Origin of the sequence: Otoolea muris (assembly GCF_943193115.1) — a bacterium.
Taxonomy (GTDB): domain Bacteria; phylum Bacillota; class Clostridia; order Lachnospirales; family Lachnospiraceae; genus Otoolea; species Otoolea muris.
The window spans coordinates 57,672-115,342 of sequence record NZ_CALPCY010000011.1 but is presented as its reverse complement, the minus strand read 5'-3'; the positions used below and the strand labels follow the sequence as shown (position 1 = coordinate 115,342).

The 57,671-nt window shown below is 53.9% G+C and carries 49 protein-coding genes (2 of these 49 cut by a window edge); 10 read left to right on the top strand and 39 right to left on the bottom strand.

All coding sequences use genetic code 11. From position 1 onward, the window contains the following. The 11 genes from NFS31_RS09345 to NFS31_RS09295 all read right to left on the bottom strand — a co-directional run. Window positions 1–1,682 carry the 5' end (the start) of a DNA polymerase III subunit alpha gene (locus tag NFS31_RS09345; protein ID WP_251493894.1) on the bottom strand. Its footprint begins 1,807 nt before the window's first position, so 1,682 of the gene's 3,489 nt are visible here — the first part of the coding sequence; it begins with the start codon at window positions 1,680–1,682; its stop codon lies off the left edge, out of view. A 242-nt stretch (window positions 1,683–1,924) separates the two neighbouring features. Next, window positions 1,925–2,179, bottom strand: a complete 255-nt coding sequence (locus NFS31_RS09340) for an HPr family phosphocarrier protein (RefSeq protein WP_251493893.1) — start codon at window positions 2,177–2,179, stop codon at window positions 1,925–1,927. 39 nt (window positions 2,180–2,218) lie between these two features. Beyond that, complete coding sequence (gene whiA, locus NFS31_RS09335) at window positions 2,219–3,175, bottom strand: DNA-binding protein WhiA (RefSeq protein WP_251493890.1); 957 nt, start codon at window positions 3,173–3,175, stop codon at window positions 2,219–2,221. 15 nt (window positions 3,176–3,190) lie between these two features. After that, complete coding sequence (gene rapZ, locus NFS31_RS09330) at window positions 3,191–4,066, bottom strand: RNase adapter RapZ (RefSeq protein ID WP_251493888.1); 876 nt, start codon at window positions 4,064–4,066, stop codon at window positions 3,191–3,193. Continuing rightward, complete coding sequence (gene murB / locus NFS31_RS09325; protein WP_251493878.1) at window positions 4,002–5,018, bottom strand: UDP-N-acetylmuramate dehydrogenase; 1,017 nt, start codon at window positions 5,016–5,018, stop codon at window positions 4,002–4,004. Before murB ends, rapZ begins: the two co-directional genes overlap by 65 nt. A 15-nt stretch (window positions 5,019–5,033) precedes the next feature. Then, the gene (hprK, locus tag NFS31_RS09320; RefSeq protein ID WP_251493957.1) at window positions 5,034–5,960 is read right to left on the bottom strand and encodes an HPr(Ser) kinase/phosphatase; all 927 of its coding nucleotides are present in this window, start codon (window positions 5,958–5,960) and stop codon (window positions 5,034–5,036) included. A gap of 54 nt (window positions 5,961–6,014) precedes the next feature. Further along, window positions 6,015–7,892 carry an excinuclease ABC subunit UvrC gene (gene uvrC / locus NFS31_RS09315; RefSeq protein WP_251493954.1) on the bottom strand — a complete coding sequence of 626 codons (1,878 nt, stop codon included), beginning with the start codon at window positions 7,890–7,892 and terminating at the stop codon, window positions 6,015–6,017. A gap of 5 nt (window positions 7,893–7,897) precedes the next feature. After that, a complete protein-coding gene (locus tag NFS31_RS09310; RefSeq protein ID WP_251493875.1) occupies window positions 7,898–8,584 on the bottom strand; it encodes a DUF1653 domain-containing protein in 687 nt (228 codons plus the stop codon). Continuing rightward, window positions 8,541–10,082, bottom strand: coding sequence for a putative glycoside hydrolase (locus NFS31_RS09305; protein ID WP_251493874.1), 1,542 nt, complete (start codon window positions 10,080–10,082; stop codon window positions 8,541–8,543). The genes NFS31_RS09310 and NFS31_RS09305 overlap by 44 nt, the downstream gene beginning before the upstream one ends. A 3-nt stretch (window positions 10,083–10,085) precedes the next feature. Further along, window positions 10,086–10,580, bottom strand: a complete 495-nt coding sequence (locus NFS31_RS09300) for a methylated-DNA--[protein]-cysteine S-methyltransferase (protein WP_251493871.1) — start codon at window positions 10,578–10,580, stop codon at window positions 10,086–10,088. A gap of 134 nt (window positions 10,581–10,714) precedes the next feature. After that, window positions 10,715–11,830 carry a glycoside hydrolase family 5 protein gene (locus NFS31_RS09295; RefSeq protein WP_251493868.1) on the bottom strand — a complete coding sequence of 372 codons (1,116 nt, stop codon included), beginning with the start codon at window positions 11,828–11,830 and terminating at the stop codon, window positions 10,715–10,717. Between the two features lie 928 nt (window positions 11,831–12,758). Between NFS31_RS09295 and NFS31_RS09290 the strand changes: the two genes are divergently transcribed. Beyond that, window positions 12,759–13,313 (top strand): hypothetical protein, encoded by a 555-nt coding sequence (locus NFS31_RS09290; protein ID WP_251493863.1) that lies wholly within the window; start codon window positions 12,759–12,761, stop codon window positions 13,311–13,313. 6 nt (window positions 13,314–13,319) lie between these two features. Continuing rightward, entirely contained in the window at window positions 13,320–13,496 is a 177-nt protein-coding gene (locus tag NFS31_RS09285) for a hypothetical protein (RefSeq protein ID WP_251493860.1), read from the top strand. Window positions 13,497–13,817: 321 nt separating this feature from the next. Here NFS31_RS09285 and NFS31_RS09275 read toward each other — a convergent pair whose 3' ends face one another. Genes NFS31_RS09275 through NFS31_RS09260 form a run of 4 tightly spaced genes read right to left on the bottom strand, consistent with a single transcriptional unit; the run spans window position 13,818 to window position 16,298 of the window. After that, a complete protein-coding gene (locus tag NFS31_RS09275; RefSeq protein WP_251493857.1) occupies window positions 13,818–14,246 on the bottom strand; it encodes a very short patch repair endonuclease in 429 nt (142 codons plus the stop codon). A 4-nt stretch (window positions 14,247–14,250) separates the two neighbouring features. Next, window positions 14,251–14,865 carry a DUF4928 family protein gene (locus NFS31_RS09270; protein WP_251493854.1) on the bottom strand — a complete coding sequence of 205 codons (615 nt, stop codon included), beginning with the start codon at window positions 14,863–14,865 and terminating at the stop codon, window positions 14,251–14,253. Window positions 14,866–14,890: 25 nt separating this feature from the next. Continuing rightward, complete coding sequence (locus NFS31_RS09265; RefSeq protein WP_251493850.1) at window positions 14,891–15,181, bottom strand: DUF4928 family protein; 291 nt, start codon at window positions 15,179–15,181, stop codon at window positions 14,891–14,893. Further along, on the bottom strand, window positions 15,150–16,298 hold the full coding sequence (locus tag NFS31_RS09260; RefSeq protein ID WP_251493847.1) for a DNA cytosine methyltransferase: 1,149 nt from the start codon (window positions 16,296–16,298) through the stop codon (window positions 15,150–15,152). The genes NFS31_RS09265 and NFS31_RS09260 overlap by 32 nt, the downstream gene beginning before the upstream one ends. A 410-nt stretch (window positions 16,299–16,708) precedes the next feature. Here NFS31_RS09260 and NFS31_RS09255 point away from each other — a divergent pair, with 410 nt between their 5' ends. After that, on the top strand, window positions 16,709–20,731 hold the full coding sequence (locus tag NFS31_RS09255; RefSeq protein WP_251493844.1) for an nSTAND3 domain-containing NTPase: 4,023 nt from the start codon (window positions 16,709–16,711) through the stop codon (window positions 20,729–20,731). A gap of 106 nt (window positions 20,732–20,837) precedes the next feature. On the opposite strand, the gene NFS31_RS09250 is transcribed toward NFS31_RS09255, so the two are convergent. The 3 genes from NFS31_RS09250 to NFS31_RS09245 form a co-directional block, all read right to left on the bottom strand. After that, window positions 20,838–21,191 (bottom strand): hypothetical protein, encoded by a 354-nt coding sequence (locus NFS31_RS09250; protein WP_251493841.1) that lies wholly within the window; start codon window positions 21,189–21,191, stop codon window positions 20,838–20,840. Then, the gene (locus tag NFS31_RS27555; RefSeq protein WP_416389446.1) at window positions 21,073–21,510 is read right to left on the bottom strand and encodes a DUF6783 domain-containing protein; all 438 of its coding nucleotides are present in this window, start codon (window positions 21,508–21,510) and stop codon (window positions 21,073–21,075) included. The genes NFS31_RS09250 and NFS31_RS27555 overlap by 119 nt, the downstream gene beginning before the upstream one ends. Before the next feature lie 159 nt (window positions 21,511–21,669). Continuing rightward, window positions 21,670–23,406: an AAA family ATPase gene (locus NFS31_RS09245; protein ID WP_251493838.1), complete on the bottom strand. Its 1,737-nt coding sequence runs from the start codon at window positions 23,404–23,406 to the stop codon at window positions 21,670–21,672. A 376-nt stretch (window positions 23,407–23,782) separates the two neighbouring features. Between NFS31_RS09245 and NFS31_RS09240 the strand changes: the two genes are divergently transcribed. Beyond that, window positions 23,783–24,388 (top strand): DUF2975 domain-containing protein, encoded by a 606-nt coding sequence (locus NFS31_RS09240; protein ID WP_251493836.1) that lies wholly within the window; start codon window positions 23,783–23,785, stop codon window positions 24,386–24,388. A gap of 41 nt (window positions 24,389–24,429) precedes the next feature. After that, window positions 24,430–24,657 carry a helix-turn-helix domain-containing protein gene (locus NFS31_RS09235; RefSeq protein ID WP_251493833.1) on the top strand — a complete coding sequence of 76 codons (228 nt, stop codon included), beginning with the start codon at window positions 24,430–24,432 and terminating at the stop codon, window positions 24,655–24,657. A gap of 102 nt (window positions 24,658–24,759) precedes the next feature. Here the strand turns inward: NFS31_RS09235 and NFS31_RS09230 are convergent, their stop codons facing one another. Further along, entirely contained in the window at window positions 24,760–26,127 is a 1,368-nt protein-coding gene (locus tag NFS31_RS09230) for an MATE family efflux transporter (protein ID WP_251493830.1), read from the bottom strand. Between NFS31_RS09230 and NFS31_RS28265 the strand changes: the two genes are divergently transcribed. Further along, window positions 26,126–26,344, top strand: a complete 219-nt coding sequence (locus NFS31_RS28265; protein ID WP_416389445.1) for a DUF6783 domain-containing protein — start codon at window positions 26,126–26,128, stop codon at window positions 26,342–26,344. The genes NFS31_RS09230 and NFS31_RS28265 overlap by 2 nt on opposite strands. Window positions 26,345–26,476: 132 nt before the next feature. After that, entirely contained in the window at window positions 26,477–27,448 is a 972-nt protein-coding gene (locus NFS31_RS09225; protein WP_251493827.1) for a carbohydrate kinase family protein, read from the top strand. A 36-nt stretch (window positions 27,449–27,484) separates the two neighbouring features. Here NFS31_RS09225 and NFS31_RS09220 read toward each other — a convergent pair whose 3' ends face one another. The 5 genes from NFS31_RS09220 to NFS31_RS09200 all read right to left on the bottom strand — a co-directional run bounded on the left by NFS31_RS09220 (window position 27,485) and on the right by NFS31_RS09200 (window position 33,742). Then, window positions 27,485–28,273, bottom strand: coding sequence for a hypothetical protein (locus NFS31_RS09220; RefSeq protein ID WP_251493824.1), 789 nt, complete (start codon window positions 28,271–28,273; stop codon window positions 27,485–27,487). Between the two features lie 139 nt (window positions 28,274–28,412). Further along, window positions 28,413–29,690, bottom strand: coding sequence for an ABC transporter permease subunit (locus tag NFS31_RS09215; RefSeq protein ID WP_251493821.1), 1,278 nt, complete (start codon window positions 29,688–29,690; stop codon window positions 28,413–28,415). Continuing rightward, window positions 29,690–30,751: an ABC transporter permease subunit gene (locus tag NFS31_RS09210; RefSeq protein WP_251493820.1), complete on the bottom strand. Its 1,062-nt coding sequence runs from the start codon at window positions 30,749–30,751 to the stop codon at window positions 29,690–29,692. The genes NFS31_RS09215 and NFS31_RS09210 overlap by 1 nt, the downstream gene beginning before the upstream one ends. After that, the gene (locus tag NFS31_RS09205) at window positions 30,751–32,346 is read right to left on the bottom strand and encodes a sugar ABC transporter ATP-binding protein (RefSeq protein WP_251493817.1); all 1,596 of its coding nucleotides are present in this window, start codon (window positions 32,344–32,346) and stop codon (window positions 30,751–30,753) included. The genes NFS31_RS09210 and NFS31_RS09205 overlap by 1 nt, the downstream gene beginning before the upstream one ends. 127 nt (window positions 32,347–32,473) lie before the next feature. Continuing rightward, window positions 32,474–33,742: a DUF3798 domain-containing protein gene (locus NFS31_RS09200; protein ID WP_251493814.1), complete on the bottom strand. Its 1,269-nt coding sequence runs from the start codon at window positions 33,740–33,742 to the stop codon at window positions 32,474–32,476. Between the two features lie 217 nt (window positions 33,743–33,959). Between NFS31_RS09200 and NFS31_RS09195 the strand changes: the two genes are divergently transcribed. Next, a complete protein-coding gene (locus tag NFS31_RS09195; protein ID WP_251493811.1) occupies window positions 33,960–35,039 on the top strand; it encodes a M24 family metallopeptidase in 1,080 nt (359 codons plus the stop codon). A 75-nt stretch (window positions 35,040–35,114) separates the two neighbouring features. Here NFS31_RS09195 and NFS31_RS09190 read toward each other — a convergent pair whose 3' ends face one another. From NFS31_RS09190 to NFS31_RS09140, 11 genes are all read right to left on the bottom strand, one after another. Beyond that, the gene (locus NFS31_RS09190; RefSeq protein ID WP_251493808.1) at window positions 35,115–35,804 is read right to left on the bottom strand and encodes a ClpP family protease; all 690 of its coding nucleotides are present in this window, start codon (window positions 35,802–35,804) and stop codon (window positions 35,115–35,117) included. An 82-nt stretch (window positions 35,805–35,886) separates the two neighbouring features. Continuing rightward, a complete protein-coding gene (locus NFS31_RS09185) occupies window positions 35,887–37,596 on the bottom strand; it encodes a C40 family peptidase (protein WP_251493805.1) in 1,710 nt (569 codons plus the stop codon). Between the two features lie 137 nt (window positions 37,597–37,733). Beyond that, window positions 37,734–39,332: a C40 family peptidase gene (locus NFS31_RS09180; RefSeq protein WP_251493802.1), complete on the bottom strand. Its 1,599-nt coding sequence runs from the start codon at window positions 39,330–39,332 to the stop codon at window positions 37,734–37,736. Window positions 39,333–39,789: 457 nt separating this feature from the next. Continuing rightward, window positions 39,790–40,434 carry a chemotaxis protein CheC gene (locus NFS31_RS09175; protein WP_251493799.1) on the bottom strand — a complete coding sequence of 215 codons (645 nt, stop codon included), beginning with the start codon at window positions 40,432–40,434 and terminating at the stop codon, window positions 39,790–39,792. A gap of 75 nt (window positions 40,435–40,509) precedes the next feature. Continuing rightward, window positions 40,510–40,878 (bottom strand): response regulator, encoded by a 369-nt coding sequence (locus NFS31_RS09170; RefSeq protein ID WP_251493796.1) that lies wholly within the window; start codon window positions 40,876–40,878, stop codon window positions 40,510–40,512. Between the two features lie 73 nt (window positions 40,879–40,951). Next, window positions 40,952–42,733, bottom strand: a complete 1,782-nt coding sequence (locus tag NFS31_RS09165; protein ID WP_251493793.1) for a putative bifunctional diguanylate cyclase/phosphodiesterase — start codon at window positions 42,731–42,733, stop codon at window positions 40,952–40,954. Window positions 42,734–43,074: 341 nt separating this feature from the next. Further along, the gene (locus NFS31_RS09160) at window positions 43,075–43,872 is read right to left on the bottom strand and encodes an ABC transporter ATP-binding protein (RefSeq protein WP_251493790.1); all 798 of its coding nucleotides are present in this window, start codon (window positions 43,870–43,872) and stop codon (window positions 43,075–43,077) included. Further along, window positions 43,866–44,789: an ABC transporter permease gene (locus NFS31_RS09155; protein WP_251493787.1), complete on the bottom strand. Its 924-nt coding sequence runs from the start codon at window positions 44,787–44,789 to the stop codon at window positions 43,866–43,868. Before NFS31_RS09155 ends, NFS31_RS09160 begins: the two co-directional genes overlap by 7 nt. Before the next feature lie 38 nt (window positions 44,790–44,827). Continuing rightward, window positions 44,828–45,871: an ABC transporter substrate-binding protein gene (locus NFS31_RS09150; protein ID WP_251493784.1), complete on the bottom strand. Its 1,044-nt coding sequence runs from the start codon at window positions 45,869–45,871 to the stop codon at window positions 44,828–44,830. A 259-nt stretch (window positions 45,872–46,130) separates the two neighbouring features. Next, window positions 46,131–47,123, bottom strand: a complete 993-nt coding sequence (locus tag NFS31_RS09145) for a dipeptidase (RefSeq protein WP_251493781.1) — start codon at window positions 47,121–47,123, stop codon at window positions 46,131–46,133. Continuing rightward, a complete protein-coding gene (locus NFS31_RS09140) occupies window positions 47,120–48,568 on the bottom strand; it encodes a DUF4153 domain-containing protein (protein ID WP_251493780.1) in 1,449 nt (482 codons plus the stop codon). The genes NFS31_RS09145 and NFS31_RS09140 overlap by 4 nt, the downstream gene beginning before the upstream one ends. Window positions 48,569–49,199: 631 nt before the next feature. Here NFS31_RS09140 and glmS point away from each other — a divergent pair. Further along, window positions 49,200–51,032, top strand: coding sequence for a glutamine--fructose-6-phosphate transaminase (isomerizing) (gene glmS / locus NFS31_RS09135; RefSeq protein WP_251493777.1), 1,833 nt, complete (start codon window positions 49,200–49,202; stop codon window positions 51,030–51,032). Window positions 51,033–51,306: 274 nt separating this feature from the next. Continuing rightward, the gene (locus NFS31_RS09130) at window positions 51,307–53,403 is read left to right on the top strand and encodes a glutamine synthetase III family protein (RefSeq protein WP_251493774.1); all 2,097 of its coding nucleotides are present in this window, start codon (window positions 51,307–51,309) and stop codon (window positions 53,401–53,403) included. Window positions 53,404–53,471: 68 nt separating this feature from the next. Here NFS31_RS09130 and NFS31_RS27535 read toward each other — a convergent pair whose 3' ends face one another. From NFS31_RS27535 to dprA, 4 genes are all read right to left on the bottom strand, one after another. Continuing rightward, window positions 53,472–53,669, bottom strand: coding sequence for a DUF6783 domain-containing protein (locus NFS31_RS27535; RefSeq protein WP_416389444.1), 198 nt, complete (start codon window positions 53,667–53,669; stop codon window positions 53,472–53,474). Between the two features lie 191 nt (window positions 53,670–53,860). Further along, a complete protein-coding gene (gene codY / locus NFS31_RS09125; protein WP_251493770.1) occupies window positions 53,861–54,640 on the bottom strand; it encodes a GTP-sensing pleiotropic transcriptional regulator CodY in 780 nt (259 codons plus the stop codon). Between the two features lie 259 nt (window positions 54,641–54,899). Continuing rightward, window positions 54,900–56,978, bottom strand: coding sequence for a type I DNA topoisomerase (gene topA / locus NFS31_RS09120; RefSeq protein WP_251493767.1), 2,079 nt, complete (start codon window positions 56,976–56,978; stop codon window positions 54,900–54,902). Between the two features lie 9 nt (window positions 56,979–56,987). Continuing rightward, window positions 56,988–57,671, bottom strand: the 3' portion of a protein-coding gene (dprA, locus tag NFS31_RS09115) for a DNA-processing protein DprA (RefSeq protein ID WP_251493764.1). Its footprint extends 429 nt past the window's final position; 684 of the gene's 1,113 nt are visible here — the last part of the coding sequence; its start codon lies beyond the right edge, outside the window — the gene reads right to left on this strand; its stop codon occupies window positions 56,988–56,990.

Sequence of the window (57,671 nt, the reverse complement as noted above, 5' to 3'; positions counted from 1 at the left end):
TGGATCACGGTCAGGGTGCGCAGGCCCAGGAAATCCATTTTCAAAAGCCCCAGCTCCTCCAGGGTCGTCATCGTGAACTGCGTGGTGATCGAACCGTCGGCCGCGCGCGACAGGGGCACATATTCATCCACAGAGGTACGGCTGATCACCACCCCCGCGGCGTGCATGGAGGTGTGGCGCGGCAGGCCCTCAAGGCGCTTGCTCATATCGATCAGATATTTAACCTCCCCGTCGCTCTCATACGCATTTCTCAAATCCGGGCTGGCCTTTAGGGCCTTGTCCAGCGTCATCCCCAGATCCCCGGGGATCATCCTGGCAATGGCATCGCACCTGGCGTACGGCATATCCAGGGCCCGCCCCACATCGCGCACCACGCCCTTGGCCGCCAGCGTACCGAATGTCACAATCTGCACCACCCGGTCCTTGCCGTATTTCTGCACCACATAGTCGATCACCTCCTGCCTGCGCTCAAAGCAGAAGTCAATATCAATATCCGGCATGGACACGCGCTCCGGGTTCAGGAATCGCTCAAACAGAAGCTGGTAGCGGACCGGGTCAATATCCGTGATCCCCAGGCTGTAGGAGACGATGCTCCCGGCCGCCGAGCCCCGGCCGGGCCCCACCATGATGTCATGGGAGCGCGCAAAATGGATGAAATCCCACACGATCAGGAAATAATCCACATACCCCATGGACTGAATGACGCCCAGCTCGTAATCCAGCCGCTCCCGGAGGCTCCCGTCGTCATCCGGATAGCGCTTCTCAAAGCCCTCCAGGCACAGCTTATTTAAATACTCCCAGGACGTGTAGCCGTCCGGCACATCGTACTGCGGCAGCTTTGTAACCCCGAACTCGATCTCCACATTGCAGCGCTCGGCGATCCGGTGCGTGTTGTCAAGCGCCTCGGCTGCGTAGGGAAACAAAGCCCGCATCTCGTCCTCTGATTTTAAATAATACTGGCCTCCCTCATAGCGCATCCGGTTCTCGTCCGTCACCTTTTTCCCGGTTTGGATGCAGAGGAGAATATCATGGGGATCCACATCCTCTTTATAGATGTAATGGCAGTCATTCGTGGCCACAAGCGGGATGGAGAGCTCCTGGCTCATGCGCATCAGCCCCTGGTTCACTGTCTTCTGCATGGGGATGCCGTGATCCTGCAGCTCCAGGAAAAAGTTTCCCGCGCCGAAGATGTCCTGGTAGTTGAGCGCCGCCTTAGCCGCCTCCCCGTACATCCCCCTAGCCAGATACCGCTGCACTTCGCCGCCCAGACAGGCGCTTAAGGCAATGATTCCCGCGCTGTATTTCCTCAGAACCTCGTAATCCACCCTGGGCTTATAGTAAAAGCCTTCCACAAAGCCCTTGGAGACGATCTTCATCAGATTCTCATAGCCCTGATTATTCTCCGCCAGAAGAATCAGGTGGTAGTACCGATCCTCCCCGCTTATATTCTCCCTGTCAAACCGCGAGCCGGGCGATACATAGATCTCGCACCCCAGGATCGGCTTCACGCCGTTCTCACGCGCCGCGCGGTAAAAATCAATCACGCCGTACATCACCCCGTGATCCGTGATAGCCAGGCTGTCCATCCCCAGTTCCTTTGCCCGGGCCGTCAGCTCCTTAATCTTTGCCGACGCGTCCAGAAGGCTGTATTCTGTATGCACATGCAGATGCGTGAATGCCATATGAAACCCCCTTTGTAATTTCCCACATGCCGCCCCGGCGGCAAAACTCCTTTTGCGGGCCTGTTCGTTCAATCGGTCAGGGGAAACATGTTTCCCCTGACCGCTGCGCGGCCCGCATGCCGCCCTGTCGGCAAATCTTCCTTATGCGGGCCTGCGCATAAAAAGGCCGCCGCATAAAACCTGCAGCGGCCGCGACGGCAACAGTCCAGGCAGGCAGCCTGAACCGTTTACCCGCGATATTCCTAATTGTTGCTTAAATACTTCTCTATTCCCTCAAGCGCCCGTTCCTCGTCCTTACCGTCTGCCGTCACATTGACGCTCTCGCCCTCGGAAAGCTCCAGCGTCATCATTCCCATAATGCTTTTGGCATTGACCCGCTTCGCCTCGCATTCCAGATAGATGCTGCTCTCATACCGGCTTGCGACCTGCACCAGCATCGCGGCCGGCCTGGCCTGAAGGCCGGAAGTGAGCTCGATTTTGATTTTCTTACTTGTCATAATATCCTCCTCATACTTGCAAAAGAATCCCCGCTGCCGCTATTCCCCCTTCTCTGTGCGAAGGCTTTCCGCAATCGCGCTGATCCTTCTCAGCCGGTGGTTGACCCCGGATTTGCCCACTGGAGGGCTTAGGCTCTCCCCCAGCTCCTTAAGCGTCGCCTCAGGTTTATTAAGCCTAATCTGCGCAATCCCGGCCAACGCCTCCGGCAGATAAGAAAGCCCCACCGTATCCCTGATATAGGTAATATCATTGAGCTGCCGCACGGCCGCTGATACGGTCTTGTTGATGTTCGCAGTCTCACAGTTGACCTGCCGGTTCACGCTGTTCCTCATCTCCTTCAGAATCCGGATATTCTCCAGATCCATCAGGGCAAGGCGCGCCTCCATGACTGCCAGCATCTCCACAATCTGACTTCCTTCCTTTATATATACCACAAAATACTTCTTTCTGACAACTATTTTTGCATCAATCGAAAAAGTCGCGATGATCTCCTTAAGCTGGCTGGCCCGCTCCATGGAGGAGCAGACGATCTCAAAGTGATAGAATTTCTCCGGATCACTTAGGGATCCCGCGGCCAGAAACGCGCCGCGGATAAACGCCCTGCGGCAGCAGGGATTCTGCAGCACCGTATTTCTGGCTGCCGACAGGTTTTCACAGATCTCCCCCTGCCCGTCCAGAAGCTTTGCCGCCTCCAGTACCCGGACAGAAGGCTCATGCTCCCGGATCAGCACCGTGTAGGTACGGTTCTTTTTCAAAAATGCATTGCGCCGGATCGAAATATCAGCTCCTATATTAAATGCTTTTTTTAATAAAGTAAAGTATTTTCTTGCGACAGATACATTTTCTGTGTGTATACGGATACTGAAACAATTCTCCTCGTCCATGTGGATATGGCCGCAAAATCCAAGAATGGCGGCGATTTCAGCGATCTGGCAGTGCCTGGCCGGACTTATCTGCCGCGACAGCTCATCCTTAATCTGTGAAGAAAACGACATGCTACCACCACCCTTTTATTCCTGCTTCACCCGTCTGTCATTCTCAATGTCCCTGTGCTCGATCTTGAGGCCGATATCCCGGCGCGGCGCGTAGCAGCCGTACAGGAGATTCGCGATCGTCACGGAGCGGTGCTTGCCGCCCGTACAGCCGATGGCAATAACAAGCTGGTTTTTCCCCTCCTGGACATAGTACGGAAGAAGGAAATCGATCATCTCATGGAGCTTTTCCAGAAAAATCTGCGCCGTCCCCCCCTGCTTCACAAACTCCTGCACACAGGGCTCGTTTCCGGTGTGGCCGCGGAGATCCTCGTTGTAATAGGGGTTGGGGAGAAAACGCACGTCAAATACGAGATCCGCGTCAGAGGGAATCCCGTATTTAAAGCCAAAGCTTAAGATCGTTACAAAGAGGTTTGAATAGCCCTCCCGGTTCAGAAAGATCCGATCTAACTCCCCCTTAAGCTCCCTGGTCAAAAGCTTGCTGGTGTCCAAAATATAGTCGGCCCGCTTCTTAAGAAAAGCCAGCTTTGTCCGTTCCCTTGCAATCCCGCGGTCCAGCCGGTCGCGGCCCGCCAGGGGATGGCTGCGCCTGCTCTCCTTATAGCGCTTTATGAGGATCGCGTCGCTGGCGTCAAGAAACAGGATCTCAAACGGGAATTTTCCCGCCTCCCATTCCCGGAACGTATCCTCGAGCTGGGAGAGCTCCTCCCCGCTGCGCACATCAATGCCAAGGGCCGCGTTGTGGATCTCCCCGCTCCCCTGCGTCAGCTCGCCGAATTTCCCCACCAGCGGGATCGGCAGGTTATCCACACAGTAAAAGCCCGCGTCCTCAAGCATCTTTAAGGCCGTTGTCTTTCCCGCCCCGGACATCCCGGTCACAATTACAAGCCGCATCGCACGTCCCCTCCTCAAAGCCAATCATGCGGATCTCCGTCTCCAGATGAACGCCCGCACATTCCGCCACCCTTTTTTGCACATGCCCGCAGAGCCTGCGGATCTCCTCCGCCGTCGCGCCGCCCCGGTTAATGACAAAGCCGCAGTGCTTTTCCGAGACCTGCGCGTTTCCGTCCCGGTAACCGCGAAGGCCCGCGTCCTCGATGAGCTTCCCGGCAAAATACCCCGCCGGACGCTTAAAGGCGCTGCCCGCGCTCGGATATTCCAGAGGCTGCTTCTCGCGCCGCCGTCCGGCCAGATCCTCCATGCGGGCCTGGATATCGCCCCTGTCGCCCGGCCTAAGGCCAAGCACAGCGCCAAGGACGATATCCCCCCGCTCCTGCACGCTGCTGAAGCGGTAGCCCATCCGCAGCTCCTTGACAGAAAGCTCCTGTATCCTTCCGTCCCGGCCAAGCGTCCGCACAGAGCGGATGACATCCTTCATCTCGCCCCCGTAGGCCCCTGCATTCATCACCACCGCGCCGCCCAGCGTCCCCGGAATCCCGGCCGCAAACTCAAGGCCCGCAAGCCCCTCCTTTGCCGCCCAGGAAGCAATGCGCGATAGGAGAAGCCCCGCGCCGGCGCGGATAGATACAGGGACATCGCAGTCAGGGGCAGAAACGCCCTCCTCAAGACGCGCAAGATCCGAAAAGCCATCCCCAATCCGGATCATCACCCCCCGGTATCCCTGATCGCTGATCAGAAGATTGCTCCCGTTTCCCAGAATATAGAACGGGATGTCCTCCTCCCTGCACAGGCGGATCACGCGCGCGAGCGCGTCCTCCCCCTCTGGCTCCGCAAAAAACGCCGCCGGGCCCCCGACCCGGAAGGTCGTGTGCATGGCCATCGGTTCATCCCGCCTCACCCGGCCGTCTCCGGCCGCCAGGCACAGCTTTTCATAAAAAACACTCATAATCCCCTGCCCGCCTTATTTCGGTTTCGCCAGATTGGCCTGCACACGGTTGTAAAGCTCCTTAGCCGCGTTGTAGCCCATCTGCTTCTGCCTGTAATTGATCGCCGCCGACTCCACGATAATCGCCAGATTCCGGCCCGGGCGGATGGGGATGGAATGGCAGACCACCTTATTTCCCAGAAATTCCGTGTACTGATCCTCCATGCCAAGCCTGTCGTATTCCTTTTCCCGGTCCCACTCCTCCAGCTTTATCACAATATCAATCCCCTGCGTATCCTTCACGCTCTCCACGCCGAACAGGGTCTTCACATCAATAATTCCTATGCCCCGAAGCTCAATAAAATGCCTCGTGATATCCGGCGCGGATCCGATCAGCGTCTCGTCGCTGACGCGGCGGATCTCCACCACATCATCGCTGACCAGACGGTGCCCGCGCTTGATCAGCTCCAGCGCCGCCTCGCTCTTTCCGCTCCCGCTCTCGCCCATGATCAGGACTCCCTCGCCGAACACGTCCACCAGGACGCCGTGAATGCTGATCATGGGGGCCAGCTTCACATTCAGCCAGCGGATCACCTCCGCCATCAGATCCGACGTCTTTTTATCTGACACCATGCACGGCACGCCGTAATAGCTGCACAGCTCCAGGACGCTCTCGCCCGGCGTCATGCCGCGGCTGTACAGGAGGCAGGGAATCTTGCTCGCAATCAGCTTCTCATACACCTCGCGGCGGCGCTCCGGCGTCAGCGTCTCCAGGAACGCGTGTTCCACATATCCGATAATCTGCACGCGATCCTGGTCAAAATGGTCAAAAAAACCGGTGAGCTGCAGCGCGGGGCGGTTTACATCCGGGTGAACCAGCATAATACTGTCCGTATCCAGCTCCGGCGTCATATTTTTAAGCCCCAGCTTGTCAATCAGCTCCGTAATCGTCACTCCATACATGGTCGTTCTTCCTTTCGTCATTACCGTTTGGCTTCCTTCACATACCCTATCCTATCACAACTTCCCCTGATTGTCATCCCGGAAAAACGCATAAACCGCCTCCGCCGAAGCGCGGTTCATGGAAGGCGCCTTCTCAAGCTCCTCCACGCCCGCGTCCCGGATCGCCTCAATGCTCTTAAACGCGCGCATCAGCGCCTTGCGCCGGGCCGGGCCGATGCCCTTTATATCATCAAGAACGGAATGCACCTGATCCTTTCCCCGCAGGCTCCGGTGGTACTCGATCGCAAAGCGGTGCGCCTCGTCCTGGATCCGTGTGATCAGCTTGAAGCCCTCCGAATGCCGGTCAATGGGAATCTCCACATTATTAAAATACAGGCCGCGCGTGCGGTGATTATCATCCTTCACCATCCCGCACACCGGAATTTCAATCTCCAGCTCCTTAAGAACCTCCAGGGCAATATTCACCTGGCCCCGGCCGCCGTCCATCATCAGAAGATCCGGAAAACGCGTAAAGCTTCCAAAGGACATGTCTTGCCCTTCCTCAAGGAGCGCCTTTTTCTCCTTTAATCCATGCGAAAAACGGCGCAGAAGAACCTCCCGCATCGAGGCGTAATCATTCGGCCCCTGCACGGTGCGGATGCGGAATTTGCGGTAATCATTGCGCTTCGGACGCCCGTCCTCATACACAATCATAGATCCCACGGACTCAAAGCCGCTGATATTGGAAATATCGTACGCCTCGATCCGCCGGATAGCGGAAAGCCCGATCCACTCCCCGATCTGGTTCATGGCCCCGATCGTGCGCAGCTCCTCGCGCTTTATCTTCTCCTTATCCTGCGAAAGCACCATCCTCGCATTCTTTTCCGCCAGCTCCACAAGCCGCTCCTTATCCCCTTTTTTGGGGACAATGAGCTTCACCCGCTGCCCCCTGCGGCCCGTCAGGAAGCGCTCAATCACCGGCCCGTCCTCCAGCTCCTCCTGGATCCAGATCTCATGGGGCACAAACGGCGTCCCGGCGTAAAACTGCTTCACAAAGCTGTTTAAAATCTGGCTGTCCTCCTCCGCCTGGGAAATATTTAAGTGGAAATGCTCCCGCCCGATAAGCCGCCCGTCCCGGACAAAAAACACCTGCACAACCGCGTCGCGCTCATCCTTTGCCATGGCGATAATATCGCGGTCATCCATGCTCTGGCTCGTGATTTTCTGCTTCTGCGCCACCTTTCTCACGCTTGCGAGAAGCTCGCGGTACTCGATCGCCTTCTCAAACTCCATGGCGTCCGAGGCCGCCGCCATCTTCTCCGCCAGAAGCTTCATCACCGGTTCATATTTTCCCCCCAGAAAGTCCAGCGCCTGCCGCACAGACTGCTGGTATTCCTCCTTCGTGACATACCCCTGGCAGGGTGCGCCGCACTGGTGGATATGGTAATACAGGCAGGGCCGCCCCTTGCCGATATCCTCCGGCAGCCTACGGCTGCACGTGCGCAGGCGGTAGATCTTGCGGATCATATCAATCGTATCCTTCACCGCCCCCGCGCTCGTAAAAGGCCCGAAATACTTATTCTTATCCTTCTTCATCTGCCGGGAAAACAGGACGCGGGGATACTCCTCCGAAACCGTCGCCTTGATATAAGGGTACGTTTTATCGTCCTTTAACATCGTATTATAGCGCGGCCGGTGCTCCTTGATCAGATTGCACTCCAGAACCAGCGCCTCCATCTCCGAGTCGGTCACGATGTACTCAAACCGGGCGATCCGCGATACCATCTGCTCAATTTTTGCCGTCTTGTTGCGGCTGCTCTGAAAATACTGGCGAACCCTGTTTTTAAGGCTTATCGCCTTCCCCACATAGATGATCTCGTCACGGCTGTCATGCATAATATAAACTCCCGGCTGGGCCGGAAGCTTCTTTAACTCCTCTTCTATCTCAAACATCATCCTCAACCCCGGCGCAGCCTGGACGTCTGATACTTCTGCTGCATCTGCAGGCGCCCGATCAGATCGTCAATCTGCTCCTCTATACTCCCGTCCGGGCGCCGCGCGTCCAGGCAAGTGCAGAGGCTGTCCACCTCGGCCTGGCCCACCCTGCCCTTCATCAGCCTCAAAAGATTCACGCGCTCGCCCGGCGATCCGGCGTCCAGAAACCGGAACAGGAGCGGGTGCAGCGAGCTCTCGTCCGAACCCTGGTCATCGTGCCCGCATGCCTGCTCCCCCGCAAGAATCCCGTTATCCCCGCGCGCCGGCGCTTCTTCGCATTCCTTATCCGCCGCCCGCGCTTCTTCCCGCTCTTTGCCCTCTGCCCGCGCTTCTTCCCGCTCCTTGCCCTCTGTCCGCGCTTCTTCCCGCTCCTTATCCTCTGTCCGCGCTTCTTCCTGCTCCTCATCCCCCGCCGCGGCCGCGGCCACCCGCTCAAAACGCAGCTTCTGCGCGGCCTCCGGGTATTTCTCCCGATCCACCGGCTCCAAAAACATGGAGAGCGGCCGCGCCCAGACCCCGAACTCCCCGTACAGCGCCTGATAGATCACCATCTTCTCCCCCGTCTCGGAATGCGTGGCCACAGCCACGATCTGATACAGCTTATCCTTAAAATGCCGGTACCTCTCCCCCGGCCTGGGCATCTGATTCATTCAAAAGACCTCCGTAATGATACTGGTTCGACGCATTCCACAGGATCCACTCCTCATAGCCGGCATCGTAGACCGCCTGAATCTGCTCGCGCAGCTCCTTATCGCCATAATGCCGGTGATGCCTTAAATAGCCCGCTGTAAAATCCTGAAGCCATGGCCGGACCAAAGCCTGCTCTTTCCGCCGTTTTCCTTCCGGGCTCTGTTTTCCCTGCTCCTGGCTTTCCCCGCCCTGCTCTTCCCGCGCCCCGACTTCCGGGCTCCTTTCTTTTTCCGCATCATCTCCCGGCCCCCGCTCTTTTCCCGCCCCGCCTTCCGGGCTCTGTTCCCGCTGTCCTTCGCGGTATGCCGAAAGCTCCTGCGACGACTGGTTAAGCGCGCCTGAAATCGTTTCATATGGATGAAGATCCGGGTGATCCAGGCCGAAATTCCCGTCCCCGTAATGGGAGGGGTAGATCATCGGGCAAATATAATCCACACAGTCCGCCATCGCGCCGTAGCTCTGCCCCACGGCCGCCGCATCCTCCCCGCTGCCGATGATCGCCCCAAACACATCGGCAGACACAAACACGCCCAATGGGGCCAGCCTCTCATATGCATATCCGGCGAATTCCGTGATCACATCCGTCCTCGACCGGCCCAGCGTATCCGCCTCGTCAAAGACGACTTCACGCATTGTGGAATCCGTGGAAAAGCGGATATAGTCAAACTGCACCTCGTCAAACCCGGCCGCCGCCGCCTGCCGCCCCGCCTCCACCAGATAATCCCACACCTCCCTCTTATACGGGTTCACCCAGGAGAGGCCCTGCCTGTCGCGGTAGACGCTGCCGTCCGCCCTCTTTAAGCTTACGTCCGGCCGCTTCTCCGACAGCCACGGATCACGGAACGCCACAATCCGCGCTATGGTATAGATTCCATGCGATTTTAACGTATCCATCAGAGCGGGCAGATCGGGAATATAATTCCTGCACGCGTCAACGCCTTCAAACACCGGAGAATCCACATAAGCCGCGATATGCCCTTCATCCGTTTTAAAATCAATCACCACCGCGTTCAGTTCCGTCCCGTCAATCCTGGAAATGATATGCTCCATCATCTCCCGGTTTCCGGCCACATAGGCCGTCACATAGATCCCCTTCACCTTCACCGGCGTCCGTTGATCCTGCGCGGCCCTGACAGCCTCGCCGAGCTCTTTTGCCTGCCTCTGCGCCTCAGACAACGCCAGCGAAACACACTTCACAGACGGCCCGGGCAGGCTTAAGGACACGGCATTCTCCCCCATTGCGCCTGTTTTTTCCGGCGCATCCGGTCTTTTTAGATTTCCCACACCGTGTGATGTTTCCGCTCCTGCCTCCCGCGGCGCCCCTGCTTCCGCTTCCGCCTGATATCCGTATACTGCTCCAGTCTCTTCAAACGGTAATTCCTGCCCTTCAACCGGCGTGTACCGCGTACACCCGGCCGCCAGACTGACACTCATAAGGAAAGGAAGCCATCGTTTCATTTTCTAATTTCCCCTGTTTCCCTTTTCAAATGCAAGAAGCCGTTCCTTCAAGTCCAGGCCGCCTCCATATCCCACCAGCTTCCCGCGCGCGCCGATCACCCGGTGGCACGGGACGATTATCGAGATCGGGTTGTGATGGTTGGCCATGCCCACGGCGCGGCCTGCCTTCGGATTCCCAATCCGCGCGGCGAGCTCGCCGTACGTGATCGTCTCCCCATATGGGATCTTCAAAAGCTCGTCCCACACTCTCTTCTGGAACGGCGTGCCGCGCGCGGACAGCGGCAGCTCAAACGCCTTCCGCTCTCCGGCGAAATACTCCTCAAGCTGCCTCCTCGCCCGGGCAAGAACAGGCGTTTCTTCTTCCGTCTCCTCCTCCCGGCGTCCGGCTGTAAAACTCTTCATCTCCCGGCCCGCAAACGAAACCTCCGTAAGCGAGCTCTCATCCCCGGCCAGAAGAAGATCGCAAAAGTCTGTTTTCATATAGGTAACATATCTCATCCGCTGTCCATCCATCCTTTCTGCCGCCGCGGGAATAAGGGAACTGGCCAGTCCCGCTTATACCCACGGCGCGCCCGCCAAACCGCCGCCCGCGGGATCGTTCATATTTCGTCCCGGAACATGCCTGAAAACCATTACCGGCCTGTCAGCATGCCGCGCAGCCAGCGCCCGGACGCGCTTAAATCCTCATCTGTAAATCCGCTCGTTTTACCGCAGGAGCTGTTAAAAATCGCCGATGTCTCATTCTTATTGGAAAGATTCCACGCAACATAGCTGATTCCATGCTGATTAAGGGCCTCTATCCAACGGTTCGCCTCGGCCTCGTCGATCCCCCCGTTTCCGCTCGCGTCACAGATACCGTACTCGGTCACAAAGATCGGCAGCCCCGCTTCCACAGCGGCCGTCATCCTGCCGCGCAGATCCTCCTTATGCGTCGCTGCATAAAAATGAAGGGCATACATCACATTGTCATACCCGCGGATGGGATCCGCCGCCGCCTGATCCACATACTGCGACCAGTTCGGCGTGCCCACGATAATCACCGCGTCCGCGTCATTTTCCCGGATCACCCCGATCACCTCCTGCGCATACGACTTGATATCCTGCCATCCCGTCCCGCCGTTCGGCTCATTGCAGATCTCATACAGCACATGGCTGCAGTCCTTATATTTCCCTGACATTTCCCTGAAAAAGGCCTTAGCCTCCTCCCGGTGCGTATTCGGATTGGAGTCAGACAAAATATGCCAGTCGATGATCACATACATATCCTCTTCTGCCGCATATCTCACCCCGTCGTCGATCAGCCGCTTTAAATTCTCTTTGTCGCCGCCGCTCACATAGCCTCCATATTCCTCCGTATACATCGCCAGACGGACCACATTTACATTCCACTCATTGTGGAGCTGCTCAAAGCAGGCGCTGTTAATATAATCCGGAAACCAGGCCAGGCCATGGCTGCTGATACCGCGAAGCTGAACCGGCTGCCCGCCGCTTCCCAGAAGCCGCGCGCCCTCCACATGCAGCGCCCCGGTCTTAGAAGGCGACGCCAGATCATGCGCGCCCTCCTGCACCAGAAGCAACGGCCGTTCCTCTTTCGTCAAATCAGACGGTTCCGTTTCCTGCGCCGGAATTGACGGCTTTTGCTCCTGTGCCAGGGCCGACGGCTCCGGGACCGCTTTCCCGGCGGCGCATCCCTGGATAAGCAGGGCAAACGACGCCAGAACGGCTGCTGCAATCCATTTCTTCTTCATAGTTTCCTCTCCCTTTCTTTAAATTCGTTACTGTTCATCGGGCTGTGAACCAATGGCATTTAGTTAAGCGAAGTGAACTGCTGCGGGGCGTAGCTTGTCGTGAGAGGGCCGCCACGCTATAATAATAACAACAAATAATATGGCTCATCATGGCTATAGCATAATAATAATCTCAATTCACAAAATCGCAAAATATAACAGTCAAATTTTTGTTGAGCTAATATATGATAGAATACATAAAATAATTATACTAATTATTCAACAATTCAGGCAGAGGATATTTCTGCCTGTGCCAGACAAAGGTATTACAAGAATTCCGGCCGGATGAAATCGGTTCCAGGCCCGCTGATAACGTAGCCGTCGCCAGCCCCTGTATCCATAAGGAACCCGTAGAAAACCGCCGGCGCTTAGCGAGGTCTTTTCGAGCTTAGCGTCCGCTGCGCTTTTCTCCGAGCGGAAGCGGGGTTCCGTTGGATACAGGAGCTGGCGACGGCGGCCCCCCCCCTCACAATGAACCATAGCTCTCATACACCTTAACTAAATACCATTGCCCCGTGAACTGTAACATAAATTCTTTATCGTTTTGTGACCATTCAGATTTCCCGAACTGTTACATAGTTTTCTCCTATATCTGCTATTTTACTAATATCCCGCTGATTTTGCAATGTCAACTTTGCTGTATCAGTGGAAAAATCAGGATGGATGTTGCTGTTCACACCTCAATGGCATTTAGTCAAGTGGACTATTGCGGGATGTTGTTTATCGTGGGAAGGCCGCCCTCGCCAGCTCCTGTATCCATAAGGAACCCCGCTCCGCGATGCACACAAACCGCAAAAAACGCGGCTTGGCCGTCCGCCGCATGGTTGTTGACTTGCCGGAAGCGATATGATACACTGGGATTGCTTCAAAATGAAAAGGACTGGTGAATATGAATAAACTTGTTATCATAATTAACGGACAGGGCGGCGCCGGAAAAGATACATTATGTGAATTCGCGGGCGAAGCATTTAAAATCACAAACATTTCCGCCATTACGCCGATCAAAGCGATCGCCAGCCAGCACGGGTGGAACGGCGAAAAGGATCCAAAATCCAGAAAGTTTCTGGCTGATTTAAAACAGGTTTTTGTTGGCTATAACGACTTACCTTTTAAATATTTAACAGCGGAATATGAAGCATTTTTACATAGCCCTTCGCAGATTCTGTTCGCGCATATCAGAGAATGCGAAGAAATTGATAAATTCAGGCAGGCTGTACACATACCATGCGTAACTCTTTTAATCCGCAGAGACGGCATGGTTAAAAAATGGGGGAATGGCTCCGACGACAATGTTGAAAATTATACATATGATTATGTCTATGACAATAACGGGACGTTAGAGGAAGCCAAAAAGGATTTTATTTTGTTCTTACAGGACATCTGGGACTGCGTCACCGGAGAGCCTGTCAGTCGGCACTCAGAAAAACTTCCTGAAAGGAGGTGAGCTATTGTGCTTGATATCGCGTGGGTTATTCTCTGCGCCATCCTGGGCGCTCCGCTGATTATCAATCCGAAAAAGGTCGTTGAGCGGCCTGCCTGCAGGATCAAATCCCCGGCCGTGGTGCGTATCATAGGCGTCGTCATTATCGTACTCGGCATCCTTCAGCCCGTGATTCACATGATGTAAAGAATCCCGCCGGGGGAAGACTTGTCCGCTCCAGAAAGTCAACAACCTCGCTGCAAGCAACGGGATTGTTGACCCTCGCGGCAGTCGCCAAATGTGCATGCACGCATCCGCATACAGATTCAGCTTGCCCTGAGATAATTCCGGATCGTTGCGGAAAGCTCCATCAAAAGCGTCTGGTGGATTCTCGAAGGCGCCGCCTGGCTGTAGAGCAGATTCCCGTCAATCAGCTCTGTCCGGACGTCTTCCGGTAAGTTGTAATAATCCTCTTCTGTATAAGTGTTCGCCTGCGCCCCTCCTTACTTTACAGGAAGCCTCCTGAACCTATCCATCTGTTCTTTGTTTGGAATACAGCGCCTTTAACCTTTTTTCAAGCAGCCCGCGGTTTTTCTTTAAAAACTCGCACTCCCAAATCCGGATTACATTCCATCCCAGCCTTTCAAGATGATCTGTAACCTCCTTATCCCTGGCCATATTTCGGCCTATCTTACGCTGCCAATATTCTTTATTCTGTTCCGGATGGGTATTTCTGCAATTATGCCCATGCCAAAAGCAGCCGTCCACAAATATCGCAATCCGCAAATCAGGCAGCACAAAGTCGGGTTTTCCATAAACTTTGTAATTTCTCCTCCAGCCAGTGATTTTGTTTTCTTTAAAATACGCTATCAGCTTTTCCTCTGTTGATTTATTCTTTGAACTCTTTACCGCCCTCATGATTTCCGAGCGTTTTTCTTTATCAAATACATCTGCCATCTTTTTATTTTAACGATACCTTAAGGCCCGGATCCGTCTCATATGTATCAATCAATTGATTATATATCATAATCAGTTTTTCTATGGTTCCCTTATGCCTCGCAGAATCGAATCCACTCCATTCATGAATATTGGTTGATATAAATTGTTCCGCATCTGCAATTTCTACATTTTTCAGAATTCCTTTAATACCTGCCAGTGATCTGGCCGCCGGCATACTTTCAGAGACTGTTATAATGAACGGCCGGTATCCTGAATGTATATTATCCAGACACTTATCCATCAATAATTCGCCGGGAGCAGTCGTCACATGTATGATTGTATTGCCAACCATAAAATCCCCGTTCCGGCCTGTCGGCGCATCTGCAACAAAAAAACCATGATGCTCAATTTCCTGTTTATCCCCCACTAACAATTGCATTTTCGCTCCGACCAAATGCTGCAGTACAGCGCCCTGATACATGGTTCCCAGGTTATCCTTTTGTCTTTTTTTCGCCTGGTCCAGCAAATCCCAGACCGCCGAACTGACAGAAGAGCCCGCGTCACTTTTTAAATGAAACGGTTTTGAAGCAAAGAAATCTTTTATCCTGTCAACCCACCACGCTTCAATAACATCCAAATCACAGGCGCCTTGTTCGTTTAATTCATGTTAGAAAGGCTACGTAATCCTCCATATTTTTAATGCTTCCCCTGCTGGTTCGTCCTCCTTCAGCCGCCAATACCTTAACAATGCCATGATCCGCTAATATTGACTGCACCGCGGCTTTACTTAACCCGGCTACCTGTCCCGCGCTTTCCGCCTTTAAATCCGCGCAGCGGAGCGGAAGCCCGTTCTGTTTTGCCTTTCTGGTGACAAATAAAACGACTGACAACGGTCCTTTTGTATGAATTTTGCTTTTTCGCTTATATTCCAACAACTGCTCTTGTATCGTCATTTTGCGCTTCTCTTTCTTTCGCTCTCTGAACTTTGGCCTGCGCCGCCAAAGGAAATAATAAATGTTCTGCCAAAAAATGGACTGCCGGAACAGCAACTGCATCTCCCATCGCCATATATGCGTCATTATATTTCTCAGGAAGCCAGTAATTCTCCGGGGCGCCCATTAACCGGGCCGTTTCACGCGCTGTCAAAAGCCTCGTGTGAATGACTCCATTTCTTTTCATCACTAATATCTGCCGGCTGCTCCCGCCCTTTGGGGTTCGCAGGCATCCTGCAATCCCATCAAATCTAAGCTCCAGCCTTTGTTTTCCGCACCTCGTTCTTTTATAGCCTGTCACAGCTATATTATCGCGCTCCTCCAGTAATTTCTCATGCCTTTCTGACAATAGCTTCAATAGCTGATTCGTTTTCTCACTCTCATCAACAGGAGCATCCCACTCAATGATATCCGACAACTGACATTGCCTGCCTCCGGGCGCCGGCATATTCCACCACACCCAATCTTTCAGCCCGGACGCCGCCCTCACAATACTGTCCGGATGAAGCCAGACAGGCCCCTGTGAACACAGATGCGCCGGTAAAGGTATCTCCCTCCTCACAGCGATAATAAATATTCTCGGCCTGGATTGAGGAATCCAGCTTTGCGCATTTAACCTGACAGCGCCGGCCCGATAACCGCGCTTGATCAAATCATTGTGTAAAATAATGTAGTTCTCTCCCTCATTTGCTGAGATAAGCCCTTCTACATTTTCAGCCGCCAGAATATCAGGCATTTCCTCCATCTCATCCATTGTCCGCAGCCATTGCCATACCAAACTGCTTCGGTTTGCGAGAATCCCTTCTCCCTTTCCTGCCAGCGATAAATCCTGGCACGGGAAACTGGCCCACGATAAATCTGCATAAGGCAGATCCTGTCCGCAAACAGCGCGAATATCTTCCAGGTGAAAATGACTGGAACCGTGATTCTTAACATATACCTCTGCTTTCTGCCTGCTGATATCATTCGCCCAAACCACATTAAAAAACGGCTTCAGGGAATGTGTCACCAGTCCGCTCCCAGCGAAAAAATCGAATGCTGTTAAGCGCTGTATCGTTTGATTGAATATTACTGCCAAAGGCGACGCTCCTTTCGTCTGTCCCTGCCTTTCCAAAACTGCCTCTAAATCCATTATATCAAAATAAAGGAAAAATACAAGACTGTTTCAAACATCTGTTCTCTCCCAGCTACCGTCCGGACAGGCTTTGAACGGTTGCCTTTCTCAAATATTATTACTGTTTCCCCGCTTCCATCAAGTTGAAACATCACAGCATAAATGATACAATACAATCATTATAAAAATATCCTGCCTCAAATTACAAATCCTGCATAACTTGTACATACCATCTGCCGCGTTGCCGTCAGTCAACGATGCTGCCGCATCGCCTCCTTCCTCCGCCTTGCAGGCTGACAAAATATTCGGCGCCGGCAGCGCTATTACCGGCCGGATGGGGCATATACCCGGGCAGCGAAAGAGAGAAACGCACGATGTCTGTTGAAATTCAGGGAATAAAAGGCTATGAATATCAATATTTAGCGACCGTATATATGGCCCTGCGATATTTATCTGAAGATACGGTCCATATTTATGTAGAAAACGAAGAAGATGCAAAAATTATATATGGCGATCCTGAGATGCGCAAAGAACTTTTCATACAGGTGAAACAGCATGATAAACCTGTTACCTTTTTTGAGGTATGCGGCTGGCTTGCCCATTTCGGCAATCGGCAGGCAGCGCGTTTTCTGCTCAAAAACATCCAAACCGAAGGCCGTCAGGCGCTGTTTATCACCACCGGCCGCTGTGAAGATCGCCTGCTTCCGTACCTGGACCAGGAATGCTTTGACGCGGATCCCTCAACCAAAGCGGCTGCGGACGCGGGACAGACAGCGGCGGAACACAAACGGCGGGCCGCCGTCAGACAGCAGGATGCTGCGGATATCAGAACCTATCTGACCGCGCAGCCAGCAAATACGAAGCTTGAAAGAGAGCGCCTGGCCGCGCTCCAGGATTTTTTTGCTGAAATCACGGATTCACAGCTCAGAACGCTTCTGGGGGACGTACGGATTGCCGAACAGCAGAGCTATGAAACAGTACGGGCGCTTACCGCGTCGTTACTCAACACCCGCTACGCCGTCCGATCCGGAGAGATAGCCCATGTGATCGAATTGCTGGAACAGTGCGTCCGGCATGGCCGTGACAGCGGCGGCGACATTGCGCCTGACATGAAACAGATGCTGAATCAACACACGCAGCGGCTTCTGCCACGCGATCTGCAGTATCTGGAAGTCCCTCATCAGCCGCTTTACAGCGGACAATTGGAAAACCAGAACGTTCTGCTGTTTACCGGACTGCCATTTTGCGGCAAGACGATCGCCGCCCAGGCCATCGCCCAAGGATTCGCCGCGAAAGGCTATGACATCCATCCAACGGATGATATAAACGAGGGGATGGCATTCTTAAATCATTGTACCCATTCCAAAAAGCTGCTGCTCCTGGAAGACCCCTTTGGCTCCATGCGCGCCTCAGAAAACCGGACGGAACAGGCGCATAAGCTGCGCCGCCTTGTCCTGGAAAAGTCATCGGCAGACAGCAAACTGATTGTGACGACAAGAAAAGACATCCTTTTTACGGCTTTTGACAAAAAGGAGCTTGCAGAGTGTTCCATCGGCGGCTTCCCATGGAATGACCTGACGATGCAGGATATCTCCTTTGCACAGAGAGCGTGGCGCGCCGTTTATGGGAACAGTGATGAGAGCGCGCAGTGCTTTTCGCGGATCGCCGGATATATCCGCCAAAAAGAGAAGGGCGTTTTTCTCGAAATCGGCGAAATCTGCAACCTGAAAGGAACATTTCCCCATGTACATGCGCTTTCCCGCCATACGGATGAAGAAATCCTGCGGCATGCGCGGATTAGCTCAGAAGATGTAGTGGATAAACTCCGCGGCGAGGGCGGGGACGCTGTCCGGATCGTTCTGGGGCTGGGCTTTACATGCGATACGATCCGCAAAACCTCCTACCAGGATCTGGCATATGTTTTATCCGATGCGGCCGAACAGCCGGCGCTGCTTCACCTTCGCAAAAAATCCCGCAGCGTGCGTATGACGCTGGGCGGCAAAAGACCGCCGGAGCGGGGCGAAAAAAGGCCGCCGGAACAGGGCGAAAAAAAGCAAAAAAACGCCGCATATGCGGGATACAGCCAGGCTTTTCAATTGTCAGGCGAAGAAAGCCGGCTCCTGAGCCGGCTTGAACAATATGGTTACATCTTTATCGACAGGCGGACCAAAGACATCCGTTTTCAGCACCCTGTATTCTGCTATGCGGCCAGGCTCCTGCTGTTAAAAGAACTGGACGATGCCCTTGACTGCGCGGAGTATGTCCTGACCGCGCGCCGGGCCCTGGGAGCGGCCAATAAGAATGTCAATCTGTGCGCGTTAGAATTTCTGTACGCCTGTGTAAAGGAAAATGATGCATACGGGAATGACCTGCGATCCGCGATGTTTGAAGCGCTGAATTCAAGATACCCGGCTGTCAGGGACAGGGCTGTCCTCCTGCTTGAAACCGGGTTCTCTGAACTTCCCCGCGAGCGTCAGGAGCAACTGCTGGACGCAGTCAGGGATACGGCATTTGATCAATACCTTCTGTGGGAAAATGGAGAACTGATGGTCAATCCAAAAGAGACGATCGAGCCGTCCCTGTCGGATATACTCCCCCGCCGCAGAAAGCCGCTCCTGACACCGGAACAAATCCGGGCAGTCGCGACAAAAGCAGACCTCTCTCCCAAACAGATGCTTGACATCCTGCAGTCGCCCCTGCGGAAAAATCTGCCCCTGGCATTTTTAAATATTGCCCTGGATTATGACGAGAGCGTGATCCGCGAAAAAGCAATCCGCCTGCTATTTCAAAATTATGCCGGACAGCTAAAGCTAAGCCATTACTTAAATGAATGGGACAATTTTAATGTCATCTGCCAGATGTTTCAGGGAGCGCTGCAGTCGTGGCCGGCATATTCCGCAGAGGACAGGCAAACGATCCTGCGCTATTTTACCGCCCAGCTCGGGAGAGTATCTGTCTCCATGCAGGCAAAAAATTTCCTGGAAAATTTTGCGGATGAATATCACTCCAACGGGCTGTCGTGGAAACGCTTCACCGAAGATGAAAAAAAGCTGCTGTGGGAGACATGGAGCGCGGTATTTACAGAATTTCTCCGGCAGTTCCAGGTGGATTTTCTGAACATGCACGAGCCGCATATGGATGCGTGCATGCGCAAAATGGTGAAGTATGTCAAAAATCCGGCGCTTCTTAAACCGCTTTTTTACGCCTGGAACGGATGGCTGTCCAGAGTCTCCTGCCCGGATGATTACGGCATGTGCCTGGCCGAAAATATCCTGCTTTACCTGCCGCCGGATCCCGATCGTTTCCAGTTGCTCTGCCAGATGCTTGAGACGACAGATTCCACCAGCCTTCTCACATCCCATATACGCCATATCACAGACGGCTGGAAACGTCTGACCGGCCGGGAGCGCGGGCTTGTAAAGCAGCTCCTGGCTGCCCCGCGTAAGGATTTACCGTGGCTTAAAGCCATTGTTCTTACCCGGGAGCAGATACCGGAAGAGCTGCAGGCGCAGATACTGAACGATAAACCTGTAAACAGCGCGTCAGAATGGCTGGCCGCCCTGCGCGCGGAAGATCTGTTGCAGCCATGTCTTAATGTGTACTGCGGATATCCTCAGCCCCTGTGGTGGAACGGGTATCATCACGCCGCCCGCAGCCGGTGGGACGAAGTGATTGCAAAAGAGCTGGAAACCGACTGCAACACGCAGGGCAGGACGTTTCAGATTGCCTTAAGGGAGTTTATACAATGGGAATATGACAGAAGCCCCCGCTTTCAGCCATACCGTGAAGCGCTGTGGGAGACGCTGCTTACCGATATACAGAAGAAAAACGCCGTCTTTGGACAACTGCTGCGGACCACCGTGACGACAAACCAGACAAATACGGAGCTTTGGGACAGATATTTTCAGCGCTGTGATGATACGGAGCGCGCAGCGTCATGCAGACAAATCGCGGATGCCATAGAGTCCGTGGAATATTTCCAGGATGAGCGCGGGTGCCTGGAGTTGTTTAGCGGAACGATTGTAGAGAAGTATCTGTATCCGCTGCTGCCAGCGGACGAAGAACTGAAGGAGCTGTGCTTTAACGTGCAGAAGATCCTTCAGATTTTTAGCATCCCGTCAGAAGAGCGGCTCTTTGATTCGGATGATGAAGAAAATATACCTGACAAGATAGCCGCCCTGTTTGAGGCAGGCGTATTGGGCCATTACCGGGAGGATCCGCCGCGCATGAAACTCACCGACATTCTCGTACGCGGTGTGATGCAGGATGCCGGGCGGAAATCAGAGGAACTGAACCAGCAGTTGGAAATATGCAGGCGCGCGCGCATAGAATGTAGATCCGCGCAGGCAGAACGGTTTCAGGACGCCTATCCTCTGGAAAACTGGATTGGGCAATAGCGGGAAACTACAAATCATTGTTCCTGTCAGGGGGCGGGTAAAGACGGACCATTGTTACTATTTACGGCCCGGCTAAAAAGCAGCCGTTTCGTGAATAGTAACACTTTCAGAACCAGCATAGGGCCAGGGGCATAAAAGCCTGGTTGCCAATTCTGCAGATCTCTGCTATAATTCCCTCATGGAAGAGTACCCATGACAGGGTGGCAACCTCCCGAGCCAATGAAACCGGCTTGCCGGAATACATAGGAAGGTTGCTAGGTGCCAGTGGCACCTGTTTAGCAAGGACCGAAGCGGAGCGTAGACGGTGGCGCTTATGACGGCTTATGAGATCATCTCGATTTTCATAGGAATATTGGCTTTGCTGATGTCCTTTGGCAGCTTGATTGTGGCGTTGCTTGCCTTTCTCGACAGAGATAGGAAGAACAGGTGAAAAAAATAATGCCCCTCCTGTCTGATCCACAGGAGAGGCGCCTCTCATTGAGAGGTAAGTAGCTTGACTTGGGAGCATCCGCTTTGGAGTGGGTGCTCTTTCTATGTTCATTATATACTATGCCTTTGGATTTTGCAAGTATTAAAGAAATTTCGCTAGAGCGTGTTTGAAAAATGCTTTCTGCCAGATGTGCGTTCCGCTTTGTGGGAGATTTGGGCCAAATGAACGCGGCGTAGTGGGCTGCGTTAAGTGAATTTGGCACAAATATACCGCGAAGTGGGGCGTGCAGATGCCAGGAATGAATTTTCAAACACGCTCTAGTACAGCATAAATTAAGTTCCTGATACATTCGTTTTCAGCAAGGCTTGATTTATCAACATTTATGGCTGTTCTCATGAGTCAGAAACTTATTATTCGATGTACTAGATAGCGAAAAAACCGCTGAAACCCAGTGATATAAGGGATACAACGATTTTTTCTTTTGCTGGCTGTCAAAAACAGCAACCTATTACAAGACAGGGGCGGTGTCAAGTTTTTTTTCCTTATGGGCTCCGGTTTGAGGGGTTCCAATTAAAACCCGTTTCCCACAAAAGGCAAATCCGTACTTACGTATCCGTTCCTCCCGGACTCCCTTTTCCACAAGTGTTGTCTCATATTTTTTCATCTCTATCTGCCGCAGCGCCTCCTCCACTGTATCCGCCAGCTCCTTTTCCTCCTCCGGATCCTGCGCCTTAAATTCCAGAATGATCCCGTCGTCGTCCCCTTTTGGCTCCAGCATGACATCGTATCTCCCGAAACCGCTCTCCCGGTTCGATGTCACCGTATAACGATCCGCAAGCTCCACTAAAAGCCCCAGCACAAAGCCATGGTAGAAGCGCTCCGGCTCCGCGGACTCTGAGGGTTTATTCCCGGCGTCAAAGGAGCTGAACGTGGCCAGCGCCACTTTATTCATATAATAGTTCATGGCCTTAACATCACCCGCAAGCAGGGCCCTTATAAAGTCATTATAATGTTCATCTGGTTCCGAAAACCAGTCCCGTATCATATTCTCAAACATGAGCCGCACTTCCCGGTTCGTCAAAGCGAGGCTGTAATACCAGCGGCCCGATTTCTCTTCAAATTCCATCCTCACGATCTTCAGATATCCGCTTGCAAGCAGAAGGCTCCAGACAGAATTTCGTTTTGTCTTCAGTTCTCCGTACACAATCTGCTCATCGAGCTCTATCCGGAGCGGCTCGCCCTTCATCAGGCGCTCAAAATTTTGCTTAACTTCTTTATTTCCCTCCCGGAGCAATTTCCCGGCCAGGCTGTTCGAGCTGGAATTGGCCCAGTAAGCCATTACCCTGCCTGTGTCCAGATAATTTATGATCGACCATGGATTATAAATATCCGTACAGCTTCCAAAGGTAAAACCGTCATACCATCTCTTTACCTCCGGCTTTTTGTCCGGCATCCCAAATTCCTCCAGAGCCGCAAAAACCTCTTCCTCTGTGAATCCAAAGCAGTCCGCATATTCATCCGAAGTCGTGGTCACCACCTTTAAATTATTTAAATCAGAAAAAACCGATTCCCGGCTCACCCGTGTGATGCCTGTCATAATCGCACGCTCCAGATGCGGGTTTGTTTTAAAGGTTGAATTAAATAAACTCCTGGTAAAGGATACGAGTTCCTCCCAGTAACCGTTTACAAACGCCTCCTGCATGGGGGTATCATATTCATCCAGAAGGATAATTGCCTTCCTGCCATAATAGCGGTGTAGAAAAGCAGACAGGTAGTGGAGGCTCATGGCGGCGTCCTCCTCCCTCATCGTCTCTGACATACGGGAAATATACGCCTTCTCCCCCTCTGTCAGCAAATCCCCTTCCAAAAGGAAGCGGTACGGCACATATAGATCCCTCAATATCTGGCAAATCCTGTAGCGTGCCTTTTCATACGTATTTTCCTTTACATTGGCAAACGACAGGTTTATAACCGGGTACATCCCCTGCAATTTTCTGTATTCCCCATCTTCCCAAATCAAAAGCCCCTGAAACATCTCTCCCTGATCGGCATAATTGACTGAAAAAAACTGCTCGGTCATGCTCATGGTCAGTGTCTTTCCAAAACGCCTGGGACGCGTGATCAGGGTCACTTCATCCTGACTTTCCCACCATTCTTTGATAAACTTCGTCTTATCCACGTAAAAGCACTGCCGCTCTCTTATTGTTTGTAAGCTCTGAATCCCTATCCCTACCGTTCTGGCCATGTTTTACACCTCCCTGCCATATTTATATACTCTCGGAATCTCACTGTGCATGATTTTGTGAGATTCCGACAGTACATATATTTATTCCATCTTATCACAATTGCGCCATGCTATCCAGCCTCTTTTCCCGGAATCGTTTCACAAAAAAGGAAATTTCTGGCGCATAAACAGTGGCAGGAAATCTCTATCTCATAGTAATTTTTATAATTTTCGACAATTTATTAACGCTTATCATTAATTTTCTTGACTTTTCCAAACCAGTACACTACAATAAAGCTATCAGGCCGCGCCTTAGGCTTGCGGGGCTTACCTGTATCTGTGGCCACAGATTTCATACAGACAGGCATTTATATGTACCCAAAAAGGAGGGATTATTATGGTAACGATGCGCACCTCACTGGATGTGAATTCAAAAGCGCGGGCGCTCACGCGCCTCCGGGCAGAGAGCAAAACCATCTGTCAGGCCGCAAAGCTCCTTATCGGCATGTATCTGTGCTCCGGCCTCTTTTACCTGTCCATACTGGCCGCATGGATCGTGTTCCAGGACTCTGTTATACGCATCCTGGAGCAGGGAGATGGTTTAAAAGGCTGGCCGCTGCTGGTTTACGTTCTGTTCCAATACATTGTGCCATACGATTGCGCCGCAGGGCGGCTCAGCCTGCCTGCTTTCGCGTTCAGTCTGGCCGCCCGGATTATGGTTTCCGGTATTGGCGCTTATATTTTTTACTGTATTTTAAAGGTCTTCCAGTCCATACAAAACGGTGAGTCGCCTTTTACAGCCCGGATTACAGGCTATTGGAAGCGATGCAGTTCTGTATTTGCCGCCATTGCGATGATTTTGTTTTTAGCGTCCTTTGTCCTCCGGGGAGCATCCGTCGTTCTGAGCATTTTTCCGCTGATATTTGCCTGCTTCTTTTACGCGCTCAGCCTGATTTTTGAATATGGAACATGCCTGCAGACGGAATCTGACGAAACGCTTTAGCGCCCGGCAGGTTCCCCTGCCGCCTGAAAGGATCGTGGAACATGGCCATTATATTAAGACTGGATCGCGTCATGGCCGATCGAAAGATGTCATTAAAAGAGCTGTCAGAAAAGGTTGGCGTGTCCAACGTCAACCTTTCTAAAATCAAGACCGGGAAGATAAGCGCAATCCGCTTCAGCACCCTGAACGCCATCTGTGAGGCGCTGGACTGCCAGCCCGGCGATATTATGGAATTTAAGCGCGATACCCGCGACGGTATTATCATGTGACAGGAGGAATTGTATTGACAGAAAACGGGGCAGGCCAATGCGATCCCTGCCGATACCGCCTGATACCGGTTTCAGGGAGGCGGCATTTACGGCGCGGCTGTTCTAAACAGCCTGAACGGCCGCGCCGTCCGTCTTCGGCAGTTTACGGCGGACCAGCAGATAGCATGTCACATGCGCTGTGGCCGTCACCAGCCAGGACACCGGATAAGACAGATACAGCACCGTCAGCGTGGGCCTCCATGCAAAAATCGTAAAGATCCAGATCACCCGCAGCCCGCAGGCTCCGGTCAGGGATACGATCGTCGGCAGGATGGAATATCCGATGCCCCGCATGCTTCCCACCATAGTATCCATCCACCCGCAGATAAAGTACGTGGTGCAGATGACGGACATGCGCAGCATTCCGTAGGAGATTACCTCCGGATCCGAGGAATAAATCCCCAGCAGCGGCTCTGCCACCGCCATGGCCGCAAAGCCCAGGATCACGCCCACCGCCGTCACGCATCCCTGGCATACCAGGAGGATCCGGTTGATGCGCGAATACTTCTGCGCGCCGATATTCTGGCTCGTAAAGCTTAAATTCGTCTGGTACAGCGCATTCATGGAGGCATAGATAAAGCCCTCAATATTCTGCGAGGCCGTATTTCCCGCCATGGCGATGGAGCCAAACGAATTCACGGACGACTGGATCAGCACATTGGAAATCGAGAATATCGCCCCCTGCATTCCGGCCGGAAGCCCGACCTTTATGATCATCAGCAGCTTGCGCTTATTGATCGCAAGCCTGTTTAAGCGCAGCTTAAGCCCTCCCTCTGCCTGCATCAGGCAGCGGAACACCAGGGCCGCTGATATGCACTGGGACAGCACGGTTGCCAGCGCCACGCCGGCCACATCCATATTCAGCCGGATCACAAAAAACAGATTCAGGAGCACATTGATCACCCCGGCCAGGGTCAGGAAGTACAGCGGCCGCTTTGTATCCCCCACGGCCCGGAGGATTGCGCTCCCGAAATTGTAGGCCATGATCACCGGCATACCGGAAAAATAGATCTGCATATACATCACAGATTTGTACAGAACATCCTCCGGCGTACCCATCAGCTCCAGCATAAACCGGGACGCAAAAAAACCGGCTGCTATCAAAGCCAGCCCGCTCGCCAGGCTCACCGCCACCGCGGTATGTACCGTCTCGCTGAGATCCTTCTCATTTTTAGCTCCATAATAGCGGGCCACCAGGACATTTACGCCGATCGAAAGACCGATAAAGATATTGACCAGCAGATTGATAAGGGCCGTCGTCGAGCCCACCGCCGCCAGAGACTGTCTGCCCGCAAACCGCCCCACTACAATCACATCCGCGGCGTTAAAAAGCAGCTGCAGCACGCCGGACAGCATAAGCGGCGCCGAAAACGACAAAACCTTTTTCACAACCGAACCGCTGCACATGTCCATTTCATAGGACTTCTTCATGGGTAATCGCGCTCCTTCCATGAAATGTTCGTCATTATTATCTAGAGCGTGTTTGAAAATTCATTCCTGGCATCTGCACGCCCCACTTCGCGGTATATTTGTGCCAAATTCACTTAACGTAGCCCACTACGCCGCGTTCATTTGGCACAAATCTCCCACAAAGTGGCACGCACAGCTACCAGAAAGCAATTTTCAAACACGCTCTAGCGAATTGTAACAAAACAGCTCCATTTCACGCTCCTGCAAAGGATGTAAAGTGCAGCTAAAATTATTGTACTGTTTTGCGAGGAACTTTGCAAGCACTTTCTTGAATTTCCTGCCGGCGCAAAACAAAGAAAGGAGATCCCGCATGAATCAAACCCAATCCCCCTGCCCCCCAAAACAAATCCTCGTCATCGGCTCTGCCTGCGTGGATGTCATCATCAGCCTCCACCACCTCCCGCGCACCCAGGAGGATCTGCACCCCACGGGCCATGCGCTCTCCCTGGGCGGCTGCGCCTACAACACAGCCTCCTCCATCCGCCTGTTCGGCGCTCCGGTGACTCTCATCTCTCCGGTCGGAAGCGGCCTGTACGGTGAATTTACGGCCCGGGAACTGGAAAAGAAGGGCTTTCCCGCCGCGATCCGCGTCCCGGATCAGGAAAACGGCTGCTGCTACTGTCTCGTCGAGGCAGGCGGGGAGCGCACCTTTTTGTCCTGGCACGGGGCGGAGTATACGTTTCAGAAATCATGGATGGACGCGTTTGACAATGCCTCGTTTGATATGGTCTACATCTGCGGGCTGGAAATCGAAGAGCCCACCGGATATGAACTGATTGAATATCTGGAACGCTATCCAAAACGCGAGCTGTTTTTCGCCCCGGGCCCCAGAGGTATTTTTATTGAAAAAGAAAAAATGAAGCGGCTTTATGCGCTCCATCCTGTGCTGCACATCAATGAATCTGAAGCGCTTGCGCTCAGCGGCGAAAGCGCGAAAAAACCGGAACCGGCTTATGGTGAAACACCCATAGAGCGGGCCGCGCGGATTCTTCTGTCCGAAACCGGCAATACGGTCATCGTCACCCTTGGAGAACAGGGAAGCTTTTGTCTGGAACAGGGCGGCCGCTCCTACTATGTTCCCGCCGTCCCGGCACAGACTGTTGACGCCATCGGCGCCGGAGATTCCCATATCGGGGCAGTGATGGCCTGCTTAAGCCTTGGCCGGCCGATGAGGGACGCCATAGAGACAGCAGGCCGTATGGCAGCGGCTGTCGTGGGAGTGCGGGGATCCACACTGACTGAGAAGGAATTCCAAAAAGTTTTTCAAAGCGGCCCTCTTTAAGCCCTGTCTGCTTCTGCCAGAGCCGGGAGGCCGCTGTCAGGGAAGCCTCTCTTTAAGGCGGTCCAGCTCATGCGCCGCGGCATCCATGCTTGCCGCGGCCAGCCTGCAATTGTATAAATGATATTCGAGGAACAAAATTCCCACTGAGTAATGCTCGATCTCCTCGCCTATCTCGTCCGAAATTTCCTCACTGGATCCAAAGATTGTCTGGTTCAGGCTTCTCAGATGTGAGGCAACCATTTTACTGATCAGGTCGCAGTATGGAGCGCAGCGCGCCATTTTTGCGCGGATGTCCTTACGCTCCATCTCATAAAAGCGCTCATCCATCCATGAATCCCTCCGCCGTTCCAGATCCTTTATAAACATCAGATACAGGATCTCCCACTGTTCGACCGCATACTGCGCCTGCTCCAGATCCATGCACCGCTCCTTCCCGGCCTTAAGCTTCGCGGACAATTTACGGCGCTGGCCGCCGGCGCAGTCATACATCTGATTTTCAATCCACTTGAGCTCAAACTGCGCCTCCTTTAAACGGGACTGCAGATGAATCAATTCCGTTTCGCTCCTGTGGGGCCAGCCTTTTAAATCCCTGCACTTCCTCTCAAAACGCTTCACCGACTTCTGCCATGATCCGTCCGCTTCCTGCGACCCACCCGGCATGCCATGCACAGACTCCATCCACTGCACATTCATTCTGCAGATTGCTTCGGCGTTCGTATCGCACACGGCCCGGATCCGCTCAAACCGCTCCCTCTCCGATCGCCAGGCTTCCTCCGCTTTTACTGCTTTTACTTCCAGACGTGCAATCTGCTCTTCTATTCCCATTCCATTTTATCCTCTTTTCTCAGGCAGGCCGCAAATCGCCGCATGCGCCGCGTTTTCCCGGCCATAAAAATTAGGATACCCGTCTGAAATGGTATCCTAATCTTTATGGCGTCCCGCACGCGCAGCCGCCCTGCTTTTATCAAATCGTAAGCTTGCTCTTGCGGTTTGCCTTCCAGACATAGAGGCCCAGGGCAAAACCGATTACGCCGTATACCATAAAGGTACGGAAATACTCACCCAGAAGCGCCTGGCCGAACACCGCCTGGCCGATCTCCGGGGACATAATAAACATTGCGTTAAACAGAATCGTCCCGATCAGGGCCTGGCTGACCGTCGCCTTTGAGGTGGACGCGCCGCCCACCAGAATAGAGGCCACGGCAAACATGCCGACCTGGGTATGCGCATTGTACGTATTCAGTGTTCCCACATTCTGGAGGAAGATCACCTGTCCCCACGCCGCCAGCACAGTGGAGAGGATAACCGCAATGATACGCGTCTTATCCACATTGATACCAGATACCTCCGCAATGCGCTGGCTCTGGCCCACAGCCTTGAAATCCTGTCCCAGCTTTGTCTTTAAAAGCAGTTCCGTAAACACACAGAGCGCGGCAATCAGCAGCACGGTCACTACAGGAACCTTGGCCACAACCGTAAGGCTGTTTTTGGCCGCAATCGAGTATGCCCCGATTCCAATCACAATCACACAGAGCGCCATATTGATGATGGTCATGATGCGGTTCTTCTTCATCTGCATCGCCGTCTTATTGTGGACGAAACGAAGGATCTGCAGGATGAGGATCGCTGCCGCAATCAGAATCAGCGCATGCGTAAAGGGAATCTTTTCAATGTTGTCAAGGGCGTATTTGAGCCCGCCCTTGTCCGCCATGCCCAGATCCACGGTGGAGCGGATGCCGATCCCGTCCGGCTTGATTAAAGGATGGTTCGCCGGAACCTTAATGATCACGCCCACCACAAACAGGAACAGGAACTGGTAGACGCCATTTGCAAAATAGCCGACGATCAGGCTGGCGATCATCTCCTGGCCTCTCGTCTTATTATACAGGCGTCCGGTCATCCAGCCAAACAGCACCGCCAGCGGAGTGGACAAAAGGACAGCCAGTAAAAAGCCGCTCATGCCGCCCAGCTCAAAGTAGCGGATAAACACCACCGCGATCTGCCCGGCCATCGCGCCGACCACGATACCAAAATTCAGGCCCAGCCCGGCGATAACCGGGATAATCAGGGACAGTACGAGGAAGCAGTTTCTGTAGAGACGTCCCGTCAGCTCGCCCAAAAACCAGCTAAACGATACCTCCGAAACAGACAGCCCGATGATCGTAAACAGCAGGAAAATCAGGGTCACAAGGTTATCGCCGATCCATGTAAGCGCCTTTACGGCCGTTGATTTATTCTCCATCAGCCCTTACCCCCTTTCCGAACCTGCGTAAGCGCATAAAGGATAATGCCGTTCTGGATCACCATACGCATTACCTCTGACAGATCCGTTCCGGCAAACACACGGTTCGCAACCGGAAGCGCGGAGGTCAGAAGTCCCTGGAACAGGAATACGCCTAAAATAACATGAGATACCTTTGCCCTCTGGGCCGAAGCGCCGCCAATCAGGATCGCCGCCACCGCCGCAAAGGCCATGGTCAGGGGCGCATTATAAAGCTGCGCATAGCCGTAGCTCTGGGAATACACCACAATCCCGATCGCGCCCAGAATCGTGGAGAGGATATTGGCAAGGATCCGGTTGCGGTTAATATTCAGTCCCGAAGCTTCGGAAAAGCTGTTGCTGCTTCCCACGGCCGAAATCGCAATACCGTGCCTGCTCTTGAAAAACGCCCCCACCAGAAAGCAGAACAGCAGGAAAAACAGGATCATGCCTGTCGGGAAATAGAAATCCGGACCAATGGAAAATCCAAGGAAATTGTTCAGAATCATGCTGGCCCCGATGACGTCGAGCTGAATAGTTTCACGCAGGCCCTGTCCGATAAACCATCCCATATTCGGGGACTTGAAGGGGATCAGGAGCCACAGAAGGCACATAAAGGCCGTGATGGAAAAGCCGGCGTAGGTCGCAATCGTCATCTCCGATCCCTTCACGGCGTTCAGAAGCTTTCCATAAAAATACCCGACTACAGTTGCCAGAATAATCGAGAACAGGATGGACATAAAAAACCATCCCCATCCCGTAAAGCCAAACTCAATGGCGCATACGATCCCGAACAGACCGCACTCCACGCCGATGGGAAGCGCAAAGTTCGGGCCCGTGCCGGACTGGATAGACGGCAGCATGGCCAGCACCAGAATGCCGTTCATGCCCGCGCGCTTCACTGTATCGCTGAGCAGGGTGGCAACGGAAAGACCCATAAAATGCCCCAGCGCCAGGATAAATACCAGGAACGCCGCAATAATGATCGTCGGCAGCCCAATCTTACCGACAATCTCCTTTGGGCTTATCTTCTTTTCCTCCATTATGCCTCCCTCCTTTCTTCTATATCTGTAATACCGGACATCATCAGGCCAAATGCCTCATCCGAATCCGTGGGATTTAAGATGCCCGCCACCTTGCCGTCGCAGACAATGGCGATCTTGTCGCAGATGCTGCGAAGCTCCGCCAGCTCCGAGGAGGTCATGATAATCGTCATGCCCATCTCCTGGTTTAAGCGCTTTAAGAGGTCAAGAACCAGCTTCTTTGCGCCGATATCAATGCCGCGGGTGGGCTCGGATACGAGAAGCAGATCCGGATTCTGGGTTAAAGCCCTGGCCACGCAGACCTTCTGCTGGTTTCCTCCGGAAAGGCTGCCTGTGTTCTGCTGCGAGGAGGTGCAGCGGATATCCAGATCCTCGATCATCTTATTGGCATGGTCGCGGATCTCCTTTGCGTCCCGCATCTTGATAATCCCGTAATTTTTCAGGAATTTATCCTGGTTCTGCATGGCTGTAAAGCAGATATTCAGCTCAATGGACTCGTCAAGGAGCAGTCCCACCCCTTTCCGGTCCTCGCTCACAAAGGCCACGCCCTCGCGGATCACCTGGCGGGAATTGTTGAGCGGGAGTTCCTTTCCCTTAAATGTCACCTGGCCCCTGGAAGGATAGATCCCCATAATGCCGTTGGCAATACCCAGCTTTCCCTGGCCGGCCAGACCGCCGATGCCCATAATCTCGCCTTTTTTCACCGATAACTCAATACCCTTTACCTGCTCGCCCGGCATATTCACATGGAGATCCCGGATATCCAGCACCACCTCGTCCGAAACCCTGCGATCCGCTGCTTCCTCGCGATCCAGCGTCACCGCGCGGCCGATCATCATGCGCGCGATATCCACTGCGCTCGTCTCTTGAATCGGCTTGGTCGCCACATGGGTTCCGTCGCGCAGAACCGTCACCGTGTCCGCAACGGATACAATCTCTTCCAGACGATGACTGATAAATATAATCCCAATACCGCTGTCGGCAAGCCTTCTGATCGCCTTCAAAAGGTTCTGCGCCTCTGCGTCCGCAAGCACTGCCGTCGGCTCGTCAAATACCAGAATTTTAATACCGGATTTGTCGATCTCGCGGGCAATCTCAATGAACTGCATATGGCCCACCGGAAGGCCGGCGACCTGGGTATAGCTTTCAATGTCCATATCAAGCGTCTTCAGCGCCTTCTGCGCATCGGCGTTCATCTGTTTATAGTTGAGCCCCTCCAGACGCTTTCCCAAAACCCGGCTGACTACGTTTTTTGTCGTAATCTCCCGGTTCAGCTTAATATTCTCCGCAATGGAGAACCCGGGAATCAGCATAAATTCCTGATGCACCATGCCGATTCCCTCCAGCATGGCGTCATGCGGGGAACGGATGTGGGTTTCTTTTCCCTCAATCTCCACAGAACCCTCAAATCCTCCGGTCTCTTGGATCGCCGGCATGCCGAACAGGATGTTCATAAGCGTTGACTTGCCCGCGCCGTTTTCTCCGATCAGGGCGTGTACCTCGCCCTTTTTTACTGTCATATTAATGTTTTTTAAAACCTGGTTCCCATAAAACGACTTGGAAACATTTTTAAACTCCAGTAGATTGTCGCTCAAGGCCTAACCTCCTAACCTCAGTTATCGCAATACGGCACGGGAAGTCCCGTGCCGCCTGCAACACTCTGTAAATCTTGATTTTCAGCTACGGCGCACAGCCCGGCTGGGGGTGCGGCCAGTAACGATTTTATTCACCGTAGGTCAGATAATCCATCATGATAAGCTGATAGTTATCATAAGAAGTGCCTGCATCGTCCGTATAGGGACTCATATTACAGTCAAGGCCCGCATACTCATCCATCTTTGCCTTCAGAACTTCCATATCCAGATCCCCGTTGGTCTTTCCGGCCATCCAGTCAAACGCATACTCTGTGCCGGCAACAGTAATCATCATGGAAACCGGAACGGGCCATGTGGAGAAGCGTCCGAGAACGCCAGCCTCTTCAAGAGACTTGGTGGTCTGATCCACGATATCCTGAATGTTCATCTTCTCAACAGCGGAATCCTCCTCGGATACGAGTCCAAGGGCTGCCGGATAGCCGTGATACGGAGACGGGCAGCAGGGCTGCGGATAGATAGCGCCCTGTTCCACGGCCGCCTTGATAAGCGGAACCTGCATCGCGCAGTTCGTGGAGAAGAACGCAGTGTCCTTGCCGTACTGAGCTACCATCTTCGGAACATCCTCAAGGATGAACTGCTGAGCGCCGGTCGTGCCGGAATCACCGGTTGGGTCCGGAGCGGTTGCATCTACAAATTCAATGTTTAACTCCGCGCATTTCTCTTTGATCAGCTCACGTCTCGCGGACAGAAGAACCTGAGCCATATGTCTCGGGAACGAGTAATGTACGAACGTCTTAGCGCCCATCTTCACAGCCTGCTCTACCATGGCCGGTCCCATATCCAGCTCGTTCGGCTGAAGGATGATATCCGCCCTTGCAGCCACGTCCTCCGGATTCTCCTGGGGCGTACCATAGATGATGAGCATATCATCGCGGGACTCTAAGAGCTTATCAATCGCGGCGTTGGTGCCCGGAACAGCCTGATTGATGATGATCGCCTTAATTTCCGGATCCGCGGCGAGTTTGCTGACCGTTGTGATCATCTGCTCCTGCTCGGTCATGAAGTTATCCGGCCATGTCACATGCACGATGCGGTCGCCGTACTTCTGGGACATCGTCTCAGCAGAACGGTACTCCTCCTCATTCTGGGATACGGTATTCGTCACAATCGCAACCTTGCCTGTGCCTTCTGCCTGGGCCTCGCCCTCTGCGGGAACCTCTTCCTTGCCCTGCTCTGCGGGAACCTCTTCCTTGCCCTGCTCTGCGGGAGCTTCTTCCTTACCCTGCTCCGCCGGAGCCTCGCTCTGCGCCGGCGCGGAACTTCCACCGCCGCCGCAGCCGGCCAGCATGGAAACTGCCATTGCGCCTGTCAGAAGTGCGCTTAATACCTTTTTCATCTTAGTTCCTCCTCTCTTTTTTACCCCGGACGCCATAAAAAACATCGCTTTAAAACCCGCGAAATATGCGTATCCGAAATAATGTTTTTTATTATAAACGATTTATCTTCATTGATCAATCACTTTTTGCGTTTTTGTTAATTTTGGGAATTATACGCTTGACTTTTATCCGCGATTCTTTACAATTATATTAAAGCATAAAAAAGGAGGTTTTTTCATGAATCATGCGAGACTTGAGACCATTCTGGCAAAGCTTAAGGACAGAAATATAAATCAGATGATTATTTCCGACCCCTACGCGATCCTGTATCTCACCGGACGCTTCATTGATCCCGGCGAGCGCCTTCTGGCCCTTTATATAAGCGGGGACGGGGCGCACCGGATCTTCATCAATAACCTGTTCACCGTACCCGAGGATCTGGGCGTTGAGAAGATCCGCTTTAATGACACGGACGATTACCTCTCCCTGCTCTGCGGCTGCATCAAAAAGGGCGAGCCCCTGGGCATTGACAAAAACTTCCCGGCCCGCTTCCTGCTCCCGGTGATCGGGCGCTCCGGCGCATCCCGGTTTGAGCTGAGCTCCATCTGCGTGGACGAGGCCCGCGCCGTGAAGGACGAGGATGAAAAGGAAAAGATGCGCGCTGTATCCGCCATCAACGATCAGGCCATGGCCCGCTTCCGCGGACTGATCAAAGAAGGCGTCACAGAGAAGGAGATTGCCGCCAAAATGCAGGATATCTACACCTCTTTAGGCGCGGACGGCTACTCCTTCACCCCCCTTGTAGGCTTTGGCCCCAACTGTGCAAAGGGCCACCACGAGCCGGACAATACGGTGTTAAAGGAAGGCGACACGGTCCTCTTTGACGTCGGCTGCAGGAAGGACGACTACTGTGCGGACATGACGCGCACCTTCTTCTTCAAAAAGGTTCCCTGTGAAAAGCACCGCGAAATCTACAACCTGGTGCGCAAAGCCAACGAAACCGCGGAAGCCATGTTAAAGCCCGGCGTGCGCTTATGCGATGTGGACCGGGCGGCCCGCCAGGTGATTGAGGACGCCGGATACGGCCCCAATTTCACCCACCGCTTAGGCCACTTTATCGGCCTGGAGGTGCATGACTTCGGCGATGTCTCCTCCGCAAACCAAGCGGTCGCAGAGGCCGGAAATATCTTCTCCATTGAGCCCGGCATCTATGTAGACGGCGAAGTCGGCGTGCGGATTGAAGATCTGGTGCTGATCACAGAGGATGGGTGTGAGATCCTGAATTCCTACAGCAAAGAACTCGATATCGTGGAATAGCAGATGTGTCCTGTAACCGTTCAGATAATCTGAACGGTTACAGGTTGTTTACGGCAAACAACTGGATGCGTATCTTTAAATATGTCCGTCCTGATTCTCTATCATCGTTTTCAGTTTTCCCAGCGCTTCCCTGATTCCGCCCACCTCATTGATCAGCCCTTCCTTCACGGCGGCCTCTCCTACCAGAACCGTCCCCAAATCCTTGGTCATCATTTCCGTGTTCAGCATCAGGCCCTTTAAGCGCTCGTAACCGATATCCGCGTGGCCGGAGACGAAGCTTAAGATCCGATCCTGGATCATTTCAAAATAGTCGTAGGTTTGTACAGCCCCTATCACCAGGCCCGTCATGCGGACCGGGTGGACCATCATGGTCCCTGTGGGCACTATGAAGGAGTAATCCGTCGCCACGGCCAGAGGGACTCCGATGGAATGGCTGTCGCCGATGACCAGGGAAACCGTGGGCTTACTTAGGGATGCGATCATTTCCGCCAGGGCGAGCCCGCAGCTCACGTCGCCGCCTACGGTATTGATCAGAACCAGAACGCCCTCGATAGTTTTGTCATCCTCAATCTCCGCAAGCTTTGGCAGGATATGCTCGTATTTCGTTGTCTTGGTGGAACCGGACAGGTTTTCATGTCCCTCGATCTCACCGATGATTGACAGCAGATGGATATGGCTTCCTGTCCCCTCCAGCTCAAGCTGCCCGGTTTCCCGGATACGCTCTTCTTTATCGCGCTCTGCCTTTGTATCCTCATTTCTGGCCATAATAACCTCCTCAAACTGTTTCACTGCGCTGTTACCGTCTTTTTCTATTTTGACGCGTTTGAGGATAAAATATACATATAAATCAATCTCCCAGCACATTCACGATCTTGGCCGGGGTGCGGTAATTCCAGGTCGATATCTTGATTCCGTCCCTGGCATTGGACGCATGGCATACCTGGCCGTTGCCGATGTAGAGCGCCACATGGTTGATCGTGCCGCCGCTGTTCGTATAAAAAATCAGATCGCCGGGCCGCATCTCCGAGGAGCTGATGGAACGCCCCGCACCGGCCTGGGAGCCGGAATGATGCGGAAGGCTGACGCCGAAGTGCGACATAACAGACATCGTAAAGCCCGAGCAGTCCGCGCCGTTTGTGAGGCTTGTGCCGCCCCATACGTACGGATTCCCAAGGAACTGGGTCGCATAATTGGCAATCTGCGTTCTCCTGGAGCCCGCCGGCGCGTTGCCCGGCGTATTGCCCACGCCGCTCCCCTTGTTATTGCCTGCATTCCCCTTATTTCCTGTGGATCCCTTGCTGCCGCTGTTCCCGCCGCCCCCGTTTGAAGCCGCCGGCTCCGGGATATCCTCGATGGGGGTAAACTGGATCGCCTCATTGAGCGCGTAGCGCACATCCACAAAATCCGTGGCCACATAAGCGCTCGTGGTATCCAGCTCAATCTCCACCCAACCGTCCGTCTGCTTTAAGACCGCGTACCGCTCGCTGTTGGAGATCTGGGTCCAGATCGGCGAGTCGGTATTCGGCTCTGTCCTGGCGTTTAAGCGGTCCGTGGACACAATCGCCATCAGCTCCGCCACCTCCAGCGCCTCCGCCTTGGCCGCGTCCCCGGTGAGGATGAATTCAGACTTCACATAACCGGTTACAGGGCCGGATTTAATCTTGTACCACTGGCCGTCCTCCGTCGTCTCCAGAATCTCACCGGCGGACTTGCTGGTCATCTTACCGATGATCTTGCCCTCCTCATTCGGCTCCTCACGGATATTGAGATAATTATTTACATTGGAAATACCGATCTGATCGTACATATTGAGGACCATGGTCTTCAGATCCAGCTTTCTCGCCTCGTTTAAGGCATAGCGCACCTCCACAAAATCCGCTGAAATATAACCGTCGCTGATCTGGATCCAGCCCTCCTGCTGTCCTAAAATGCGGTAGCGCTCATTATACACTACCTGCTCCACCACCTGCGCGTCCGGATTCGGCTCGCTGCGCACATTCAGCTTGTCGGCTGTGATAACCGCCATCTTCTCCACCCGCTCAAAGGCTTCCGTCCTGGCCGCCTCGCCGGTCAGAACAAACTCAGAGCTGATATAGCCGGTCAGGCCGCCGGAGCTGACCAGGTACCACCCTTCTGTCGAGTCGTCCACGATCTCACACGCGCTGCCTCCCAGAAGCTTTCCCAGGATCTTCGCGTCCTTGCTGGCGCTCTCGCGCATGTTCAGATAACCGGACACCGTGACCAGGCCCATATTCGCGTAAGAATCCACCACTGCTTTTTTCTCTTCCTCATCCCGAATCCGGGCCAGCTCCTCCTCCGACAAGGTCGGCTCTGTCTCCGGCTGCGGCGCGCTCTCCGGCTCAGAGGGCGCTTCTGACGCGCTCTCTGTCATCTCTGTCTCCAGGCTGGCCGCGGCCGGACCGGCGAAGGCCCCTCCCCTCGCCAGCCTTACTGCCACAATACATAACAGCACCCCAATCACGCCCACGCCGGCCATCATGAAATACCGTATCGGGTCCTTTTTCTCCGTCTGCTTCCTTGAGCGGCTCCGTCCCATCTTCTGTCCTCCAAACTTCTCTTCTGCCACTGCCTGTTCATACGATCCGCACAGCAGGCCGGATCTGACCAGGCTGTGTGTTTCCTTTTTTAACGCCTCTTTTGTCCCGGGCGTGTCGGAGCAGTCACTCCCGCTCTCTAATCGCCCAGCATATTGACAATCCGGTACGGATTGCGGTAATTCCAGGTCGAAATCTTGATCCCGCTCTTCCTGCTGGCTGCATGCACAATCTGGCCGTTGCCGATATACATCGCCACATGATTGACCACGCCTTTGCTGTTCGTATAAAAGATGAGATCGCCGGGCCGCATCTGTGAAGACTGGATGCGCTTGCCCTGTCTGGCCTGATCGCGCGACACACGGTTCAGCGTAACTCCGGCCACATGGCTGTATACATATTTCACAAAACCGGAGCAGTCCGCTCCCGTATGCGGATCATTGCCGCCCCAGACATAGCGGTTGCCCACAAACTGCAGCGCATAGTTTACCATCTGATTGCGCAGGGACAGCGATTCATCCAGCGGGCTGAACTTAATCGCCTCCGGAAGCGCATAGCGCACATCCACAAAATCCGTGGACACAAAGGCCGTCGAACTGTCCAGATCAATCTCCACCCAGCCGTCCTGCTGGCTGAGCACGCCGTAGCGCTCATTACTGGAAATCTGTGTCCAGATATTCGATTCCGTGGACGGCTCTGTCCTGGCGTTTAAGCGGTCCGTGGACACAATCGCCATCAGCTCCGCCACCTCCAGCGCCTCCGCCCTGGCCGCGTCACCGGTCAGGATATACTCCGCCTTCACATAGCCGGTCACCGGGCCGGAATGGATCTTATACCACGTGCCGTCCTCGCTTTTTTCCAAAATCTCGCCGGCGGACTTACTCGTCATCTTTCCGATGATCTTACCGTCCTCGCTCGGCTCCTCGCGGACATTCAAATAGCTGTCCACACTGGAAATACCGATATTTTCATACAGATTCAAAACCATGGAGCGCATATCCAGCTTACGCGCCTCGTTCAGGGCATAGCGGATCTCCACATAATCTTTGGAAATATAACCGGTCTGAATCTTCAGCCATCCGTCCGCCGTTTCCTCCTCGACGATATACCGCTCATTCCTCAGAGCCTGTCCCACCACGTCCGCGTCTGTGGACGGCTCGGTACGGATATTCAGCGCGTCCACGGTCACAACCGCGCGCGGCGCCACGAGCTCCATGGCCCGCGCCCGGGCTTCATCGCCTCTTAAGACGAATTCTGAGCTGATATAGCCGGTCAGGCCGCCGGATGAAACCTGATACCATCCCTCCACAGAGTCATCCACGATCTCACACGCGCTGTCCCCGAGAAGCTTTCCGATAATATCCGCATTCCTGCTGGCGCTCTCACGCATATTTAAATATCCGCTGACCTGGATGATTCCAAGGTTCTGATAGGAATCCACCACCGCGGCCTTCGCGGCCTCCTCGAGCTGAGCCGCCGTCTTCTCAGGGGAAACCGCTGTCTGCGCGCCGGCCGCCCCTGTCTCCTGCGCGCTCTCCTTCTCTGTCTCCTCCGAAGGCTCCGTCACAACGTTCGCCGTCTCCCGGTTCTTTAAATGAAGCCCGCCAAATACCGCGCTTCCGATCAGCACAGCCGCGCCGGCCGCAATGAGAACATACGCCCGGTAATCGCCCCCGCCTTTCCTGCGCCTGGACCGGTTCTGTCTGTTTGCCAAATCCTCTTTTTTCTCTTCAAGCATTCCGGAATTCTCCATTCTTTATAAGCATCACACAACCGTACAGAGGTTGTCTGGACGGTTCATCATCATTGCAGTTTCTGCAAGATCTCCTGCACATTTCATTGATTCTTTCCAGCACTGACAAAATTGTGCAGTTTTCATTCTATCATAAATAGAGTGAAATGCCAATAAACTTCCAGAGGTTATTTGTGAAATTTCTTTTAACTTTTCCGGCCGTCTTCCTTTGGACGTCCGAGTGCAATCGGGCAGGGAAGAGCCATCTTCCCCTGCCTGCCCGCGCGCGGCGCGCGCAGCAAAGCCGCTAATTTCCTTACGCGCCCCTGCGCATAAAAAAAGAACCCTGCCTCTCAGGATTCTTTATCCGCCTGTCTGCTCCGGCCCTGCTGCCGGAAAGCCTTTCCGCCTCCCCATTCTTCCCGCGGCGAAAGGCTTTCCTCATCGTTTGTGGGATCGCTTCTCACATCCCGAGCGCCTCCATCAGCTTCTCCACCGAATCCTGGCCCGGCATCATGATCACCTGGCCCGAATTCCCGACCTTCCCGCCGTCCTCGCCGGACAGGACAAAATCCGTTTTCACGCAGATTGCCATATCACAAACGCAGCTCAGCCTTTCCAGCGCATCCTTTAGAAGATTCATCCCCTCCCCAATGTTCGCCATCACCGGAGATAAATAAATGCGTATCCCGGTGTAGCTTCCGATCGCCTTCATATACGCCCCGGCAATCATATTCGCAAACTCTGAAATGGCTGAAAAATTCACCTCGTCATCGAGAATATCATCGCCTTCAAATACGCGCCCCGTCATCTTTTCGATCACCTTGAGGATAAAATCGCGGTCAATAATCAGAAGCAGCATGCCCTGCATCTTATCCTGGAATTCCATAAAAAAGCCGAATTTTGTGTGCCCTTTTGGAGACACGACATCCGTGACATATTTCTCAATCCTGCTGCTTTCCAGCGGCACGACAAGCGGGGACGCTAAAAGCACCCGCATGCCAAGAATCTGCCCAATCGTAATACTGGCCATGCCAAGGCCGACATTTCCCACCTCATAAAGCGCATCCTGGATATCCGCATCCAGGTTCCCATCCTGATCAAACATCCTCATCTTCTCCTCCCGGCCGACTTCCCGCTGCCGGCTTCGCCAAACACACCCCGCCCGGCAGACGATAAAACCTTACTCTGCTTCCAGCACTCTCGTTACGGTATTCAGAAAGGCTTTTTCCTCAAATGGCTTTACGATAAAGTCCTTTGCCCCTGCCTTCATCGCGTCCATAATAATCAGTTCCTGTCCGATCGCCGTATTCATAATAATCTTTGCCTTTGGATTTTCAGCCAGCATTTTTTTCAACAGCGTCAGATCCGTATTGTCCGGCAGTGTAATATCCAAAAGCGTGAGCTCCGGCTTTTTCTCCACAAAAAGCTCGAACGCCTCCTTTGCCGTAGCCGCCTCAATAATATTCTCATATCCGCCGTTGCGCAGCGTCCGTTTTTCCAGGATCCTTGCAAATTTTGCATCATCCACTACCAGAATCAAATCACCCATAACCCATGCTCCTCCCGCACGTCTCGCAGCATCCGGCATACCCTTGCTGCCGCCTTCTCACTGCCTGAAATCCTTACCGCTGTTTTCTGAACGCACGATACCGTTCCCGCATGGAAATCGGCACCGGCTCTGCCTTCATGCATTTCTCAAACTCATCGATCGACATCGGACGGTGGAAATAAAACCCCTGCGCATTTTTACAGCCGATCGAAAGCAGGAATTTTACCTGCGAAATATTCTCCACTCCTTCTACGATCACCTCCAGCCCCAGCTTATTCGCCATATCAATAATGCAGCTTAAGATTACATTTGCACGCGTATCCTCCCGTTTCTGCGGCAAAAACTTCAAATCAATCTTCAGAATATCGACGGAAATCTCCCGCAGCGAATTCAGGGACGAATATCCGCTTCCAAAATCATCCATCAGAACCGAAAAATGGTTTTCCTGAAGCCGTTCCGCCAAATTGGTAAGCTGCGCGTTGTCAAATACGAACGCGCTCTCCGTCAGTTCAAATTCAATCAGCTCATGCGGAACATTGTACTTGCTCACGCAGTCCTTGATATTCTCCATCAGCCTTGGATTATACATATCCATCCTGGATACATTGACCGATACCGGCTCCACGGGAAAGCCCTCGTCCAGCCAGCGGCGGATGGTCCTGCATGTGTTTTCCATCACGTAATAATCCACCTCTGAGATGAACCCGTTGCGTTCGAAAATCGGTACGAATTTCCCGGGGGAGATCATGCCGTGCTTGGGATGATGCCAGCGCACCAAAGCCTCTGAACCGATGATGCGGCCTGTCTCCATATCGCACTTCGGCTGCAGATAGACCTTGAACTGTTCCTCCCGGAGGGCCTGCTTCATCTCGGACACGATCATCTGCTCCATCTCTTCCTGGCGCATGAATTCCTCATTGTACACCGCGACGCGCTTCATATAGTTGCCCTTGACAGTTCTCTGAGCCGCCCTCGCCCGATCCATCATCGTCTCAATCGACTCGTTTTTCTCGTGATCGCGCTCTGTCATCATATAGATGCCAAAGGACATCGTCGTATCAAACCGGATTGGGTATGAGCGCAGGGATGACTGGATATACTCGATCGCCTCGTCAATCCCCTCCTGATCGTCCGGCATGCAAAGACAGAACGTATCAGAGGAAACCCGGCAGTATGTACACTCTCCCATGGCCTCCATGCATTCCTGTATCTTAACGCCCAGATAGCGCAGGATATTATCGCCCTCTTTGGCCCCGAAGAACTGGTTCACCATATGGAATTTATCCACATCCATCTGCACAAACGCGTAGAGCTTTTTCGGGTTCTCCTTAAGCATCCTCTGTGTCTTTTTGATAAAAATGCTGCGGTTCGGCAGGTGCGTCAGCGGATCCTGAGAAAGAAGGAACTCCACCTTCTCCATGGCTTCGATCTCCCTCTGCACATTGGAAAAGGTGATGACCACCCGCTCCGGCTCTCCGTCCGCGCCGCCCGCGCAGAACAGCGCCATCCGGAACCACTCGAACTGATGCTTATCGATACGGAATCTCGCCTTCCCGATCCTCTTATCTCCTGCCTTTAAAGTCGAAAAATCAAAAAAAGCGTCCAGCATCTCATGATCCTGACGCAACACGGCCCTGCGATGCGCCCTCCCCATCTCCTTGCTTCTGATAAAGTCCTTTTCCCAGTCTTCCTTTATATAATTTTTATAGGATGGATCAATGTAATATTTCCTGGTTTTTAGATTGTACTCCACTGTGAAGGAAGCGGTCTGCTGCAAAATAAGGCGCTCCTTTAACTCCTCCAGCTCGTCCGTCTTCTTCTCCAGCTCAATGCCCGGATCGTTCCACTCGGCCATATAATCCTCCTTATCCCCCCGGCTATTTCACACGCAGTCAGGCGCCTCAGGCAGCCTGCTCATTTCCTGATCCGGCAAGCCCGACTATAATACATAAATTTTAACATTCATGGCATGATCTGTCAAGTTTTATAGGCGCGCTTCCGACAGCCTTTTGTTACCATTCACAGGCTGTATTCCGCGAGGTGTTTTTTGTGAGCGCAGCGCAGCGGAAGTCGCAGGAAACCCGAGGGCAGCAGCGCCAAACCGCAAAAAACACGGATCCGCTGCACAACGCATGCGTCATCCGTGTCTTTCAGTCTTTCCGGGCGGCGGTTTAGCTTTTCCCGCTGCTTGCCCGTCTATTTTGCCAGCATCATGCGGTCGTTTGCAAACTCCTCGCCGCTGGCTGTCTCAAACTTGCGGAGCAAATCTTCCACTTTCAGATTTTTCTTCTCCCCGCCCGCTATATCAAAGATAATACGTCCCTCATGCATCATGATCAGGCGGTTGCCGATCTGGATGGCATCCTTCATGTTATGCGTCACCATCAGAGCCGTCAGGCTCTGCTCTGTGACAATCTTCGCTGTTAAATCAAGCACTTTTTTCGCCGTCTTGGGATCCAGGGCCGCCGTGTGCTCGTCGAGAAGCAAAAGCTTTGGCTTTTGCAGCGTGGCCATGAGAAGCGTCAGCGCCTGCCTCTGGCCGCCGGACAATAGGCCCACCTTGCTCGTCATGCGCGTCTGAAGCCCCAGATCGAGCTGTGCGAGCGCCTCGCGGTAATAGTCCTTTTCATTGGCCTTAATTCCCCAGCTTAAGGTGCGCGTTTTCCCGCGCCGGAGCGCCATAGCCAGGTTTTCCTGAATCTCCATATTGGCCGCCGTGCCGCGCATCGGATCCTGGAAGACGCGGCCGATGTACCTTGCCCGCTTATATTCCGGCTCGCGCGAAATATTCACCCCGTCAATGACAATTTTACCGCTGTCAATGGGGTATACGCCTGCAATCATATTGAGCATCGTGGATTTCCCGGCCCCGTTGCCGCCGATGATGGTGACAAAATCGCCGGGGCTTAAGTGCAGATTAATCCCGTTTAAAGCTTTTTTTTCATTGATGGTCCCTTTATTGAAGGTTTTTCTCACATTCGTTATGGTCAGCATCCGTCCTCTCCCCCTTCCGTATACTCCCTGGCCAGCCGGTACCTGGAGAGAACGACCGGAACGCACAGCGCCAGCGCCACGATAACAGCGGACAAAAGCTTCATGTCATTTGCATTCATGCCCATGCGCAGCACCAGGGCGCGGATGGCAAAGTAGATGACCGAGCCGACCACGACGGAAATGAGCTTCCAGTAAAAGGATAAAAGCTTTCCCATCAAAACTTCGCCGATCACGATCGAGGCCAGGCCGATTACGATCGCTCCGGTGCCGCTTCCCACATCGCCGTATTTCTGGCTCTGACAGACTAAAGCCCCGGAAAGCCCCACCAGCCCGTTGCTCAGCATCAGGGCCAGAAGCTTGGTCATCTTTGTATTCACGCCCAGCGCGCGGACCATGTCCTCATTATTGCCTGTGGCGCGCATGGCGCTTCCGATCTCCGTGCCGAAAAACCAGTACAGAAATGCGATCACAATGGCCGCCACAAGGATACCGATGAGCATGGATGCCTGCGCCTGCGTCAGGCCCGTCTGATCCACAAAGCCGCTGATTAAGGTCCGCACCTTCAAAAGGGGAAGATTGCTCTTCCCGCCCATGATCCGCAGGTTGATGGACCACAGGGAAATCTGTGTCAGAATGCCTGCCAGAATCGCCGGTATCTCAAAGACAGTGTGGAGAATCCCCGTCGCCGCCCCGGCGAGCATTCCCGCAAACGCCGCCGCAAAAAGCGCGGCGACCGGGTCCGCCTGTTTATTTACAACCAGCACCGCGCACACGCAGGCCCCCAGCGCAAAGCTTCCGTCAACGGTCAAATCAGCTATGTCCATCAAACGGAACGTGATATATACTCCAAGAACCATAATTCCCCACAGGACGCCCTGGCCGACCGCGCCCTGGAGGGAAGCAAGTAAACCTTCCATCCACTATCTCCTCCATTACCTTTTTCCGGCTCCGGCCCTTATTCCAGCCCGGATACGTCGATTCCCAGCGCGTCCGCCGTTTCCTGGTTGATCTTCAGCGTACACTTGGAGGCGTCCAGATAACCAATGGGCATTGTGGAAATATCTGCGCCCTTTGTCAGGATCTCAACCGCCTGCTGCCCTGCCATGTAACCGAGCTGATAGTAATCAATGCCGTATGTAACAAGTCCGCCTGCGTCTACCATGCCTTCCTCGCCGCAGATCACCGGAATCTTATTCTCCGTCGCCACCATGCTTACGGTCGCCATGCCGGCTGCCACCATGTTGTCCGTGGGCGCATAGATGCAGTCCACATTTCCGACCATAGACTCGACCACGGTCTGGATCTCATTCGAGCTGGATATCGTATAATCCTTATATGCGATCCCCGCTGTCTCCAGCGCTTCCTTAGCCATATCCACCTGGATCACGGAGTTCGCCTCGCCTGCGTTATAGATAAGGCCCACGGTCTTTACTTCCGGCAGGATCCGCTGCATTAAGTCAATCTGCTCCTTCACCGGCGTCAGATCCGAGGTGCCGGATACATTGCAGTTCGGCGTCTCGTTGCTCTCCACCAGGCCCGAAGCCGCCGGATCCGTCACAGCGCTGACCAGAATGGGGATCGTATCCGTCACGCCTGCCACAGCCTGGGCGGCCGGGGTCGCGATGGCAAAAATCAGGTCATTATTGTTATTCACCAGCGTCTCCGCAATCGTCTGGCACGTAGACTGCTCCCCGGCCGCGTTCTGCTGGTCAATCTCATACGAAAGGCCCGCGTCATCGAGCGCGTCCACAAAGCCCTTGTTCGCATTGTCAAGAGCCGCGTGCTGCACGAGCTGGATCACGCCGATCTTGTAGGTCGTCCCGTCCGCGGTCTTCGTCTCCTCTGCGCCTGCCTCTGTCTCGCCGGACGCCTCTGTCTCGCCGGACGCCTCTGTCTCCGGGGCCTGCGTAGCCGCCGGCTCTGCCTTGCCGCCGCACGCGGCCATTGACGCGGCCATCGCTCCGGCAAGGAGCCATGCCATCCATCTGTTCTTCTTCATAAAATTCACTCCTCCTGTTTTGTATTCCGGCCTTATAAATTCCCACTGAAAATAGGGGAAGGCCGAATTATTGTTTATCATACTACAATTTTAAAGCGGAGTCAATTTTATTTCTTTAAATTTACATAAATTCAACGTGTTAAAGTGCCGGGAGAGTGTCACAGTGTATATTTGATGGCGCGAACCTGTGGGAAGTGAAGGGCGGCAAGCTGTGGGGGATTGCGAGAAGGCCGCCTATATCCAATAACGTGCCCCTTCCTCACCTCCACACATCCCCAAAAAAGCGCATCGCGTTTTTCCAGAATATCTTTTCAATCTCCTCCTCCTTAAACCCCTGCCGGCGCAGCTCTTCCTCCAAGAGCGGCATGGCGGCCGGGGAGTCCAGCTCCAGCTCGCCAGGAATCCCGTCAAAATCAGAGCCGAGGGCCAGGCAGTCGATCCCGCCGATGTTACGGATGTGGCGGATATGGAGCGCTATATCCATGATACGGCTTTTTGCGCCCTGCTTTTTCCGGCTCTCGGCTTCGCTTAAGAAGGCGGGGCAGAAGTTGATTCCAATCACGCCGCCGCGCTCAGAAAGGGCGCGTATCATATCATCGCTTAAATTCCGCACATGCGGCGCTATGGCGCGGGCGTTGGAGTGGCTGGCGGCAAAGGGCTTTTTCGCGGTTTTTACGACATCCCAGAAGCCCGCGTCTCCCAGATGGGAGACGTCTGCCGCCATCCCCAGCTCCTCCATCCGCTCAATGAATTCCACGCCCTTTGGCTTTAAGCCCCGCTCCGTCTCCGGGGCGCAGCGGCCGCTGGCCCAGTCTATGCGGTTGGGATAGCCCAGCTCGTTTTCATAGTTCCAGGTCAGAGTCAGCATGCGGACTCCTTTTTCGTAAAATTCCTGTAAAAGATCCGTGTTCCCTTTTAAGGCCGCCCCTTCCTCAATGGTCAGGACAGCGGACATGCCGCCGTTTTTTTCCTGATCCCTCAGATCTTTAACCGTCATGGCCGGTTTTATCTCATCCGCATTCCGCTTCATTTCCTCCTCAAACACATGCAGAAGCCCTGAAACATATGTATACGGGTCAGGCTCTTTCCTGATGTTTGTAAACAGGGCAAAGCTCTGGGCAAGGCAGCCGCCCTGCTTTAAGCGCTCGATATCCACATGGCCCTCATTGCGGCGCAGGAGCCGCGCGCGGCCCGCCCTCCCGGACTCGCAGATCGCTGAGATGGTATCGCAGTGCAGGTCAATGTATTTCATAATCTCTCTACCTCCATGATTTGGTTGGCAATGGCCATCCACGCATTCATATTACTATATGCGAGCAGCATAAATGAGACCGCCGCAAATACGGCCGCAGGCCCCACGGCATTCCCTTTTTTCCACACGCAGACGAGAAGGCGGCAGAAAAGCACAAACAGGACAATCAGGAACCAGCTGCTGAATACCCGCAGGAAGGTAAAACCGTACACGCCGATGTAAAGCACAATTTTTGCAAAGGCCAGGACGGTCATAAGCATGGTTTCAGCCGCCAGAAGGGATAGAAGCTTCTTAAAAGCCAGGCGCTCATCCGGCTGAAAGGCCCTGACAAACCAGAACAGCGCAAAGTTGATCGCCGCGATCCACTGGAGCTCAAAAAAGCCCTGCCGCGCATACTGGCTGTATACAAAATGCCCCGGCCCGGCAAACGCCTTCTGCGCCAGATCAATGCCCTTTACCGCGAAAAACAGCAGGTACAGTCCGCAGATTGCGCCGCAGAAGCACAGAAGGAACGGGGCTGGCAGGCGGAATTCTTCCATCCCTTCTCTCCCTGTCTGCCCGGCCGCGGCCTTTGGATGGAACGCGGCATAAAAAAGGCCGCTCAGATAACACGCCACGATGCATACAAACCCGTTCTGCAGCATATTCCACACCCCGATCTCCCCGATCAGCGCGTCCCCGAGATTCTGCCACCCGCTCCCGAGCGTGTACAGAAACCGCTCAAAGCTCTCGTCCGCCGCGCTCAGAAGGGGAATCAGGATCAGCAGGAAGGGAATGCTCATCAAAAGCCCGAACGCCCCCTGCAAAATCTTCGCCCGCTTCTCAGGCGCAAGGCGCGCCTTTCCTCCCTTAAACCTTTTTACGAGCGAAACCGCCATGGAAAATGGGATATAGAAATACATCATGGGCAGGAAAAACAGGCCCCGCCCCAGATCAAGCGCGGCGCTCTCATCAAGCCGTCCGCGAATCCTTGCGCCCCCCAGCGCCAGGATCCAGTAAACGCCCATGCCGTGCAGGAAAAGCCCCATATACGGCATGATTCCCTGCCGCTCCCAGTCCCCAAGACCCGGAATATATTTGATCAGAAACCAGATCCCGCCAAGCAGAAGAAAGCAAAGCCCGGTTACCGCCCCGGCGGTCATCGCCTCCGGCGCCCCCGCCCGCCGTTTTCCCGCCCGGAAGCGGTATGCGCCCGTAAAGGCGAACAAAAACGTAAACAGAGGGAGCCGCATCCCTCCGAATATCCCCCCGCCGCGGACATATACCCACGCGGCCGCAAACAAAAGCAGGGCTGTCTTATAGTCCTCCTTCACATATACGCGGCCGCGGGTTTTCTTATCCGGCTCTCCTGCCCCGTTTTTTCCCGGGCAAGCCTCCCCGCCGCCCTCAGCCGGCCCGCCGCTGCCGGACGGCAGGCTTTCTCTCCCCTCCTCATTCTCTTCCATACGCACGTTTCCTCCTTTCCGTCACTATGTACTCTCGGAATTTCTCTGCACCTGCCTTTGCGGCTGATTTTCCGCCAGATGCACCCAAATTTAATCAACGTACGCCTCATAAATCTGTGCACATCTGACAAAAAATCATCTCACAAAATCAGGCGCAGCGAGATTCCGGGAGTACATCATTTCTTCCGACTCGCTTATACGAATATTTTATTATACCGGATTTTACAGAAAATAAAAAGAGGCAAACCGAAAAAAAACGGGTAATATAAGATTGATTCGTAACAGTTCAGATAGGTCTGCGAACCTGCTGCGCTGACCGTACGAAAACGTGGCGGCAGCAGGCATCTGCCCCATCGCGAAGCGATTTTCATGGGCAGATGCCGTAACAGTTCAGGTTGTCTGAACTGTTACATTGATTCCAGGTCTGCTGATAACATAGCCGGGGCCCTCTCACTATCGCATACATCATAAATACCATTGGCGTCTGGGCTTGTTATGAAATAAATAAGTTTTAATTTTTCTTTAAAAGCGTTGACAATACAAACACCGCGAATATAATGTACCTGTATCAATATTTTTTATAGTTCTAATAACATTTCTTGAATCGATTTGATAAGACGGAGGAAAATTTATGTGTGGAATTGTTGGCTACATCGGCGATGAGCAGGCGGCCCCGATCCTTTTAAACGGACTGACCAAGCTCGAATACCGCGGCTATGATTCAGCGGGCGTCGCGGTCTATGACGGGGCGGAAATCAGGATGGAAAAGGTGTCGGGACGCCTTGCGCGTTTAAAGGAGCTGACGGACGGCGGCCTTACGCTTCCCGGAACGATTGGAATCGGACATACCCGGTGGGCCACGCACGGGAGCCCCTCGGACACAAACGCCCACCCGCATTTTAACAGCGACCGCTCCATTATCGTGGTACACAACGGCATCATTGAAAATTACAGCGCGCTCAAACAGGATCTCATCCGGCGCGGCTATGAATTCGTGTCCGAAACCGATACTGAGGTTCTCGCCCACTTACTGGACCGCTACTACCGCAAGTATAAGAGCCCCTTAGAGGCCCTGACCCGGGTGATGCAGAAAGTGGAAGGCTCCTATGCCCTCGGCATCCTCTTTAAAGACTTCCCGGGGCAGATCTTTTCCGCGCGCAAGGACAGCCCTCTGATCGTGGGCCAGAGCCCGGAGGGCAATTTCATCGCCTCCGACGTCCCGGCCATCCTGCAGTACACGCGCGACGTATTCTACATGAACAACGAGGAGATCGCCGTTCTCTCCCGCAATGAGATCAAATTCTACAACGTGGACGAGGAACTGCTCGAAAAAACGGCGGTGCGCATCGACTGGGATATCAATGCGGCGGAAAAGGGCGGGTACGAGCACTTTTTCTTAAAAGAGGTGTACGAGCAGCCAAAGGCCATCCGCGACACCATCAGCCCGCGCATTCATGAAAATGAAATCGTGATCGAGGAGCTCGGCATGACGGACGAGGAGATCTGCCGTGTCGGCAAGATCATGATCGTAGCCTGCGGCTCGGCCTACCACACCGGCGTGATGGCAAAATATATCTTTGAGGGACTGGCCCGCGTGCCTGTGGAGGTCGATCTGGCCTCCGAATACCGCTACCGCGATCCGATCTTTGACCGCAACACACTCGTGATCATCGTCAGCCAGTCCGGCGAGACGGCGGATTCCCTGGCCGCGCTGCGCGAATCAGGGGCAAACGGCCAGAAGGTGCTCGGCATTGTCAACGTGGTGGGCAGCTCCATTGCCAGAGAGGCGGATAATGTGATGTACACCTGGGCCGGGCCGGAGATCTCGGTCGCCACTACCAAAGCCTACAGCGCCCAGCTCGCCGCCTTTTACCTCCTGGCCCTGAAATTCGGCCTCGCGCGCGGCGCTATGTCCCGGGACAGCTATCAGGCGCTGCTTGACGATTTAAAGCGCCTTCCGGAGCAGATGGAGGCAATCTTAAAGGATCGCCAGCAGATCCAGCGCTTTGCCAACCGCTATCTGGCCGCGGATCACATTTTCTTCATCGGGCGGGGCATAGACTATGCCATCTCCCTGGAAGGCTCCTTAAAGCTAAAGGAGATCTCCTATATCCACTCCGAAGCCTACGCCGCCGGAGAGCTCAAGCATGGAACCATCTCCCTCATCGAGGAAGGCACCCTGGTCGTGGCCATCTCCACACAGGAGTCGCTTTACCCCAAGACGGTCAGCAACATCGAGGAGGTCAAAACGCGCGGCGCGTTTGTAATGGCCCTCACCAGCGAGGATAACCGCGATATCGAGAAGGTATCGGATTTCACGGTCTATATCCCGAAAACCAACCGCTATTTCGCCGGCTCCCTGGCGATCCTCCCGCTGCAGCTCTTTGCCTACTACGTATCCTTAGGCCGCGGCCTGGACGTTGATAAGCCAAGGAACCTCGCGAAATCCGTGACAGTGGAATAAAAAAATGTTGACTTTTATCATTTTTCGTGTATACTACTCATAAAAGAAAGCAAGGGCGCTTCGGCTACGGCCGAAACGCCCTTTTTTTGCACACAGGCGTCCAAAGGAACATAGGTCAGCAAGCTGACGGACGCCCGGCGCATCGAGCAGGGGAAGCAACCTTCCCCACTCGGTTTTTTGCCATTGTTTTTGTAATTGTTCAGACAACCTGAACGGTTCCTGCTTTTTGCCGGTTCTAAGTCTGTCAAAACCCTGACTGAAAGGAGACATGATTATGAAAAAGAACATCCCTGAACTGTACGGAAGCCTTGTCTTTAACGACCGGGTGATGAAGAGCAAGCTGCCGCGCGACGTCTACAAGGCGCTCTTAAAAACCATTGAATCCGGCCGCCATCTGGAGCTCGACGTGGCCAACGCCGTGGCGGTCGCCATGAAGGAGTGGGCCGTGGAAAACGGAGCCACGCATTTCACGCACTGGTTTCAGCCCATGACCGGAATCACGGCGGAAAAACACGACAGCTTTATCAATCCTGTCGGAAAGGGCGAGGTCATCATGGACTTTTCCGGCAAAGAGCTCGTAAAGGGCGAGCCGGACGCCTCCAGCTTCCCCTCCGGCGGACTGCGCGCCACCTTTGAGGCCAGAGGCTACACTGCCTGGGATCCCACTTCCCCGGCCTTTATCAAGGACGACACGCTCTGCATTCCCACCGCCTTCTGCTCCTACAGCGGCGAGGCGCTTGACAAGAAAACGCCGCTTCTGCGTTCCATGGAGGCGATTAACAAACAGGCCCTGCGCGTTCTGCGCCTGTTCGGAAATGAGGACGTCTCCCGCGTTCTGCCCACCGTAGGCCCGGAGCAGGAATACTTCCTCGTCGATAAAGAGCTTTTCCTCCAGAGAGCGGATCTGCGCTTCTGCGGACGGACCCTGTTCGGCGCGCCCGCCCCCAAGGGACAGGAGATGGACGATCACTATTTCGGCGCCCTGCGCCCCCGCGTTTCGGCCTTTATGAAGGAGCTCGACGAGGAGCTGTGGAAGCTCGGGATCCCGGCTAAAACGCGCCATAACGAAGTGGCCCCGGCCCAGCACGAGCTCGCCACGGTCTACACCACCACCAACCTCGCGGTTGACGCCAACCAGCTCACCATGGAGATCATGAAGCGCGTGGCAGAGCGCCACGGCCTTGTGTGCCTGCTCCACGAAAAGCCGTTTGAGGGGATCAACGGAAGCGGAAAGCACAACAACTGGTCCCTCTCCACAGACACAGGGATCAACCTTCTGGATCCGGACCGGGAGCCGGCTAAAAACCTGCGCTTTCTCCTGTTCCTGACCGCTACCATGAAGGCCGTTGATGACTACGGCGATCTGCTGCGCGTATCCGTGGCCACAGCCGGAAACGATCACCGCCTGGGCGGCAATGAAGCCCCGCCGGCCATTGTCTCCATGTTTATCGGCGACGATCTGGCCGCTGTGCTGGATATCGTGGAACATGATCTGAAATCAGAGGCCAGAAAAGACGTCGCCATGACGCCGGGCCCCCAGGTATTTCCCCACTTCGTAAAGGATACCACAGACCGCAACCGCACCTCCCCCTTTGCCTTTACCGGCAATAAATTTGAATTCCGCATGCCCGGCTCCGCCCTGTCCGTATCCGGTCCCAATGTGGTCTTAAACACCGCCGTGGCAGAGGTCCTTAAGCAGTTCGCGGACCGCCTCGAGACGGTTCCCCCCGAAAAACTGGAGACAGAAGTGCACATCCTCTTAAAGGAAACCATCAAACAGCACCGCCGCATTGTGTTCAACGGGAACGGCTACACAGACGAATGGGTAGAGGAAGCGCACAGAAGGGGCCTCTACGATCTCCCAAGCTGCGCCGAGGCTTTCCCCTGCTTCGTCGCCCCCAAGAACGTAAAGCTCTTTACCGAACACCAGGTATTCACCGAGAGCGAGCTCTTCTCCCGCTATGAGATCATGCAGGAAAACTATATAAAAACCATCCAGATCGAGGCCAAAACCATGGTTTCCATGATGGATAAAGCCTTCCTGCCCTCTGTTCTGTCCTATATAAAAGAGCTCGCACAGACCGTCTCCTCCGTTAAGGCCCTGGTTCCCCAGGCGCCCACCGCCGCGCAGGAGACGCTCATCGATGCGCTGTCCGGCCTCTACGCCTCCATATACCGGCAGAAGGAGGACTTAAAGAACGCCATTGCCAAAGCCGCCGGCATGCCGGATTCTATGGATAAGGTGCGTTATTGCAGGTCTATTCTGGCGAAGATGGATGAAATGCGGGTGGATGCCGATGAGGCGGAGAGGCTGGTTCCGGATGCGTTTCTTTCTTATCCGGCTTATGATAAGCTTCTCTTTTCTGTGTAGGTATGCTTTATGATTCCTTCTTAGACGTACGGTCGTGAGAGGGGCGCCAGAGCCAGCCTCTATATCCATCAGGAACCCATAGAAAACCGCCGGCACTTAGCGAGGTCTTTTCTAGAGCGTGTTTGAAAATTGCTTTCTGCCAGATGTGCGTTCCGCTTTGTGGGAGATTTGTGCCAAATGAACGCGGCGCAGCGGGCTGCGTTAAGTGAATTTGGCACAAATATACCGCGAAGTGGGGCGTGCAGATGGCGGGAATGAATTTTCAAACACGCTCTAGTACCGCTGCGCTTTTCTCCGAGCGGAAGCGGGGTTCCGTTGGATATAGAAGCTGGCTCTGGCGGCCCCCTTCATGCCCCCCGCCAAGCAGCACAACTGACCTCCCGCAAAAAATAAAAAGAAAGGGGCCGCATCCCCTCTCTTTTCATGTCACAACCGCTCCCAAAGCCTTCCGTCCCGTCTATTTCGTCTCCGCCTTAAGCGCCCTCAGCTCATCAAACACCACATCATTCAGCACCTTGATATACGTCCCCTTCATCCCCGAGGAACGCGACTCAATCACGCCCGCGCTCTCAAACTTGCGCAGCGCATTCACGATCACGGATCTCGTGATCCCCACCCGATCCGCAATCTTGCTGGCCACCAGGATCCCCTCATTGCCCTCCAGCTCGTCGAAGATATGCGTGATAGCCTCCAGCTCTGAGAAGGACAGCGTGCTGATCGCGGATTTCACGATCTGGATCTTCCTTGTCTCCTCTGCGTTTTCCTCGTTCACGGAGCGCATCATCTCAAGGCCCACGACCGTCGTCCCGTATTCGCTCAGTATGATATCGTCAATGTCGTACTGCGAGTCGGATTTATAGATAAACAGGGTGCCCAGCCGCTCGCCGGAGATATCGATGGGGGTGATGATCGCCTGGTATTTGCGCACATTCTCCTCCGCAAAGCCCAGGGTCGCCAGGTTTACATTCTCCTTTGTGGACAGCACGCTCAAAAGCCGCTCATTCAGCAGGCGATCCACAAAGCCTCCCACCTCGTCCTCAATCAGCTCCTCTATCTCGTCAATGCCGGGGTGAATGGCGACTCCCAATACCTTGCCTTTCTTGCTGATTACAAGAATATTCGATATCAAAATTTCGCTGAGTACCTCGCAGATATCGTTAAATACAACCTTGTGCGAATGATTGTTATGCAACAACTTATTGATCTTTCGGGTTTTGTCCAACAACTGAACACTCATTGCCAGTTACCTCCTTTACTTAATCTTTTTGCAATTTTGAAATTATTTCCTTTATATAAAAATAGTAACACAATTGCGGACTAATAACAAGAGATATTCCGGTTTTTTCAATTTTTTTTAATAATTAGAGTGCCAGCAGGTCTTGAAAGGCGCTGATTTAGCGTCTGATCCGCCTTTTTTCGTGGCGGCAGACGCAAGTTTCCCCCGCCGCGCCCTTTTTTCTGACCGGGGTTTTCCCTGCCTTTCAGGCATAACCGCTTCAGTCTTCTGTCTTTGCCTGCACAAATCCGCAGTTTTTATCAGAGCACAGAAGCTTGTTTCCTTTTTCGAGCATCATGCTGCCGCATTCCGGGCAGACCTCCTTTGAGGGCTTCTGCCAGGACATGAAATCACAGTCCGGATTGTCCACACAGCCGTAATACTTGCGCCCCTTTTTCGTCTTGCGCAGCACGATATCTTTTCCGCACTTCGGGCAGGCGACGCCGATCTTTTCGAGATAGGGCCTGGTGTTTTTACAGTCCGGAAAGCCGGGGCAGGCTAAGAAGCGGCCGTGCGGGCCGTATTTTATGACCATGTTGCGGCCGCAGTTTTCACAGATTTCTTCCGTCACCTCGTCGGCGATCTTGACAGCGTCCAGTTTATCCTCCGCTTCCTTGACCGCCTCCGCCAGATCCGGATAAAAATTCTCGATGACCGTCTTCCACTGCACGCTGCCGTCCCCGATGCCGTCCAGCAGATATTCCATGTTGGCCGTAAAGGCCAGATCCACGATGGAGGGAAACGCCTGCTTCATCATGCCATTGACCACCTCGCCCAGCTCTGTCACGTAGAGGTTTTTATTCTCCTTTGCCACATAGCGCCTTGCTATGATAGTGGTGATCGTGGGCGCGTACGTACTGGGGCGTCCGATCCCCTGCTCCTCCATGGCCTTCACCAGCGAGGCTTCCGTGAAATGCGCCGGCGGCTGCGTGAAATGCTGGCTGCTCACAAGCTCAACAAGGCCAAGCTCCATCCCTTTTTCCAGCGTCTCGGTAAGAATCCCGCCCTCCTCCTTGTCCTCATCCTGCATGTAGACGGACAGAAAGCCGTCAAATTTGATCAGGGAAGCGGAAAGCGAAAATAGGCGCTCCCCGGCCGCGACCTTCACTGACGTCGTCTCATAGACGGCCGGCTGCATCCGGCTGGCGGTAAAGCGCTTCCAGATGAGCTGGTAAAGCCGGAATAAATCCCTGCCCAGGGATTCCTTTACCTGCACCGGCGTCAGGGTGATATCCGTCGGGCGGATCGCCTCATGCGCGTCCTGGATCTTGGCGTCCGTCTTTTTCTCCTGCCCGCCCTGGGAGACATAATCGTTTCCGTACTGCTCCCCGATAAAGGCCCTGGCCGCCGCGTCGGCCTCTGCCGCCACGCGCGTCGAGTCCGTACGCAGATAGGTGATAAGGCCCACAGTCCCGCGCCCCTTGATATCCACGCCCTCATAGAGCTGCTGCGCCAGGCGCATTGTCTTCTGCGTGGAAAAATTCAGGGTCTTGGCCGCCTCCTGCTGCATGGTGCTCGTCGTAAAGGGGATCGGCGCGCGCTTGATGCGCTCGCCCTTTTTCACCTCGCTAACGGTATAGGAGCAGCCCTCCAGATCCTTTACTATCGCGTCCAGCTCTTCTTTATTATGAATGGCCTGCCGGCCGTCCTTTGTGCCGTAATACTTCGCGGACAGCTTCCTTTTCGAGCCCTTTGCCTTTAAGCTCGCCTCCAGGTTCCAGTATTCCTCGGGAATAAAGGAGCTAATCTCCTCCTCCCGGTCGCAGATCATCCGCAGCGCCACGGACTGGACGCGCCCTGCGCTAAGGCCCCTCTTGACCTTAGTCCACAAAAGCGGGCTGATGAGGTATCCCACCATGCGATCCAGCATCCTGCGCGCCTGCTGCGCGTCCACGAGATTCATATCAATCACCCGCGGCTCCTTTAGAGACGTTTTCACCGCATTTTTCGTAATCTCATTAAAGCTAATGCGGTAAATCTTTTTATCTCTGGCCTCATCCAGCTTCAGAGCCTTGATAAGATGCCAGGAGATCGCCTCGCCCTCCCGATCCGGGTCGGTTGCCAGATAGATCTTATCCGCCTTCTTGACCTCCCGGCGGAGCTTGGCCAGTATATCGCCCTTTCCCCTGATTGTAATATATTTCGGCTCATAATCGTGCTCTATGTCGATCCCGAGCTGGCTCTTGGGCAGATCACGGACATGGCCGCCGGAGGCGTCCACCTCATAGTTGGATCCCAGAAATTTTTTAATGGTCTTTACCTTGGCCGGCGACTCTACAATTACAAGATTCTTTGACATATCAGACTCCTACTCCAGTTTTCTTGTATAATACTGATTCAGCGGCTGGAGAACCATGCCCTTAAGCTCCAGCTTCAAAAGGGCCTCCATGCAGTCTGCCATGGACAGGCCGCTCGCCTGCATGATCTCCTCCAGGTGCTTAGATTGTAAATCGAGGCAACTATACACCATTTTCTCCGTCTTGGCAAGTGTCTTCTCCGTTTTTTTCTCTTTTTTCTTTTTTCCTCTAATACATTCATGCTTTAATTGGAAAAAATCAAGGATGTCCTCCGGAGATGTAACCATCGCCGCGCCCTGCCGTATCAGCCCGTTGCAGCCGGCGCTCAGCGGATCTGTGCGCCTTCCCGGAAAGGCAAATACTTCCTTCCCCTGCTCCAGCGCCAGATCGGCTGTGATAAGGGAGCCGCTGCGCGCCCTTGCCTCCACTACGATCACCGCGTCGGAAAGCCCGCTGATGATCCGGTTGCGGCACGGAAAATGCCAGGAGAGCGGGGACTCGCCAGGCCCGTACTCGGAAAGTATACCTCCGCGCTCCAGAAGCGCCCTGTAAAGCCTCTGATTCGAGCTGGGGTAACAGACATCAATCCCGCTCCCCAAAACAGCGCAGGAAGCCCCGCCGTTTCGCAGCGCGCCCTCCTGCCCCGCGCCATCGATGCCCCTGGCCATCCCGCTCACCACCTGGACGCCCGCCCG

Bases quoted from the DNA above. Each gene is read 5' to 3' on its own strand.
- NFS31_RS09340 (WP_251493893.1), bottom strand. From the start codon at position 2,179: ATGACAAGTAAGAAAATCAAAATCGAGCTCACTTCCGGCCTTCAGGCC.
- whiA (WP_251493890.1), bottom strand. From the start codon at position 3,175: ATGTCGTTTTCTTCACAGATTAAGGATGAGCTGTCGCGGCAGATAAGT.
- rapZ (WP_251493888.1), bottom strand. From the start codon at position 4,066: ATGCGGCTTGTAATTGTGACCGGGATGTCCGGGGCGGGAAAGACAACG.
- murB (WP_251493878.1), bottom strand. From the start codon at position 5,018: ATGAGTGTTTTTTATGAAAAGCTGTGCCTGGCGGCCGGAGACGGCCGG.
- hprK (WP_251493957.1), bottom strand. From the start codon at position 5,960: ATGTATGGAGTGACGATTACGGAGCTGATTGACAAGCTGGGGCTTAAA.
- uvrC (WP_251493954.1), bottom strand. From the start codon at position 7,892: ATGTTTGAGATAGAAGAGGAGTTAAAGAAGCTTCCGGCCCAGCCGGGA.
- NFS31_RS09310 (WP_251493875.1), bottom strand. From the start codon at position 8,584: ATGAATCAGATGCCCAGGCCGGGGGAGAGGTACCGGCATTTTAAGGAT.
- NFS31_RS09305 (WP_251493874.1), bottom strand. From the start codon at position 10,082: ATGAAACGATGGCTTCCTTTCCTTATGAGTGTCAGTCTGGCGGCCGGG.
- NFS31_RS09300 (WP_251493871.1), bottom strand. From the start codon at position 10,580: ATGAGATATGTTACCTATATGAAAACAGACTTTTGCGATCTTCTTCTG.
- NFS31_RS09295 (WP_251493868.1), bottom strand. From the start codon at position 11,830: ATGAAGAAGAAATGGATTGCAGCAGCCGTTCTGGCGTCGTTTGCCCTG.
- NFS31_RS09290 (WP_251493863.1), top strand. From the start codon at position 12,759: ATGAATAAACTTGTTATCATAATTAACGGACAGGGCGGCGCCGGAAAA.
- NFS31_RS09275 (WP_251493857.1), bottom strand. From the start codon at position 14,246: ATGGCAGATGTATTTGATAAAGAAAAACGCTCGGAAATCATGAGGGCG.
- NFS31_RS09265 (WP_251493850.1), bottom strand. From the start codon at position 15,181: ATGACGATACAAGAGCAGTTGTTGGAATATAAGCGAAAAAGCAAAATT.
- NFS31_RS09255 (WP_251493844.1), top strand. From the start codon at position 16,709: ATGTCTGTTGAAATTCAGGGAATAAAAGGCTATGAATATCAATATTTA.
- NFS31_RS27555 (WP_416389446.1), bottom strand. From the start codon at position 21,510: ATGTATCAGGAACTTAATTTATGCTGTACTAGAGCGTGTTTGAAAATT.
- NFS31_RS09245 (WP_251493838.1), bottom strand. From the start codon at position 23,406: ATGGCCAGAACGGTAGGGATAGGGATTCAGAGCTTACAAACAATAAGA.
- NFS31_RS09240 (WP_251493836.1), top strand. From the start codon at position 23,783: ATGGTAACGATGCGCACCTCACTGGATGTGAATTCAAAAGCGCGGGCG.
- NFS31_RS09235 (WP_251493833.1), top strand. From the start codon at position 24,430: ATGGCCATTATATTAAGACTGGATCGCGTCATGGCCGATCGAAAGATG.
- NFS31_RS28265 (WP_416389445.1), top strand. From the start codon at position 26,126: ATGGGTAATCGCGCTCCTTCCATGAAATGTTCGTCATTATTATCTAGA.
- NFS31_RS09230 (WP_251493830.1), bottom strand. From the start codon at position 26,127: ATGAAGAAGTCCTATGAAATGGACATGTGCAGCGGTTCGGTTGTGAAA.
- NFS31_RS09225 (WP_251493827.1), top strand. From the start codon at position 26,477: ATGAATCAAACCCAATCCCCCTGCCCCCCAAAACAAATCCTCGTCATC.
- NFS31_RS09220 (WP_251493824.1), bottom strand. From the start codon at position 28,273: ATGGGAATAGAAGAGCAGATTGCACGTCTGGAAGTAAAAGCAGTAAAA.
- NFS31_RS09215 (WP_251493821.1), bottom strand. From the start codon at position 29,690: ATGGAGAATAAATCAACGGCCGTAAAGGCGCTTACATGGATCGGCGAT.
- NFS31_RS09210 (WP_251493820.1), bottom strand. From the start codon at position 30,751: ATGGAGGAAAAGAAGATAAGCCCAAAGGAGATTGTCGGTAAGATTGGG.
- NFS31_RS09200 (WP_251493814.1), bottom strand. From the start codon at position 33,742: ATGAAAAAGGTATTAAGCGCACTTCTGACAGGCGCAATGGCAGTTTCC.
- NFS31_RS09195 (WP_251493811.1), top strand. From the start codon at position 33,960: ATGAATCATGCGAGACTTGAGACCATTCTGGCAAAGCTTAAGGACAGA.
- NFS31_RS09190 (WP_251493808.1), bottom strand. From the start codon at position 35,804: ATGGCCAGAAATGAGGATACAAAGGCAGAGCGCGATAAAGAAGAGCGT.
- NFS31_RS09185 (WP_251493805.1), bottom strand. From the start codon at position 37,596: ATGGGACGGAGCCGCTCAAGGAAGCAGACGGAGAAAAAGGACCCGATA.
- NFS31_RS09180 (WP_251493802.1), bottom strand. From the start codon at position 39,332: ATGCTTGAAGAGAAAAAAGAGGATTTGGCAAACAGACAGAACCGGTCC.
- NFS31_RS09175 (WP_251493799.1), bottom strand. From the start codon at position 40,434: ATGTTTGATCAGGATGGGAACCTGGATGCGGATATCCAGGATGCGCTT.
- NFS31_RS09170 (WP_251493796.1), bottom strand. From the start codon at position 40,878: ATGGGTGATTTGATTCTGGTAGTGGATGATGCAAAATTTGCAAGGATC.
- NFS31_RS09165 (WP_251493793.1), bottom strand. From the start codon at position 42,733: ATGGCCGAGTGGAACGATCCGGGCATTGAGCTGGAGAAGAAGACGGAC.
- NFS31_RS09160 (WP_251493790.1), bottom strand. From the start codon at position 43,872: ATGCTGACCATAACGAATGTGAGAAAAACCTTCAATAAAGGGACCATC.
- NFS31_RS09155 (WP_251493787.1), bottom strand. From the start codon at position 44,789: ATGGAAGGTTTACTTGCTTCCCTCCAGGGCGCGGTCGGCCAGGGCGTC.
- NFS31_RS09150 (WP_251493784.1), bottom strand. From the start codon at position 45,871: ATGAAGAAGAACAGATGGATGGCATGGCTCCTTGCCGGAGCGATGGCC.
- NFS31_RS09145 (WP_251493781.1), bottom strand. From the start codon at position 47,123: ATGAAATACATTGACCTGCACTGCGATACCATCTCAGCGATCTGCGAG.
- NFS31_RS09140 (WP_251493780.1), bottom strand. From the start codon at position 48,568: ATGGAAGAGAATGAGGAGGGGAGAGAAAGCCTGCCGTCCGGCAGCGGC.
- glmS (WP_251493777.1), top strand. From the start codon at position 49,200: ATGTGTGGAATTGTTGGCTACATCGGCGATGAGCAGGCGGCCCCGATC.
- NFS31_RS09130 (WP_251493774.1), top strand. From the start codon at position 51,307: ATGAAAAAGAACATCCCTGAACTGTACGGAAGCCTTGTCTTTAACGAC.
- codY (WP_251493770.1), bottom strand. From the start codon at position 54,640: ATGAGTGTTCAGTTGTTGGACAAAACCCGAAAGATCAATAAGTTGTTG.
- topA (WP_251493767.1), bottom strand. From the start codon at position 56,978: ATGTCAAAGAATCTTGTAATTGTAGAGTCGCCGGCCAAGGTAAAGACC.